Below are 56,278 nucleotides of genomic sequence, written 5' to 3' on the forward strand. Positions count from 1 at the left end.
GTGGCGATCGGTTACGGGCTGGGTGCGGCGTTGCCTACCGGATGGATCGCGCTCCTCGCTGGCGTGGCGTTTCTCGGGTTCGGTGCCTGGACGCTTCGTGGCGACCACCTCACCGAGCAGGAACGGCGTAAGGCGAACCGGTCGGGCCGGCCGGCGGTGGTGGTCGGCGTCGCATTCCTCCTCGCCGAGCTGGGCGACAAGACCATGCTGGCGACTATCACCTTGGCGACCCAGTACGGCTGGTTCGGTACCTGGGTCGGATCCACGCTCGGCATGGTCGCCGCGGATGCATTGGCGATCATGGTGGGGCGGGTGCTCGGCCGTAAGTTGCCCGAGCGGACCGTGCGCTACGGTGCGGCGCTGCTCTTCGCCGGCTGTGGCCTCTGGCTGATCTTGGATGCGGTCGGGCAGCTCGGCTGACCTTCTGGGGTACGCCATGAGCCGGCGGCGGGCGAACCGAACGAGTTCGGTTCGCCCGCCGCGGTGACAGCAGTTGGGTTGCTGATGGATGCTGGTTGGCGTCCGCCGGCGACCCGTCGGCCTGGTCAGTTGTCGCGGTGCTGGAAGACGTCGGGCACGCCGTCGCGGTTGCTGTCCACCCGTTCCTTGACGGCGATGCGCCGATAGGCCTTGTTGCGGCGGGTCAGCACGATGGAGGCGAGCAGTGCCGCGATCAGCGATCCGCTGAGTACGGCAGCCTTGACGTTGTCGTCGGAGGCACCGCTGTCGAAAGCGAGTTCACCGATCAGCAGCGACACGGTGAAACCGATGCCGGCCAGTAGGGAGACACCGAGCAGGTCGGTCCAGGTGATGTCTCGGTCTAGCTCGGCGCGGGTGAACCGGGCGAGCAGGAACGTCGAGCCGAAGATCCCGAGTACCTTGCCGAGCACCAGGCCGGCGACGATACCGACGACGATTGGGTCGGTGATCACGGCGCCGAGGTCGGCGTCGCGTAGGGATACTCCAGCGGCGAAGAAGGCGAAGACGGGGACGGCGAAGCCGGCGGAGACTGGCCGCCAGCGGTGTTCAAGGTGCTCCGCGAGCCCGTGCCGGTCACCCTCTCGACCGCGCAGGACCGGCACCGTGAAGCCGAGCAGGACACCGGCCACCGTGGCGTGCACCCCGGACTCGTGCACCAGGGTCCAGGCCACCAGGGCCAGCGGGATCAGCGCCCACCACCAGGTCTTGCGGCGCTGCACGAGGAGGCCGAAGAGTGCGATCGGCAGCAAGGCGAGCAGCAGCGGCATGAGTTGGAAGTCGCCGGTGTAGAAGATGGCGATGACGGTGATCGCGAGCAGGTCGTCCACCACGGCGAGGGTGAGCAGGAAGGCGCGGAGCCCTTGCGGCAGGTGGGATCCGATGACGGCCAGCACGGCGAGCGCGAAGGCGATGTCGGTGGCGGTCGGGATGGCCCAGCCGCGCAGGTTCTCGCCACCGGCGGAGAGGTTGATGCCGACGTAGATCAAGGCCGGAACGATCATGCCTCCGACCGCCGCGACGACGGGCAGTGCGGCACGACGTGGGTCCCGAAGGTCCCCGGCGACGAATTCGCGTTTGAGTTCGAGCCCGACCACGAAGAAGAAGATCGCTAGCAGGCCATCGGCCGCCCAGGCGGCGAGGTCCAGGTCCAAGTGCAGGTCGGACCCGCCCGGCCAGGGCACCCACGATGCCAAAGCGGCGTAGGAGTCGCCCCAGGGCGAGTTCGCCCAGAGCAGCGCGATCACCGCGCCGAGCAGCAGCAGGCCGCCGCCGAAGGTCTCGGTCCGCAGCACGTCAGCCAGGAAGCGGGCCTCCGGCCAGGAGGTACGCGAGAAGAGGCGGCGGGCGCGGCCCGGGGGCGGGGTGCGGTCGGTCATACGCGCGGTCCATCCAAGCGGTGTCGGGGCAGCAGGAAACGGTCGCCGACCAGGCTTCCCGGCACACCGCTCACCACCCTATCCAGGCGAGTGATGGGACGGCGAGCGGAGACGACGTGACCTTGCCCCCGTCAGGCCGCTTCTCCGGAGGAGGAGGTGTGTCGGGCTTGTCGACTGAATGGCGAAACTTCGGATATTTGATGCATAAGACGTTGTAATGGTTTCACGGTATAAGTTGAGCTTAGGAGTTTTTGTGAGTTTCTTTGGGGGTTTCGGGTTGACGCGGCGGCGTACCTGATGAACCGCTGCCGTCCACGCCCGGTACCCCAGCGTGCCTACCTGCGTCGCCGGACGGCCGGCGAGCACCAGAGCGAACCGTTCGGGTCGATGACCAGGACGGATTCGTACGTGGACAGCGGCCAGCGGCGCAACGAGGCCGCCCTGCTGGCAACGGGGGAGCAACGATGAAGATCGGCATCCTGGCGTATCACTTTCCACCGGAACCGGCTTTCATCCCGGGCAGCCTCGCGGAGGAGTTGGCCCGCCGTGGACATGAAGTTCGGGTGCTGACGGGATTTCCCGACTACCCGGGCGGGTACACCTATCCGGGGTGGCGTCAGCGTTGGCGCCACCAGACCCGTAGCGAGCGGCTGACCGTGCGGCGGGTGCCCCGCTACGTTGGCCGGAGCGGCTACGGGCGTGGCCGGTTGGCCGGTCCCCTCTCCTTCGCAGGCAGCGTGTCGCTGGTCGGCCGGCGGTTCTTCGCCGGTGTTGACGCCCTCTACGTGCACCAGCCGCCGGCCACCGCCTTCGCCGCGGCCCGCCTGCTGCGGGCGCTTCGTCGGGTACCGGCCGTCGTACACGTTCAGGACGTGTGGGCCGGTCCGGAGCCGGCGGCAGCCGGGCCCGATCGGGGGACCGCTCGGCTCGCCAGGGCGATGGCCACTACCTATCGACGCGCCGACCGGATCGCGGTCGCGGCACCCTCACTGCGGGAATTCGTCGTGCCGGAGGGGAGTGACCCGGGTCCGGTTGAGGTGGTGCTCAACTGGACCGACGAGCGGATCTTCCAACCGGCTCCGCCGAGTAGGGCCGCCGGTCAACTCATCCGTCGCGACGACCGCTGCGTGGTCATGTACGCCGGTACCATCGGTGCTCGACAGGGGCTGGAGACCGCGGTGCGGGCGGCGGCAGCCCTCGATCAGCGGATGGATCTGGTGCTGGTCGGGTCGGGTGAACAGGAGCGGCGGGTGCGGGGGCTCGCCGCCGAGTTGGGCGCCGACAACGTACGGTTCGTCGAACGGCGCTCGCCGCTGGACATGCCGGAGTTGTACGCCGCTGCCGACTACCAGTTGGTCATGCTTCGGGACCTGCCTGAACTACGCAGCACCCTGCCCGGCAAGTTGCCGACGGCCCTGTCGTGCGGGGCGCCGGTGATCGCCTCGGCCGGCGGCGACACCGCGGAGGTGGTGGAGAGCGCCCGGGCTGGACTGTCGTGTCCGCCGGAGGAGTGGGAGGCTCTCGCCGACCGGTTCTGGTTGGCCACCACCATCCCGCCGGCTGCCCGTGCCGAGATGGGGCGGCGGGGCCGGGAGGCCTACCTGCGGCAGATGTCGATGCCCGCCGGAGTGGAACGGATCGAGTGCCTGCTGGACGAGGTCGCCAGCGGACGCCGACGGTGAGGGCGACCGGCCTACCCGTGGTGCGCTTGGGGACGTAGGCGAGCCGAGTGGGGAATTTGGCGGCGGACGCCGGGCACCCATGAGTGGCGCCGGTCGGGGCGGGTAGTCGCCGCCTATGCCGACCATCGAGGACAAGAAACGCTTGGTCCGCCGGCTCGCCGGGGACGGGCGGGGCTTTGCTGAACAGTACGGCTTCCGAACCACCAACAACCCGTCGAGCCTCTTTCAGCTGCTCTGCCTCGCCGTGTTGTTGTCCCGCCGCGGCGATGCTCGGCGAGCTATCGAGGCGGCCCGTGCCCTGCCGGCCTTCGGCTGGGACAGTGCCGCCCGGCTCGCCCGCTCTACGCCCGCAGAGCGGGTCGGGCTGCTGCGCGACTGCGGTCTTCGCACCGCAGCCGAGCAGACCGCCGACACGCTCGGGGAGCTGGCGCAGGCGGTCGTTGACCGGTACCGCGGGGATCTTCGACGGTTGCGCGTCGTCGCCGCCCGCGATGCCGATCGGGAACGTGCCCTGCTCACCGAGTTGCCCGGGGTGGACGATACGGCGGTTGTCTTGTTTCTCCGCGAGGTGCAGGCACTCTGGGCTGAGGTACCGCCGGTCGCCGATCGGCGGGCGCTGGCCGCGGCCCGCCGGCTGGGCCTCGGGCGTTCCGCTGACGACCTGGCCGGGCTGGCGGGCAGCGGCCGGTCCGAGCGGCTGGCCTGGCTGGTGGGCGCGCTCGCCCGGGTGGACCTGGAGCAGCGATACCCGGAGCTGGTCGGCACACCAGCGCCGTAACTGGGGGCAGCCCTGGGCCGACGTCCGGGGTCAGTCTCATGAGCCAGCTCGTAGCTGTGCCGAGCTTCAGGCGCCGTTTTTACCGAAAGTCCGGCCCGTATTTCTACAAAAGCTGCGCCCCGGCGAAGTCCTATCGTATGGTAGTGGGGGCCGGGCATTGATGTCCGTCTGGTTGGGGCGAAGCAGCTGGCTACCGATGGTGGTGACCCGGTTCGGGCGTGGATTTCCTCCGTCGGCCTGGTCCGCGGGGCGGCGCCTCTGGTCGCGGTTCGTGGCCCGAGGCGTCCGGCCCTCCCACTGATTCGGCCAGAAAACTCCTTCTCAGTCACGAAACTTATCCGGCTTTTCCCGACTCCGCCGGGCCTTTTCAGCCTTGACCCCGGATTTCTCGATCCGGCACGCGTGGCCGTACAGCGCGATGCGTCTCGGGCCGGGCCATGCAGCGGCCGCCGACAACCCGGCAGTTTCCGTACTGCGCGGGGTGGGTATCCGGTCGGCCGGACCGAAGGGAACAGCATGGACTATCACACCTTTGTCGACCAGGTCGGGCGGCGGACGGGTACCCCTGCCGCGCAGGCGGTGGAGCTGACCCAGGCGGTCCTGGAGACGCTCGCCGAGCGGCTGACCGGCGGGGAGGTGTTGGACCTGGCCGTACAGCTGCCGGCGCAGCTGCAGGTGGTGCTGAAGCCGGGACCCGACAACGAGGCAGCGCAGCGACTCGCAGCGGCGGAGTTTGTCACTCGGGTGGCCGCTCGTGCCCACGTCGACGAAGCGACTGCGCACGGGGCCGTTCGAGCGGTCTTCATCACGCTGCGGGAGGCGATCAGCGGTGGTGAGTTCGACGATGTGGCGGTGCAACTGCCCCGCGACTACCGGGAACTGGTGGAGCCAGCACTGGCACCGGGTTCGGCGCTGCGCCGGCCCTGATCCGTCGCGCTGACTCACTGCACCCTTCGGTGGCTAGGCGACGGCGCCCGCAGCATGCAGGTCGGCGATACGGTCAGCTCCGAAACCCGCCTCGGCCAGCAGTTCGTCCGTGTGTTCGCCGGGGTGCGGCGGTGGACGGTGCAGGGCCGTCGGCGTACCGGAGAAGCGCGGTGCGGGCGCCGGTTGGGTCACCCCGTGGTGTTCCACGAACGTGGCCCGCGCCGCCAGGTGCGGGTGTGCCGGTGCCTCCGCCCAGTCCAGAACCGGGGCCACGCAGGCGTCCGAGCCGGCGAACAGCGCCGCCCACTCGTCCCGGGTCCGGGTCCGGAACAACCGTGCCCACGCCTGTCGCAGCGCCGGCCAGTTCGCCGGATCGGTACGGTCCAGCGCGGTGTCGCCGGGCAGCGGAAAGCCCGTGCGCTGAACCAGTTCGTCGTAGAAGCGGGACTCCAACGCGCCCACCGCCAGGTGCTTTCCGTCGGCGCACTCATAGCTGTCGTAGAACGGAGCGCCCCCGTCGAGCAGGTTTACCCCGCGGGGGTCCTGCCACTGGCCGAGGTGGCGCAGGGCGTGGATCTGGGTGCTGAGCACCGAGACGCCGTCCACGATGGCGGCGTCCACCACCTGGCCGACGGCGCCGCCACGCACTGCGTACAGGGCGCTGATCAGGCCGAGGGCCAGTATCATCCCACCGCCACCGAAGTCGCCGAGCAGGTTCAGCGGCGGCACCGGTCGCTCGCCGGCCCGTCCGATCCCGTGTAGTGCCCCGGTCAAGGCCAGGTAGGTGATGTCGTGCCCTGCTTCCGATGCGGCGGGACCGTGCTGCCCCCAGCCGGTCATCCGCCCGTACACGAGGTGCGGGTTCACCGCGTGGCAGTCCGCCGGGCCGAGGCCGAGTCGCTCGGTCACGCCGGGCCGGAAGCCCTCGATCAGCACATCTGCGCCGGCGGTCAGCGCGAGTGCCACGTCGCGACCGGGGGGTGACTTCAGGTCCACGCCGATTGATCTCCGTCCCCGGTTCAGCAGATCGGGGTGGGGGGCGCCGAAAGCGGTCGGGTTCACGTCGGTCGTCCGGTCCACCCGGATCACCTCGGCGCCGAGATCGGCCAGCATCATTGCGGTGAATGGGCCCGGACCAATCCCGGCCAGCTCGATTACCCGCACCCCGGCGAGGGGGCCGGCCGGTACGTTGTCGGTCATCGGGCCACGATAAGCGCCGATGGGCCGGGGTGGTAGGGGGCGGGCGTTGCGGGTAGTAGCGGAAGTGCCGCCGGTGGGACCGGGGTGCCGCCTGGCAGCTCGGCCCGGAACTGCCCTAACCTTGGTCGCGACGAGGGGAGTACTTCCCACGAGCTATTCCGGTCAGTACGGCGGGCCCGGAGCCTGCCTCGGATGGCTGCCTACGAAAGTGGGTGAAGGAGACCTCGAGCATGGCATCGTGTTCGAGGAGGCTCCATGACCGAATTGTACATTTCTGCCGAGCTGCAGTCGATCGGTACACCGACGCTGTGGGGCGTCACCGTCGCCGGAATCGTCGTGCTGCTGGTACTCGACTTTCTGATCACCCGGCGTCCGCACGAGGTGTCGCTCCGGGAGGCGTTGGCCTGGTCGGCGTTCTATATCGCGTTGCCGCTGGCGTTCGGTGCCTGGCTCTGGTCCCGCTACGGCTCGCAGCAGGGCGTCGAGTACCTGACCGGCTACCTGGTGGAGAAGTCCCTCTCGGTAGACAACCTCTTCGTCTTCATGCTGCTGCTGGCCGCGTTCGCGGTACCTCCCGTGCTCGCCCAGCGGGTCCTCCTGTTCGGGATCACCGGTGCCCTGGTGCTGCGTGCGGTGTTCATCGCACTCGGCGCGGCTGCCTTGCAGACTCTCGACTTCGCCTTTCTACTCTTCGCCCTCGTCCTGCTCGCCACCGCGGCGAAGCTACTGCGCGATGCGATCTCCGGTCAGGAGCAAGAGGTCGATATCAACGGGATGCGCTCGGTGCGGCTCCTGCGCAAGTTCATGCCGGTCACCCAGGACTATCAGGGTACAAAGATGGTCGTACGCCTGGCTGGCCGGCGGACGCTAACCCCACTGGCCCTGGTGGTCGTCGCGGTACTCGCCACCGATGTGGTCTTCGCCGTCGACTCGGTGCCCGCCGTGTACGGCATCACCGAAGATCCGTACCTGGTCTTCGCCACCAACGCTTTCGCGCTGCTCGGACTGCGGGCGCTCTACTTCGTCCTGCATGCCGCGCTCAGCCGGCTGGTTCACCTAAATTACGGACTCGCGGTCATCCTCGCGTTCATTGGAGTGAAACTGGGCCTGCACTGGGCGCACGGGGTCTGGCAGGGGGTGCCGGAGATTCCGACCATGGCCTCACTCGCAGTGATCATCATTGTCCTCATGGTGGTCACCCTCACCAGCCTGTACGCGACTCGTACCAGCAGGTCGGGCGGGGATCGGCAGGGGTCGACCGTTAGTACCTCGGGCGGCGACGGGATCCCTCGTTAGGCCCCTGAGTCCCTCCGCCGGTCCGGAGGGTAGACCGGTCCAGAGCATGCCGGGCCGGTCTGCGGGACGGGGCCAGCGCAGCCAACAGCATCACGTCGATGCCCACCGGGCAGCAGGGCGCACCTGACCGAGGGCGTTCACCTGCGATGTGCGGCGCCCGCGGCACCGTTGCCCCGCTCACCGGGAGGTTTGTCCGGCCTTGCCCGGGGAACGGCGGTGGAATGACGAAGCCTCGGGTGGTGATCGTAGGGGCCGGTTTCGCCGGATACCACGCGGCAAAGACGCTCAGCCGGTTGGCTAAGGACCAGGCCGAGATCGTGCTGCTGAACACGACCGACTACTTCCTGTACCTGCCGCTATTACCAGAGGTCGCCGCCGGCGTCGTCGAGCCGACCCGGATCTCGGTGCCGCTGGCGGGGACACTCGACGGTGTCCGCCTCGTGATCGGCGAAGCCGATCACGTTGACCTGCGGAACCGTTGGGTCGGTTTCACGCAGCCGGAGGGGGAGCGGAACCGTCTCGCGTACGACCGGCTCGTGTTGGCCGTCGGCAGCGTCAACAAGCTGCTGCCGATCCCCGGGGTCACCGAGTACGCGCACGGCTTTCGCGGCCTGCCGGAGGCGCTCTATCTTCATGACCACGTGATCCGACAGGTTGAGCTGGCGGAACAAGCCACTGACCCGGCCGAACAACGGGCGCGCGCCACCTTCGTCGTGGTGGGAGCCGGCTACACCGGCACCGAGGTGGCCGCCCACGGACAGCTCTTCACCGACCGGCTCGTCGGGCAGCGGTCTCGGTTGAACCTTCGGCCCCGGTGGATGCTGCTCGACGTGGCGCCGCGGGTGCTACCCGAGCTGAACCGGCGGATGTCCGACACCGCTCACCGGGTCCTGGACGAGCGCGGAGTGGATGTGCGGATGGGAACCTCGGTAGCGGTGGCGACCGCCGATGGGGTGAAGCTCACCGACGGGGAGTTCATCCCGACCTGCTCCCTCATCTGGTGTGTCGGGGTCCGTCCCGATCCGTTCGTCGCGCAGCTCGGCCTGCGGACGGAGAAGGGCCGTCTGGTGACCGATGAGTACCTCAACGTTCCGGGCTTCCCAGAGGTGTTCGCCTGCGGCGACGCCGCGGCCGTGCCCGACCTGGCCCAGCCGGGGCAGGTCTGCGCGATGACCGCCCAGCACGCCCAACGGCAGGGCAAGCTGGTTGCCCACAACATCGCCGCCTCGTACGGGCAGGGCACCCGCAAGCCGTACAAGCACCATGACTTGGGGTGGGTGGTCGACCTGGGGGGTCGGGACGCGGCGGCGAACCCGCTGAAGGTGCCACTGGCCGGACTACCCGCCAAGGTGGTGACCCGGGGATACCACCTGCTCAACCTGCCCGGCAATCGAGCCCGGGTGGGCGCCGACTGGCTGCTGGACGCGACGTTGCCCCGGCCGGCGGTCCAACTGAGCCTGGTGCCGGCGCACTCGGTTCCGTTGGAGAGTAGCTCCCCGGAGGTGCCCGCCCGCGCGGGGTAGGCCGGGAGGGAGGAGGGGCCCGCCCACCCGCCACTACCAGGTCGTAGAGGTTAGTGGCCGGCCCCTCCGGGCGCCGGGTTAGCCCGCCATTCCGGCCCCTACCTCGTCGATCGCATCGTCCACGGCGTGTGCCAGGTCCACGTCCGGTCCGGTCACCTCGGGAGCCCTTCGGGGCCGGGCAGTCGCCACTGTCAATACCGCGGTGGTGCGGTCGGGTTGACCGATCGAAGGCCCGCGCCCGATCTGTCGTCGGAGCTGGTCGAGTCGGTCGAGCACGCGGTCGAGGTTCTCGGCGGGCAGCACGACGGTCCGGGACAGCCCGTGTCGATTCCCAGACCAGTACGGGAGGCGGGCCAGCACCTCGCGCAGCTGCACCTCATCGAGCGGCGGGGTTGCGGCCGTCGCTCCGATCACGCCGCCGCCGGGCTCGGGCGGGGCGAGCAGGTCCCGCAGCCCTTCCGGGACGTGCAGCGACTCGACCAGGTCACCGTCCCGGTCCGCCAGCGCGGTGAGGGTGGCCGCCGCCTGGTAGCGGGCCTGCTCCGGGGTGCGGCCGCTGAGCCGTCCCACCTCGGCGAGGAAGCCGGATAGGTCGGAGCGGTCCTCGATACCGTCCACCGGGGTGATGTCGTGGAGCCGGGTCGGTACGGCCGCGAGCAGCCGGCCGCGTTCGGCCGCACCCAGCGCGCGGGCCAGGGTCAGCACTGTCGCCGCCACACCTACCTTGGCGGTGGGAAAGTCGACTCCGGACCGCAGCCCGACATCGGTCACCAGATCCTGATAGGTGATCGTGGTGGTGCTGGTGGGGCCGTTGTCCGGGATGGGCCGTGAGTTTTCCGGGGCGCCGATCGGAGGCGGGGCGGGGCCACCGCTAGTGCTGGTCGGTTTGTGGCGTCCCGCCGGCGCGGGTCCGTTGCGCCGCCGTTGGTCGAGGCTGGTCAACTGCTTGGTGGCGCTCAGGCTAGCCCCGGTCTCGCTGGGCCGCTGTCCCTGGCTTCGGGCCTGTCGGGCGAGCGCCCGGCGGCGTTGGTTGTCGCCCTCCATCTGCTTGCGCATGTGACAACTCCTTCGCTGCGGTTCCGGCTGTCGCCACCTGCCTTCCCGTCGCCAGCAAGCAGGAAACAGGCCCGGGCCGTGGTCCAGAGCCGGCGGGTGGCCCGGGGCGCGCTGGTGGTGCCGGGGCGCGCTGGTGGTGCCGGGGCGGGCTGGCGGTGGCCGCCCGTGGCGGGCTGGATTCGCCGGGACCACTGGCTCGCAGTGGGGATCCTCATCCGGCCGGGGTGATGGTCGCTCACCTCGTCGAGCCGGACGATCGCAGTGGACCGGTGGACTTCCGAGGTATGCGGAAGGGAAGGTCGTGATGAAGCGGATCGTCGAGATCATCCCCGCCCGACCCGGCTGGTACGCGCGGTGGCGTCTTACACCCGACGGCACCCGTTGCTACCCGGTCACCCTGTGGGTCCTGCTGGAGGAGACCGACGGCACTGGCCGGGAGGTGATCGGGGTGGACTGCATTGGGCAGTGGCCCGGTGCGGATGACAATGAGGCCGGCGGGGAGTTTATCCGCTACCTCTTCCAGACTCCGGATTCGGGAGCGCCGGCGGACGCCGAACCAGCGACGGTGCTGTCGGGGCGAGTAGCTGGCCCCGACCTGCGGGCGGCGTAGGAGCGGACGGTGTAGAAGTGGTGGCCATCGATGATGGAGAGCGGAGCGATGCCGCCAGTACGTCCGGTTGGACCGGTCAGCAGAAGGCAACCCGAAGTATCGGAATTAGCCGGATTGTTCGGATGTTGAAATATTTTCCCGAATATTCCTCGATGGTGGTCCCCGGGCACCGAGGATCGATGGTGCGGATAGACGTAGCAGGTGCCTGGGGGCGACAGCATGAGGTTCTCCGTCGTAGACGTCGGTTACGACCAACGGCAGGTTGATTCCTGCCTGAATGAGCTCGGGGTCCGGTTGAGTCGGTTGGCGGCACGCGCGGAGGGCGCCGCGCGAGCCGGGCGGGAGTGGGACGAGATTCGCGAGGAGGCGACGGGTCTCTGTGGGTTGCTCCAGCGGCTCGACCTCGGTGATGCGGCTCGGCGACCCGTCGACGTCGTCAACCGTGAGGCGGCGGAGCGGGAGGCGGCCGAACTGCTCCTCCGGGCGCGACTGGAGTTCGACTCCGCCCGGGAGGAGGCCCGACGGGTGCGTGAGCAGGTCTATACCGAGGCGGTTCAGGCCCGCCGGGAGCTTGAGGCGGCGCTACATGCCCGACAGTGCCGGGCGGCCCGGGCTGACGAAATTCTCGGTGGCCCGACGGAGACGGTGCCGGCCGACACGCCGACCGCCGCCTCCGCCGTGGGGCCGAGCCGAGCCGCCCGTTGAGGGCGAGTCGCCCGCTGGGGACGACTCACACGCTGAGGGAGGCGAAACTCCGTCACACCAACGCGCTGACGATTGTGGTCGCCCGAGTCTCGTGCTGGGCGTACGCGTCGGGGAAGGCCGAGACCTGGACAGATTGGGCTGCCCAGGCGACGCTCATGTTCTGCCAGCCGGGGACCTGTAGGAGTGCCTGGTAGAACGCCTTGGCCGCGTAGGTGGGAGTCATCAGCTCGGCGATGCTGCCCCAGCCGGTGCTCGAGCGCTGCTGGAACAGGCCGACCGAATCGTGGTCCCAGCCAACTGCCTCGTGTGGGTAGTTCTGTGACTCCGGTACGCCGGCGTTGGCGTAGTTGAGCAGCCTGCTCTCCTGCATAGCGGTGGCGATGGCAACGATCAAACCACGATGCGGGATGTTCATCTCGGTCCCAACATCGACAATTGTCTTCGCATTGTCCATCTGGGTCTGGGTCAGCCCGGCGACCGGTTGGGGTGGCACCGGTTGGCTGGAAGTGGGCTCCTGCTCCGCCGGGGTTGGGCTGGCGGTTTCAGTTGGGCTGGCGGTTTCGGTCGGGTTGGCGGCTTCGGTCGGGCTGGGGCTCGTCGAAGTGGGGATGGCGTCATCTCGGAGGAGGGAACGTGAGGCGCGATCGGCGGCGCCGACTCGTTCCGCTGCCGCCTCGGCGACCGGGGTCTGCTCCGGTTCTTCGGGAGTTTGCCGTGTCCCGGCGTAGGCGGCCGCGCCGAGGCAGAAGGTGAGGCCGGTGGCCAGAGCGACCCGGGCCGGGGTCGACGCCAGCAGTGCGCGTAGCCCGTGGTTGGGGGCGCGGAACGGTGAGGTAGTCCGTTCGGTGGAGGTCTCGTCAGCCGGCCGGGCAGCCGATCCGTGTTGGGTCGTCTCTTGGGTGAAGGTGTCGTCAGGGTGCATCCGCCGAGGCTAGAAAGCGGATCGCTCACTGCCACCGGTCCGATTAGTGGGGCGCGTCACTATTTGCAACAAAGTTCGGATGGGGCGGACGAGGCCCGGGGAAACCTCACAAACCTCGGCTATCCCTAATACCGGAAATGAGATAGAAAGAATTGTTAAAGCCCGCAAGTTTCCGATCTTGCTGGGGGAGTGGATCCGAGCGCGAACCCCTCCTCCGAACGGCTGAATGTAGATCGGCTGACCGGGCATTCACGGGTCGGTCGCAGTGCTGATCCGACGGCTATCGGGCTCCCGTGAGTTGGCTCAGTGCCGGCCGTTGTCGGTCAGCGCCACCGTCAGGTGATGCCGGCTCGCGTCCTCGGTAGAGAAGGGCCAGAGTCGGTCGGCGTGCTCCACCAGGTCGGCTAGTTGTTGGCGGGTCAGTCCAGCCGACGAGATGGAGGCGTTCACATCGGCCCGGTAGCGACCGTCGTCGTCTCGGCCGAGCTTCGCCTCGGCCCGTACCTGGACCGTGTGCGCTTCGTCGGTGATCTCCCCGGCCGCCTCCACCGCAGCGTGGTGTAGGCATGAGGCGAAGGCTGCGGCGAGCAACTGCGACGGGCTCAGCCCGGTGCAGTGCGGAGCTAGTGGGGACGCCAAGGCGGTGGAGAGCCCGCCATCCTCGGTTCGGACATGCCCGCCCTCCGCGGTTGCGGTGGCCGTCTCGTTCAGCCAGGAGCTGTGCTGGGACATCGCGTTCCTCCCGTCACTCACCCCGGCCTACCCAGCGTTGCGCTGGCGAAACCGTGTTCCGGGCACGGAAGAACAGCTCAGGGGTGGGTTAGCTCGAACCCGTCGGTTCGTTTCGGCCCATCGGGCTGTCCGAGTAGCCTGCACAGCGGGGGCACAGGAACCGCACAACCGCCCTACAGCGGGGGCACCCATGATGAGGACCATGATGACCAACGAGCAGGTGGGAGCGGCCCGGGTTGACCTCCGCCGCCCCGACGGCCAGCCCGTGCGTGTCCTGGTCGTTGACGACGAATCCACCCTGGCTGACCTGTTGTCGATGGCGTTGCGCTACGAAGGCTGGCAGGTGCGGACGGCCGGCAACGGGATGGCGGCGTTGAGCACGGCCCGCCAGTTCCAGCCGGACGCGGTGGTTCTCGACGTGATGCTGCCCGACCTGGACGGCTTTGCGGTGCTGCGCCGCCTGCGCGAGGTGGCTCCGACCGTGCCGGTGCTCTTTCTGACCGCACGGGACGCGGTCGAAGACCGGATCGCCGGGCTGACCGTCGGCGGTGATGACTATGTGACCAAGCCGTTCAGTCTGGAGGAGGTGATCGCCCGGCTGCGGGCGTTGCTGCGTCGCTCCGGCTTCGCGATCGCCGCCCGGCAGGAGGCGGTGCTCACTGTCGGTGACCTCTCCCTCGACGAGGACAGCCATGAGGTGAGTCGGGGCGGGAAGTTGATTACCTTGACCGCCACCGAGTTCGAGTTGCTGCGCTACCTCATGCGTAACCCGCGTCGGGTGCTCAGCAAGGCGCAGATCCTGGACCGGGTCTGGAATTACGACTTCGGGGGACAAGCCAACGTGGTCGAGCTGTATATCTCGTACCTTCGCAAAAAGATCGATGTCGGTCGAGCCCCGATGATTCACACTCTGCGCGGGGCCGGCTATGTACTCAAGCCCGCCGAGTGACCGGGTGGGTTGGCGGCGGTGGCTGGCCGGTTGGTCGCTCTGGACCCGGCTGGTGGTCATCCTGGTTACCCTGCTGGCCTTGGTCAGCGTCGGCATCGGTGGTATCACCACCGTCGCCTTGCGGGAGGTCCTGACCGACCGGATCGACGGGCAGCTTCTGCCCGATGCCGGGCCGCGTGTCTTTCCCCCACCCCCCGAGCGGCGCGAGTGGCAGGACCTGAAGATTCCGGCCGGCATGGAAACGGGATCCGTCCTCGCGAACCTGCGGGACGGCCGGGTCGTCGAGGCCCGCATCCAGACCGAGACCCGGGACAACGGTGGGCAGAACATCGCGCCGGAGGAGGTGGCGGCGTTGGGCACGCTGGTACCGGGTGCCGCCGAGCCGCGCACCGTGGACCTGGGCGACCTGGGCGACTACCGGGCGATCGCCCGGCAGTGGGACGACGGTCGGGTGACCGCATTCGCCCTCCCCCTCGCCGAGGTGCAGGAGACGGTGATGTGGATGGTCGTCGCGCAGGCCGGAATCGCAGGCAGCGGGCTCATCATCGCGGGTACCACCGGCGCGCTGATGGTCCGGCGCACCCTGCGTCCGCTACGGCGGGTCGCGGCCACCGCAAGCCGGGTCAGCGAACTCCCGCTGGACCGAGGCGAGGTGACGCTGCCGGTGCGGGTGCCGGCCGCTGACACCGATACCCGTACCGAGATAGGCCAGGTCGGTGCCGCGCTCAACCGGATGCTCGGGCACGTCGCTGCCGCGCTCGCCGCGCGGCAGGCCAGTGAGACGCGGGTGCGTCAATTCGTCGCCGACGCGAGTCACGAACTGCGCACCCCGCTGGCGGCCATCCGCGGGTACGCGGAGGTGGCCCGGCGAGGCCGGGACCAGGTACCGCCCGACGTGGCGCATGCCCTGCGCCGCGTTGAGTCCGAGAGCACCCGGATGACCGGTCTGGTGGAGGATCTGTTGCTGCTCGCCCGGCTCGACTCGGGTCGCCCGCTCGCCGTCGCGCCGGTGGATCTCTCCGTGCTGGTCGTGGACGCGGTCGGTGACGCGCATGTAGCTGGGCCCGAGCACCGCTGGCAACTCGACCTGCCCGAGCAGCAGATCGCCGTGCCCGGTGACGCGGCCCGGCTGCACCAGGTGATGGCCAACCTCCTGGCCAACGCCCGGGTGCACACCCCTGCCGGTACCACCGTCACCACCAGCCTCGCCGTCGAGCCGGACGCGGCGGTGCTCCGGGTCGCCGACGACGGCCCGGGTATCCCCGCGGAGCTGCAGCCAGAAGTCTTCGAGCGCTTCGCGCGCGCGGACAGTTCGCGTTCCCGGTCGCAGGGCAGCACCGGGCTGGGGCTCGCCATCGTCGCCGCTGTGGTGGACGCCCACCACGGCACGGTCTCGGTGCGCAGCCGGCCTGGCCGCACTGTGTTCACCGTCCGGCTGCCGAATTCCACAGCGGAGACATAGCAAACCCATGGGGGTCGCGCAGCCCTGCCGACCAGGCTTCCCGCCATGGACAGAACTGAGACGACCTACGGGCCCCAGGCGGCCGCCCCGGCGGTGAGCGTCGCCCGAACGCCGTCGGCAGAACCGGAGGCGGAGCCGACCGCCACGCCACGTCGGTCGGCCCGCTGGGCCCGTCCCTGCCTCGCCGGGCTACTACTCGCCACCGCCGGGCTCTACCTGTGGGGGCTCGACGTCTCCGGCTGGGCGAACGCCTACTACTCGGCGGCGGCACAGGCCGGTGCGCAGAACTGGACCGCCTTCTTCTACGGCTCGTCGGATGCCGCCAACTCCATCACCGTTGACAAGACTCCCGCCGCGCTGTGGCTGATGGCCCTCTCGGTGCGGCTGTTCGGCCTGAATAGCTGGGCGATACTGCTGCCGCAGGCGCTGTGCGGGGTGGCCGCGGTTGCGGTGCTCTACGCCACGGTACGGCGCTGGCACGGCCCAGCGGCAGGGTTGATCGCTGGTACGGTCCTCGCCGTCACGCCGGTGGCCACGCTGATGTTCCGGTTCAATAACCCGGACGCACTGCTGGTGCTGCTGCTGGTAGCCGCCGCCTACGCCACCGTACGGGCGGTCGAGACGGCCGCCACACGATGGCTCGTGCTCGCCGGCGTGCTGGTTGGGCTCGGCTTCCTCACGAAGATGCTGCAGGCGTTCTTGGTGGTACCGGTGCTCGCCGGCGTCTATTTGCTGGCCGCGCCGACCGGGCTCGGCCGGCGAATCCGCCAGACCCTGCTGGCCGGCCTCGCGGTCGTGCTGTCGGCGGGGTGGTGGGTGGCCATCGTCGAGTTGGTCCCTGCCGGCACTCGCCCGTACATCGGGGGGTCGCAGACCAACAGTGTCCTCGAGTTGACCCTCGGCTACAACGGTCTCGGCCGCATCACCGGCCGGGAGGAGGGCAGCGTGGGGCGGCCCGGCGGAGGAGGGTTCGGTGACGGGACCGGACTGCTGCGCATGTTCGACGACCAGGTTGGCGGGCAGATCGCTTGGCTCCTACCCGCCGCGCTGATCCTGCTTGTGGTCGGCCTGCTGGTGGCCGGCCGGGCTCCGCGTACCGACCGGACTCGCGCTGGGCTGCTGCTCTGGGGCGGCTGGCTATTGATCACCGGCGCGATCTTCAGTTTCATGTCGGGGATCTTCCACGAGTACTACACAGTGGCCCTGGCGCCGGCGGTCGGTGCCCTGGTCGGGATCGGTGTCACGCTGCTGTGGCGGGCGCGGTCCGCTCCGCCCGGCGCCATCTGGCGTCGGCAGCCCTACGCTGCCACCGCCGTCCTGGCCGGGACACTGGCTGTCACCGCGGGATGGTCCTGGCTGCTGCTGGGCCGTAGCCCCGACTGGTATCCGTGGTTGCGTACCACAGTTCTGGTGGGCGGCCTCGTGGCGGCGGCGCTGCTGGCGCTCTCCCCTCGGCTGTCCCGATCGGTTGGGGTGGCGGGACTCGCCCTGGGCGCTGCGGCGGCCCTCGCCGGTCCGATGGCGTACTCGGTACACGCCGCCGCGACGGCGCACAATGGCGGGGTCCCCACCGCGGGCCCCGCGGTGGCTGGCGGTGTCGGCACCCGACCGGGTGGCCCGGGGGACGGTTCCGGCGCCCCCGGCTCTGGTGCCCCCGGTGGCGCGCAACCTCCCCGGGCCGGGCAGTTGCCGCAGAGGCCGGATCGGCAACCCGGCGCGGCGCTCAACGATCGCCAACCGGGTCAGCTGGGCCAGCCACAACAGCCGGGTCAGCTTGGCCGGCCAAGTCAATCTGGTCAGCCGGGTGGGCCCGGTCAGCTCGGCCAGCCGCTCGGTGGCGGTGGGCGCGGCGACGGTGGGCTACTGGGTGCCCGCGTTCCCAGCACGCAACTGCGCGAGCTACTCGAGCTCGACAGCGACAGCTACACCTGGGTGGCGGCCACGGTGGGGGCGAACAACGCCGCCGGCTACCAGCTGGCCACCGGTGATCCGGTGCTGCCCGTCGGCGGGTTCAACGGCACCGACCCCTCCCCGACCGTCGCCGAGTTCCAGCGCTACGTCGCCGACGGAAGGATCCACTGGTTTATCGGTGGGGGCGGCTTCCGGGGCGCCAACGGTGGCAGCTCCGCCTCCTCCGAGATCGCTGCCTGGGTGGCGGAGACGTTCGAAGCGCGAACCGTGGACGGAATCACGATCTACGACCTGAGCAACGGGGGGGCCGACGCATGATCGACACTACGGAGGCCCGGACGGTCGGGTGGACCCAGTCAGCCGGCACGGCACCCGTCCTGGACGTGGTGATTCCCGTCTACAACGAGGAGACGGACCTCGAGCCCTGCGTGCGGCGGCTGCACGCGCACCTACGTGAGCATGTCCCGTACTCGTTCCGGATCACGATCGCGGACAACGCCAGCGTCGACGGCACGCTGGACGTGGCCCGCTCACTCGCCACCGACCTGGCCGGCGTCGAGGTGCTGCATCTGGCGGCGAAGGGGCGTGGGCGGGCACTGCGGGCTGCCTGGTCGGCCTCACCCGCTCCGGTGCTCGTATATATGGATGTTGACCTGTCCACGGATCTGGCGGCGCTGCTGCCGTTGGTCGCGCCGCTCATCTCCGGCCATTCGGACCTGGCCATCGGCACCCGACTCGCCCGTGCCTCGCGGGTGGTCCGGGGCGCGAAGCGGGAGATGATCTCACGCGGGTACAACCTGCTGCTGCGGGGTGCCCTCGCCGCTCGGTTCTCCGATGCCCAATGTGGCTTCAAGGCGATCCGAGCAGATGTGGCGGCCCCGCTGCTGCCACTGGTACGAGACACCGGGTGGTTCTTTGACACCGAGTTGCTGGTCCTCGCCCAGCGGGCCGGCCTGCGGATCCACGAGGTACCGGTGGACTGGGTGGATGATCCGGACAGCCGGGTGGACGTGCTAGCTACTGCCCTGGCCGACCTGCGTGGCATCGGCCGCGTCGGGCGGGCTCTGGTCACCGGCGCGCTACCGCTGCGGCAGCTGCGAGAGCAGGTCGGACGCGCCCCGCTGGCGCCGCCGCCGGCCCGGGTGCCGGCGGGGCTACCCCGACAGCTAGCCCGGTTCGCCCTGGTCGGGGTGGCCAGTACGGTGGCCTATCTGCTGTTGTATATCTCCGCCCGGGGGGTCCTTGGCGCCCAACCGGCAAACCTGCTGTCGCTGCTAATTACTGCGGTCGCCAACACGGCGGCGAACCGGCGACTGACCTTCGGGATCACCGGCCGGTGGCACGCCGGTCGCCACCACCTGCAAGGCATGGTGGCCTTCGGGCTCGGCCTGGCGCTGACCAGTGGCTCGCTCGCGTTGCTGCACGCCGTGGTGGTGGCTCCGGCGCGAGCGGTGGAGCTGGTGGTACTGGTCGCTGCGAATCTGGCCGCCACGGTGTTGCGGTTCGTGTTACTCCGCTACGCCATGCACCACCGGCGGGGCGGGTGATCAAAAGATCGCACCACACCAGATCGGAACAAGGGTGTGGTTATCGCCCGCATTGCCACCGACATGCGCGTACTGTGTCCGAATACATCCCGAGCGTATTGGACAAACCCTCCCCGGTGGGCCGGTTCGGTGTGCCGAGGGTCGAGATCGGAAGGAGTGGCCGGTGGATCATCTGGCCTACCTGGACGCGGGATCGGGCAGCCTGATCGTGCAGGCGGTGGTTGGCGGGGTAGCTGGTGTCGCGGTGGCCGGCAAGCTCTACTGGCGACGCTTGGTGGACCGGTTCCGCAAGCAGCCCACCGACCGGCACTGACCGGCATGACATCTGCGTACCCCGACCTGCGGGCTGAGCCAGCGTCCTTCCGGGACCCCGCGAACCGGGTCTTCCACCGTGGCGACGACGTGCTGCGTGGGTTAGACGAGCGGGCCGCCGCTGACTGGCGGGCCCTCGCCGGCAGCGACTTCTTTGCGGCGCTGCTGGCCGAGGGCAAGGTCTGCGACACTGTCGAGACCAGCCCGGCGCCGCCGGGCTGGGCCGCGGTGCTCCGGCACGAACGCATCCCATTCGTCTCCCACCCGTACGAATGGTCCCACGGCATGCTGCGGGACGCCGCCCTGCTGCACCTGGACATCCTCCAGGCAGCGCTGCCGGGGGGCTTCACTACCAAGGACGGCTCGGCGTACAACCTGCAGTGGCGCGGCGTCGAGCCAGTCTTCATCGACATCGGCTCGTTCGCCCCGGTCCGGGACGGCGAACCCTGGGCCGGCTACCGCCAGTTCTGCCAGACCCTGCTCTACCCGCTGCTCCTCGGTGCCCACCTGGGGCTGGACTTTCAGCCGCTGCTGCGGGCCCAGGTTGACGGCATCGAGGCGGACCAGATTCGCCGTCTCTTCACCGGCCGTCGCCGGTTTCGCCCCGGCGTGCTGACCCACGTCCACCTGCACGACGCGATGCAGCGACGCAACGCCCGATCCAGCACGGCCGAGGTCCGCAACCAGCTGCGCGACGCCGGCTACTCCCGGGAGCTCGCCGTCGCCACGGTACGTGGTCTGCAACGCCTCGTCCGCCGGCTGGATCGTCCGCCGCCCGCCAGTCACTGGATCGACTACCAGCGCACCTGCGGTTACACCGCCGAGGACCGGGCCGCCAAGGAGCGCTTCGTCGTCGCTTCGCTGACCGCCGGGCCCCCGACCCGGCTGGCGCTCGACCTCGGGGCCAACGACGGCCGATACGCCCGCCTGGCCGCTCGCCACGCCGAGCACGTTATCGCCGTCGAACAGGACCCCGGGGTGGTTGACCGGCTGTACCGGGAGCTGCGGGCCGAGGGGGAGCAGCGGGTCCTACCGCTGGTAATGGATCTGGCCGACCCGTCCCCCGGCGGTGGTTGGCGGGGGGTTGAGCGGGCCTCCTTCGGCGATCGGGCACGGGCTGATGTCGTCCTCGCCCTGGCGGTGGTCCACCACCTCGCGGTGGGGCGCAACGTCCCGTTGCCGGAGGTGGTCGCGTGGCTGGCCGGTTTCGGCCGGCCGGGCACCCGGCTGGTGGTGGAGTTCGTGCACCCGGAGGATCCGATGGCCCGCCGGCTGCTGGCCAACAAGCCGGAGAACACTTTCCCCCGCTACCGCCGGGACGAGTTCGAGCGGCTGCTCGCTGCCCACGGCCACCTCGAGGAGCGTCTCCACCTGCCGTCGGGTAGTCGAACCCTGTACCGGGTGGTCCTGAGTGGCTGATTCGGGCGTCGCGCCCACACCAGATCGATCCGAGGGCGTCAACGGCGTCGCTGACCGACGAGCTGAGACAGCGGAGGAATCGGACGGTGCGCCGCGGCGTGGCTGGAGAGCGGAGGGCGTTCGGCTGCTGGAGCTCTCCGCTCTGCTCGGGCTGGCGGTTACTCAGCCGTTACTGGATGTGCTCGGCCGGAGTCCGGACTTCTTCCTCTTCCACCGGGCCAGCCGGGGTGAGATCGTGCAGTTGGTCGTGCTGGTCGCGCTCGTGCCGACCGTTGCGGTCGGCGCGCTCGCGGCGACGTCGCGGCTGGCCGGCCGTGCCGCCCGGGAGCTGACCCACACGCTGCTCGTGGGTCTACTGGTTACCGCGTTGGCCGTGCAGGTTGGACGGCACGCGACACCGTTGCGGGGCGTACCGCTGCTGGTGCTGGCGCTGGTCGTCGCGCTGGCGGTGACGGTGGCCTACCGGCGGTGGCGTGCCCCGGCCCGCGTGCTACGGGTCGCGGCGCTCGGACCAGCCGTCTTCGTTGCGCTGTTCCTACTCGTGTCGCCCACCTCGACGGTGGTGTTGCCGCGCGGGGACGGCGGCGCCGTCGGGCTGGCCCGCACTGGTGGCCACCCGCCGGTGGTCCTGTTGATCCTCGACGAGCTGCCGTTGATCTCCCTGCTCGGCCCGGACGGTCAGATCGACGCGGATCGGTTTCCACACTTCGCGGAGCTGGCCGCTGGCTCGACCTGGTACCGCAACGCGACGGGGGTCAGCGGTTGGACGCCGTACGCGTTGCCGGCGATGTTGACCGGCCGCTACCCGGCCACGGGGGCGGCTCCACACTATTCGCAGCACCCGGACAACCTGTTCACTGCCTTCGGCGGCCTGTACGATATCCGCGCCGAGGAGAGCATCACTCGTCTCTGCCCGCCCAGCCGCTGCGAGACGCCGCCGGGTCGGGAGCAGGGGGTGGGCGTACTGGCTCGGGAGAGTGCGAAGTTGCTAGCCCGGATATCCGCGCCGACGGAGAGCCGGGTTGACCCGGCGGATTCTTACCGGGAGCAGACCGCCGTCGAGGCGGGCATCGACGCCGCCGAGCCGATACCAGAGGATCCGAAGTTTCGCTGGGACCGGCTGAACGACAACCAACCGGCGCGGTTCAGTAGCTTCCTCGCCGGACTCCAGCCGTCTGACCGGCCTACCCTGCACTTCCTGCATCTGCTGATGCCGCATTCGCCGTGGGCGTACCTGCCCTCGGGGGTGCGTTATACGGCACCAGAGGACTTCCCGAACGAGGGGGAGGGCTGGGTGGAGCTGGCCCGTCAGCGGCATCTGGCCCAGCTCGGCTACACCGACCGGCTGATCGGCGAGACCCTGCGTAGGCTGCGGGCCACCGGACTCTACGACGACGCCCTGCTGGTGGTCACCGCCGATCACGGGGTGAGTTTCACCAAGGGGGCGCAGGGGCGGGGGATGGGCGCGATCGAGGTCGCCGCCGACGAGGTGGCCTGGGTGCCGCTGTTTGTCAAATACCCCGGGCAGCGCACCGGGCGGCTCGATGACCGGAACTGGCAGCACGTTGACCTGCTGCCCACCCTCGCCGACGAGGCGGCGATCCGGCTGCCCTGGGCGGTTGACGGCCGGTCGGCGCGGGAGGCACCCCGGGCGGAGGCGAACAAGGTCTTCTATGACCGCCCCGCGCAGCCGACCCCGATCGGCGGCGGCGTACCCAGCGCGGCGCCGCCCGCCGCGCCGCACCCGCTGATCGGCAGCGTGGTGCCGGATCAGCCGACGGAAGGGGTGGCCCGGGTCGAGAACCTGGCTGCCTTCCGGGAGGTGGACCCGGACCAGGGCATGCTGCCCGCGCTGGTCTGGGGTGACCTGCCCGACGAGGTCCCCGACGGCACCCCGCTGGCGGTGGCCATCAACAACCGGATCGCCGTCGTGGTTCCGGTGGTTGGCCGGGATGAGGGTGGGCGCCGATTTGCCGCTCTGATCGGTGACGATCAGCTCTTCCGGTCCGGAACGAACCAGCTCGGTCTCTTCCTCGTCGCCCCCGATGAAACACTGACCCACCTCGCACTCTCCTGACCGACTCTGCTCTCCCGCCCCCGGTCACTGGTAGCTGGTCGGCTCGGCCTGGCCGTGGTTGCCCGTTGCCCGGCCCGGCCCCCCATCCCGCCTCCATGCCAGGCCATTTGTAGTGTTTTGTGGTTATTTCATCCGGTGTCTGTGGTCGAACGGTTTCGCTCGTCCTGTCCTACCCCGGGCGAACTCCTTGTCCTGACGGTGGTCAACCGGTCGGCGTTTCCTGGCCGGTCGGCCGGGAAAAGGGGTGACGCATACCTCACAGCGAACCACCGCGGGCGGTGTCCTGGGAAGCGCGAATACGGTAAAAGCGAAGGAAATTCAACGAAGAAGATCTGTCGGCAAAGCGAGGACGCACATGACGGAAGTCAAGCTCGATCACCCCGGTGGGCAGCTGTCGATGCCGGTGAACACGGCGATCGAGGGTCCCGCCGGCATCGGGGTGAGCCAGCTGCTCAAGCAGACCGGGATGACGACCTACGACCCTGGTTTCGTGAACACGGCCGCCTGTTCGTCCGCGATTACCTACATCGACGGCGACGCGGGGATCCTGCGCTACCGTGGCTACCCGATCGAGCAGCTGGCGGAGAAGTCCTCCTTTCTGGAGGTCTCGTACCTGCTGACCTACGGTGAGCTGCCCACCCAGCAGCAGCTGACCGAGTTCACCGAGCGGATCCGGCGGCACTCGCTGCTGCACGAGGAGATGCGTCGGTTCTTCGACGGCTTCCCCCGGGACGCGCACCCGATGGCGGTGCTCTCCTCGGCGGTCAGCGCCATCTCCACCTTCTACCAGGACAGCCTCGACCCGTTCGACGACGAGCATGTGGAGATGTCGACGGTCCGGCTGATGGCGAAGGTGCCGACCATCGCCTCGTACGCCTACAAGAAGTCGATCGGCCAGCCGCTGCTGTACCCGGAGAACTCCCTCGGGTACGTGGAGAATTTCCTCCGGATGACCTTTGGCGTGCCGGCCGAGCCGTACGAGGTCGACCCGGTGATGGCTCGGGTGCTGGACATGCTGTTCATCCTGCACGCCGACCACGAGCAGAACTGCTCCACCTCGACCGTGCGGCTGGTGGGTTCCAGCAACGCCAACCTCTTCGCCTCGGTCTCGGCCGGTGTGAACGCCCTCTTCGGTCCGCTGCACGGCGGCGCGAACCAGGCCGTGTTGGAGATGCTGGAGACGATCCGCGCCGACGGTGGCGATGTCCGCTCCTTCGTGCGGCGGGTCAAGGACCGGCAGGCCGGTGCGAAGCTGATGGGCTTCGGCCACCGGGTCTACAAGAACTACGACCCCCGGGCCACCATCGTGAAGAAGGCCGCCCAGGACGTGCTCGGTCGGATGTCCAACTCGGATCCGATGCTGGACCTCGCGATGGAGCTGGAGGAGATCGCGCTCGCCGACGACTTCTTCGTCTCCCGCCGGCTCTACCCGAACGTGGACTTCTACACCGGCCTGATCTACAAGGCCATGGGCTTCCCGACGAAGATGTTCACGGTGCTGTTCGCGCTGGGCCGGCTCCCCGGCTGGATCGCCCAGTGGCGTGAGATGATCAATGACCCGGAGACGAAGATCGGCCGTCCGCGGCAGATCTACACCGGTGCCGTGCAGCGCGACTACGTCAACCTCGAGCAGCGCTGAGCGGAGCGAACTCGCCAACTCAACCGGCCGGCAGTCGTTGACACGTTGGTGTCAGTGACTGCCGGCGGTTCGCGGGTGTCCGGGGTTCCCGGCACCCGCTGATGTGGCCGAGGGCCCGGCGATATGGCCGAGGGCCCGGCGGAGGCTTGCCCGAACTGGCGTGCCTGCACAGTCATATGCGTTAATTGCGAGATGTCTTATTTCGTACACGGCGCCACCGGCGCCCAGGGTTTCCCTGTTCTGTCCGCTCTTCAGGCGGCGGGGCAGCCCGCAGTCGCCGCGGTCCGCGACACCACCACCGTGCCGGACGGCTTCGCCTCAACCGCAGTCAACCTGGCGGACGCCGACTCGTTGGCCGCGGCCTACACCGGTGCGGAGGGTGTGTTCGTCCACCTTCCGTTGGGCGCCCCGACCGATCTGGAAATCTATGCCAAAGCGGTCGCCGCGGCAGTCGCAGCGGCCCGACCGCACCGGGTGGTCATCTCCACCAGCGGTCAGATCGTTGACCAGCCGGGGACGCCGCTGCAAGCCGCGCCGGAGACTCCGGTCGTCCAGCTCATCCGCGACCTCGAGGCGAGTGGCGTCCCGACGGCGGTCGTCGCTCCGCGCCTCTACCTGGAAATCTGCTACTGCCCGTCGTCATGGGGCCCGTACGTGCGGAGGGGATCCTGCGCTATCCGCTGCCGGAGAACTTCTCCATGTCGTGGAGCTCCCACCTGGACGTCGCGGACGTCGTCACCCGGCTCCTGACTGACGCGACCGCTACCACCGGTACGGTCGCCGTCGGGCATCGGCCGGGGTTGACGGGGGCGGACCTGGCCGCGGGATTCTCCGCCTACCTGGGCGCGGAGGTGCGCTACGAGGCCATCACTCCGGCCGCGTTCGGCGAGCTCATCACCCCGCTCTTCGGCGCCGGTGCCAGCGCCGGCGTGGTGGGTCTGTACGAGCTGTTGAACGCCCAGGCCGGGAACACCATCGCCGAGGAGAACAGCGCCCAGCGGTTGCTTGATCTCGCTCCACGCTCCGTCACCGACTGGCTCACGCAGGTACGCGCCTAGGTCGGTGGGGTAGTTTGTCGGCCGCCGCTACGGACGTACTTGAGCTTCCACGCTGGCGGCCGACACTGTTCGTTGCCGTGCGGCCTCGTACAACACGACGGTCGCCGCGGCGGCGGCGTTCAGGGAGCTGGCGGCGCCGGTGATCGGGATCCGGACCGTACGGTCGCAGGACTGCCGCCACGCCGTGCTGAGTCCGCGCGTCTCGTTCCCCACCGCGATGATCTTCGGTCCGGTGAGGTCGTGTGCGGCGATCTCCACTTCGCCGTCCTCGTCGGTGCCGACGATCTCGATGGGGATGCGGGTAGCGCGCAGCGAGTCGGCCCAGTCCAGCACCGCACGATGGCTCGGCACGCGTACCACGGGCACGGTGAACATCGAACCGGTACTCGCGCGCACGGACTTGGGGTCGTAGGGGTCGGCCGCATGCCCGGTGATGACCACGCCGGCGGCTCCGAAGGCGTCCGCGGAGCGCACCAGCGAACCAATGTTGCCGGGAGCGGTCGGTCGGTCGAAGACCAGCACCAACATGTTGGCCGTGCAGGGAATCCGCGGCAGTCGGTCCTCGGGGAGCCCAACCACCGCAAGTAACTCTGGCGGCTCCTCGTCCTTGCCCCCGAGCTCACCCAACAGCTCCGGCGACACCGCTACCCGGCTGGCCCCGCCGACCCGGTCCAGCAGGTCTCGACTCCATCGGGAGAGGTTCTGCCCGTCGGGATAGAGCAGGGCACGGACCTGCCAATCGTGCTCGACGGCGAGGGTGATGGGCCGAACCCCCTGGACCACGAATTCCCCCGCACGCTGGCGTTTGGTGCGATTGGTCAGCAGGGCCTGCCATTGCTGGAAGGTCGCGTTTCGGGTGCTGACCCTGATTGTTCTCGCCACGTGCTCAGTGCCTCCTCGCTGCGCCTACCTCTGGCCGGCGACAACCGAGCGGCACGGCGGGTGCTGCCCGAGAGTACCTAGTCCTTATCCACGACCCGCTTACCCCCGCCGTGCTCCCCACATCTCTCGGGTCAGCTCGTACTCGACCTCTCCCTCCTCGGACCCCGGCAGCGCGTCATCCCAGACCGGGAAGTACATGCGGACGTACCGCATGCCGACTGTCTCCATCGGCGTCAGGGGCGGACGGTCACTGTGCAGTGTCGGCCGCGGCTTGCGCAGACGGTCGCAGCTCGGGCACCGGCCGGCAATCCGAATTCGACCGGCGGGTCAGGGAATGGGCCACTCGTGGGCCGGTCGATTGCTGTGCATCAGGTCCACGTAGTGGCGGACCACCTCGCGTAGCGCCTCGGGCCGGCCCAGGCGGTCAGCGGACTCGAGCCGGTTCAGGGTGGCGACTTGCCAGCTCGCCCCGTTGCGGCCGGTGAGGCAGCGCTGCTCGATGATGCCGAGCAGCCGATCCCGCTCGGTCGGGTCCATTCCCCAGCGGTCCAGCCCGTGGTGGGCCAGCGGTAGTAATCGGCGGAGCACCAACTCGGTGACGGATAGGTAGCCGAGGCCCGGCCAGAAGACCTGCGCGTCGATGCCGTGCCGGGCGCAGGTGGTGAAGTTCTCCTCGGCGGCGTTGAAGGACATCTGCGACCACAGCGGGCGGTCACTCTCCGCCAGCGCACGGACGAGGCCGAAGAAGAACGCCCCGTTGGCGACGGTGTCCACCACGGTGGGCCCGGCCGGCAGCACGCGGTTCTCCAGCCGTAACTGCGGCTGGCCCGCTACGACGTCGTATCTCGGCCGGTTCCACCGGTAGATGGTGCCGTTGTGCAGGCGGAGCTCGGCCAGCTGCGGCATGGCACCAGTCGCGATCGCGTCGGCTGGGTCCTCCGGGTCGCAGACCGGCAGCAGCGCGGGGAAGTAGCGGACGTTCTCCTCGAAGAGGTCGAGGGCGGTGGCTATCCAGCGTTCCCCGAACCACACCCGGGGACGGACGCCCTGTGCCTTGATTTCCTCTGCGCGGGTGTCGGTCGCCTGTTCGAATAGCGGGATCCGCGTCTCCTGCCATAGCTCCCGGCCGAAGAACAGCGGTGCGTTGGCACCCAGCGCCACCTGCACGCCGGCGATCGCCTGCGCCGCGTTCCAGTAGTCGGCGAACTGGGCGGGGCTGGCCTGGAGGTGGAACTGAGCGCTGGTGCAGGCCGCCTCTGGAGTGATGGTGTCCGCGCTGATCGCCAGTCGCTCCACGCCGTTGATGGCGATTCGCAGATCTTCGCCCCGTGCAGCGAAGATCTGCTCGTTGAGCAGTTCGAAACGGGGGTTCGCGGAGAGCGCGGCCGAGGTGAGGTGTTCGGGCCGTAGCGTCGGCAAGACTCCGATCATGACGAGACGGGCGCCGGTGGTGCGGGCCCGGGTGTCGGCGGCGTTGAGGCGCTCACGCAGCGTCTGCTCGAACTCCGATGCCCCGGTGCCGGCGAGCTGCAGTGGAGTTACGTTGATCTCCAGGTTGAACTGACCCAGCTCGGTCTGGAAGTCTGGGTCAGCCACCGCGGCCAGCACGGCGGCGTTGCGCATCGCGGGCCGCGACTCGTCGTCGATCAGGTTGAGCTCGATCTCCAGCCCGGTCGTCGGCCGATCCACGTCGAACCGGGAGTCCGGTAGCAGCTCGGCGAAGACCCGGAGGCAGCGGCGGAGCTTTTCGCGATATCGGGCTCGATCCGCACGGTCGAAGGTCCGCACGCTACCGTTTTCGCCCATGGTTACCGCCCTGTCACCGCTGGTCCCCCTGACATTCGCACAGTGCGTCCAATAGCGGTAGACCTGTTAGGTTCTCCCACCCACCCGGTGGGGTCGCGATAGTTGCCCGTCGATCCGGTGTGGGGTGCCCGCCGCCGTGCGGGCCGCGCGGCTACCGGGCCCGGCTCACAGCAGGCTGGAACAGGCGGCGACTGCGGCCAGTAGCAACAGGCCCAGACTGGCCTGGAGCAGGAGCGGCGGCCCGAGATGTGACCAGAGCGTCGCCGTACGCGGGGTGAGTGACTGTCCGGTGGTGAGGTTGACGATCCGCTCGATCTTCGGTGGAAGCTCGGAGTCGCGCTGGCGGCGTAGGGTCAGTTGCACGTGGTCGGCCGGGTGCAGGGCGCTCTGCGGCAGGTGTCCGTGCAACTCGACCTCGCACATCCGTCCGGCGGAGTCCCGCAGGCGGACGGGGGTAACCAGGAACTCCGGCCCGTTCCTGAGCTCCTTGAACGTGCGTCGACCGCGGCCGGAACCGGCCGCCACGAGCTGCCGGAGCAGGGCCATCAGCATTCTCGCCACGCCGGCTGCCACGAGCACGGCCACCAGCACCGGCTGGCCCACCCGTACCTCGCGCGGGTAGCCCTCAAGTAGCCGGACGATTCGCCCGGTGACGACGCGCGCCGTCGGATGAACGATCCGTGGGGCATGTAGGTCGCTGTCCATCGCCACCACCCAGAGGTTGATCTGTACCCCGATGGTATCGGCCGGTGTGGGTGAATGGGGGGAATGAACGTCGGTCACGTGGCGTGGGTCAGGTGACAAGCCAGCCGGCACGGGTAAACACAGGGTCGAGCTGGAAAGGGGTCGCGCATGCAGCTGTCCTTCCTGCGCCCACTCTACGATCGGCCGGGCCCGTGGTGTTCGGTGTACCTGGACGCCTCCGCCGATACTGAAGATGCCCACGCCGCGCTGGATCTGCGCTGGCGCGCGCTCCGGGACCGACTTCAGGAGCAAGGGGCCGACCCGGCGTCGATCGAGGCGATAGATCGGGTGGTCCGGGGGCACAATCCGATGCCGGGGGACTACGGCATCGCTGTCTTCGCCAGCCATGGTCGGGTGGCTCTGTCGGAGTACCTGTCCGCCCCACCGCTGCGAGATATCGCCGCGGTTGGGTCGCTGCCACACGTGATGCCGCTGCTGGCCCAGCGGGGCGAGCAGGTGGCCTGGGTGCGCGTGATCGCCGACCGGACTGGAGCGGACGCGATGGCGGTCAGCGCGGGGGGCGTGCCCCGGCACGCCCAGGTGCGGGGCCGGCAGGACTACCAGTTGCGTCGCGTGCGGCCGGGCGGTTGGTCCCAGTCCCGCTATCAGCGGGCTGCGGTGGAAGCCTGGCACCGCAACGCGGGTGACATCGCTGCCGCCGCCGCGGAGCTGGCCGAGAAGGTGCGCGCCGACGTGGTGGTGGTGTCCGGAGATGTGCGGGCAACCGGTGTGATCGCCGCGCAGCTGCCGGAACGCTGGCAGGAGGTGCTGGTCCGTACCGATGCCGGAAAGAGGGCTGGAGGCGCCGACCTCACCCAGTTGGATGACCTGACCGTGCAGACCATTGCCGAGGTGGCAGACCAGCGGGTCAGCACCGCCCTGGACCGGTTCGGTCAGCAGGAGGAAGTTGGGTCCGGGTTGGATGCGGTGGTCTCCGCACTGCAGCGAGACCAGGTCGAGAACCTGCTCATCGTGGACGACCCGGCGGCGACGGGAGAGCTGTGGGTTGGGTCGGATCCGACCCAGATCGCCACCGATCCCGAGCAGCTGTCCGCCATGTCGGTCCGGGACCCGGAGCAGGTACGCGTCGATGCCGCCCTGGTGCGGGCATTGGTGGGGACGGATGCGGAGTTGACCGTCCTCGGCCCTGACGAGGCGCCGGAGCTGACTGGCGGGGTGGGCGCGGTACTGCGGTACGTCGATGCCGCCACGCCGGGGCGGGACCGCGCCTGAGGTCCCGCCGCTCATCCGTCGGACTACCGGGTAAATCCCGATGAGTAAGGGATGCCCAGTTTGAACCCGATCGGGGCGGGAAGCCGGGCTGCGTGGTTAGCGAACGAGGACAGGTCGGGCCGGCGCACGGGGTGCGCGCGGGGCGCGTCGACGGGCTGGCCGGCGACCGCATCGTGGCAGCTGGCAGCGCAGCCCGGACCCTGGTCGCGGCCACCGCCCGGGCCCTGCGCGGCACCGACTGCGCCGACCTGGGACACCCCAGAGGGATGTCTCGCCTCAGCGGGGCACCCGAACCGGTCCGGCGGGCAGCGGCTGCCCGGGCCGCAGGTCGGGTCGCCCTGACCGTCGGGCAGGCCGCCGAGGTGGACGCAGAACGGGTGGCCCGTTGGTTCGTCGACCAGTACCCCCGCCGCCGCTACCCCGGGATGCTGCTCGGCTCCCCGCACGGCGCGGCGGCGCACCTCGCGGTCGCGCTCGGCATCCCGTGGCTACCCACCGGCTTCGAGCTGAGCGTGCACTGGCCGCAGGGGGCGGTGGACGGACCGCAGGCCGCGCTCGATCACGGTGCCGCGCTGGCCGCACGGTTGCTGGTCGGCAACCCCGAACTCCACGTACGGCAGGTGCACTGCCCGGCCAGCCGCGGCGCGCTGGCGGGGGCGACGGTCGCGTTGGCCGCTCGCTGGCGCTGGCTGCCCGCGGCCTACCTCCAGTTGCTGGCCGAATGCCTGGATCCGGGAGCGCCGGTGCTGCTGCTCTGCGATGCCCGTACCTGGCCGGTGTTGGACTCCGCCCCCGGGCACAGCTTTCAGGTCGGCTCTCCGGGCAGTGGGTTTGATCCGGTGGACTTCCACCCGGACAGTCCCGCGTTGCGTCAGGTGCTCCACGGGGCTGGAAGCGACGGCGCACGGTGGTGCCCGCCAGCGGTGGCGGGGGCGCCCCGCCTGGCCGAACAGGGGGTGGAGCCCGGGTTCGAGCAGTCCGTTCGAGAGTGGGGTTCGGTGCACCGGCATCCGTCGCATCGGATACTAGTGCCAGAGCCGGCGGTGTTGAGCGCGGTGACCGCGGACCTGTACCGGCACTGGCTGCGCGCGGCCGGAAAGACCGGCAACCGATTGGTCGTCGAGTGCGGTCGGTTGCTCGACCCGTGGCAGGTGCTTCGGGCCGGCATGGTGCCCTACTGGTGTGAGAACGCCACCCGGCGCAGCGTGGAGGGGGTGGAGTGGTGGCTCGCCGGCAGTGAGCCGTTCAGCTCGGTGGACGTGCTGCCGGAGCCGCCGGGGTTGCGGTCGCCGGCGGTCGCCGGGCTGCCCCAATGGCTGGCCGTGGCCGGCTTCGGCCGTCGTCGGCGGGTTCTGGATCGGTCGGCAGCCCGGGGTTACCCGGTCACGTCGGTGCCCACCCGTCGGGCCACCGAGGTGCTGCGGGCGCAGTCGTACGACCTGCCGACACCGCCGCCGATGACCGTTGCGGCAGCCCTGGCGGCGCTCCGCGACGGCGGCTCCCAGCAGGGCTTGCTCGTCTCCTGACCCGGACGCGCCGAAACATCCTCGCGAACCCCGGGTCCCGTGATTGAGTACCTACGGAGCGGGAACACCGCTGGCTCGGCGGCCGGATCCTGCCGGCGCCCGCTGGCGTCCCAGCACGAAACCCACTTCCGACCCGGTGCGTGGTGTCGCCACGCGCACGACCGGTTTGCCAAATCCGGGCGGGACCTTCCTGAGGGAGGCGCGGATGTTCGGACAGACCACCACAAGTACTCCGCCACCGACCGAGCGGGGCCTGGAGGACCTCGACGCGGCGGCTCTGGCGTACGCGGCACGGATCGCGGGGTTGCCGCCACACAGGTGCCAGGAGGCCCGGGACGACCTGGTCCGCTTCGCTCTGCCGTTCGCCGGACGACTGGCCCGTCGGTATCGCGGGCGGGGCGAGCCGCTGGAGGACCTGGAACAGGTCGCGCGGCTCGGGTTGGTGAACGCGGTGGATCGCTACGACCCGGAGCGCGGCTCATTTACCGCGTATGCGGCGATCACTATCGTCGGTGAGATCAAGCGCCACTTCCGGGATCGCACTTGGGGGGTGCATGTGCCCCGCCGGCTGCGTGACCTCATCCTCGAGGTTGGCCAGGCCACCGCGGCACTGACCAGCGAGCTGTCTCGAGCGCCCACGGTGGCGGAGCTGGCGGCGCGGTTGGAGACGCCGGAAGAGGAGATCCTCGCGGCGTTGGAGTCGGCTGCCGGCTACAGTCCGGCGTCGCTCAACGCCCCGGTCGGCGGCGAGAGCTCGGCCGAGTTCGGCGACCTGGTGGGTGAGTCCGACAACGCGTTGGAGTCGGTCGATGATCGGGTCACCGTGAGCGGTCTGCTGCATCGGCTGCCCTGGCGGGAACGGCGGATTCTCGCCATGCGTTTCTACGGCAACCAGACCCAGGCGGAGATCGCCGCCCGCTTCGGCATCTCCCAGATGCACGTGTCCCGGCTGTTGTCCCGGGCGTTGACCTGGCTGCGGCAGGCGATGCTCGCCGACGCGCCGCCGCCGTGGCAGAACGGTGTCGCCGAGGCGGAGACCGCCCGCCCCAGAACTCGGTAAGTCCGGTCCGTCATGGCGCTTGTTTGGACCGGCCCGCCCTAGAGCCTTGGTAGGACCAGCCCGCCGGCTCAGTTCTCGGTGCTGGTAGGACCGGCCCGCCGGCTCAGTTCTCGGTGCTGTCGCCGGGTCCACGGGGATGGCGCCACCGGTCGGTCGGTTCCTGCGGGGTTTCGAAGTCGGTGGTCCCCTCGGGCTCGTCGGTCTCCCCGAAGCTGGGTCGGCGTATGTCCTCCGGCTCCGGCACCTCGACTGGCCGCGCCCCGGACTGGGGAGCGGGGTGGTAGGCCTCCGCCTCGCGCGCGCCGACCGCGCCCTCGGCGCTGGGCGGCTCGGGCAGGTGTGGCTCCCGGTGTAGCTCGTCGCGGAGCTGCTGCGGCGGTCGGGTGGTGCGCTGCGGCAGATCACGGCCGAGGTTGGCGACGAGGGGACCGTACTTGGCGTCGAAGGCCGGGCGCTCCGAGCGGATCCGGGGCATCTGGTCGAAGTTGCGCAGTGGTGGTGGGCAGGTCGTCGCCCACTCCAATGAGTTACCAAACCCCCATGGATCGTCCACGTTGACGACGGGCCCGTACCGCCAGGACTTCCAGGCGTTCCAGATGAAGAACAGGGTGGATGCTCCGAGTACGAACGACGAGATGGTGGAGATTGTGTTCAGGGTGGTGAACCCATCGCCGGGCAGATAGTCGATGTACCGCCGGGGCATTCCCTCGTTGCCCAGCCAGTGCTGGACCAAGAAGGTGCCGTGGAAGCCGAGGAACATGGTCCAGAAGTGGACCTTGCCGAGTCGTTCGTCGAGTAGTCGGCCGGTCATCTTCGGGAACCAGAAGTAGATCCCGCCGAAGAAGGCGAAGACCACCGTACCGAAGAGCACGTAGTGGAAATGCCCCACCACGAAGTAGCTGTCGGTCACGTGGAAGTCCACCGGTGGGCTGGCCAGCAGCACCCCGGTGAGACCGCCGAACAGGAAGGTGACCAGGAAGCCGATGGAGAAGAGCATCGGTGTCTCGAAGGTGAGCTGCCCCTTCCACATGGAGCCGATCCAGTTGAAGAACTTCACCCCGGTCGGTACGGCGATCAGGTAGCTCAGGATGCTGAAGAACGGCAGTAGTACTTGACCGGTGCCGAACATGTGGTGTGCCCAGACCGCCATGGACAGCACGGTGATGGCGCCGGTGGCGAACACCAGTCCGGTGTATCCGAAGACGGGTTTGCGGGCGAATACCGGGATGATCTCGGTGATGATCCCGAAGAAGGGCACCGCGATGATGTAGACCTCGGGGTGGCCCCAGAACCAGAACAAATGCTGCCAGAGCAGTGGTCCGCCGGTGGCCGGATCGAAGACGTGTGCCCCCAGGAGCCGGTCGGCGAGCAGGGCGAAGAGCGCGGCGGCCAGCAGGGGGAAGACCAGCAGGATCAGGATGCTGGTGAAGAGCATGTTCCAGGTGAAGATCGGCATTCGGAACATGGTCATGCCGGGGGCCCGGAGAGTGACGATGGTGGTGATCAGGTTGACCGCGGTCAGGATCGTGCCGACACCGCCGAGGGCGAGGCCGACCAGTACCATGTCGGGGCCGATTCCGGGGGAGTGCTCGGCCTGGCTCAGCGGGGTGTAGGCGAACCAGCCGAAGTCGGCGGAGCCGCCCGGGGTCAGGAAACTGCCGAAGAGCAGCAGGCCGCCGAAGAGGAAGAGCCAGTAGCCGAAGGCGTTCAGCCGGGGGAACGCGACGTCCGGCGCGCCGATCTGGATCGGGACGATGTAGTTGGCCATCCCCAGCGCCGCCGGGGTGGCGAAGAGCAGCAGCATCGCCAGGCCGTGGGTGGTGAACAGCTGGTTGTACTGCTCGGGGGAGAGGAACTGGAGCCCAGGCCGGGCCAGCTCACCCCGGATCAGCATCGCCTCGATTCCGGCTAGCACGAAGAAGCCGAAGGCTGTGATCAGGTAGAGCAGGCCGATCTGCTTGTGGTCGGTGGTGGATAGCCACCGGGCCAGCGTGCTACCGGGTAGCGCCGGCCGCCTCGGGCCTGGGTAGCCGCCAAAGCGTGCCGGTGCCAGGATCGCCGGACCCCGGTCGCGTGGTTCCGTGGTGACCCGCTTGGGCATGGACCTTCACCCCGCTGACGACAGATAGGACGGGCACGGCTACCCGCCCCTCTGACCATGAAACCAGGCGAGAGGGATTATTCAGGCTAGAGCGGTATTTTCGCTCACCAGGACCGGCGGTGGCGCGCTCCCGCCCTGGGTCGACCTGGTCACCTACGGCAGTTAGCCACCAGCGGCGCTTGTCGACGCCGCCGGCGGAACCGGGCGGGCCGCTGAAGATCGGTCCGGTCGCGTACCGTTGCCGCTCATGGGTGTGTCGCAACGGTTGAAGAGCAGATTCCGCCGGTTCCTCCAGCGCCCCGGGACGACAGTCGACCTCGCCCCGCTGGAGAAACTCCTGCCCGCCATCGAGGCCCGGGTTGAGGAACTGCAGGCTCTCGACGATGCCGAGCTGACCGAGGCCGCCGGCCGGGCCGAGGGCTACGTGGAGATCTGTGCGGTTGGCCGCGAGGCCGCCCACCGCGGATTGGACCAGCGGCCCTACGATGTGCAGCTACTCGGCGCGATGGCGCTGCTCTCCGGCAAGGTCGCCGAGATGGCCACCGGTGAGGGCAAGACCCTGACCGCGACGGTCGCCGCGTACGGGCACGTTCGCCTCGGCAACGGTCCGGTGCACGTACTGACCGTCAACGACTATCTGGCCCGTCGGGACGCCCAATGGATGAAGCCGGTATATGACCTGCTCGGGCTGACCGTCGGCTGGGTCAACGAGGCGTCCAACCCAGAACAACGGCGCGCGGCGTACGCCTGCGATGTCACGTACGTGTCGGTCAGCGAGGCGGGCTTCGACTACCTGCGCGACCAGCTCGTCACCGACATTGAGGAGCGGGTCCAGCCGGCGCTGCGTACCGCGATCGTGGACGAGGCCGACTCGATCCTGATCGACGAGGCCCGGGTGCCGATGGTCCTCGCCGGAGCGGTTGCCGGTGAACAGGATCCAGTGCACACCGCCGCGGCGCTGATGCGTGGGTTGCGCGAGGGCCGGCACTACACGGTGGCCGAGGACGGTCGCAGCGTCGCCTTCACCGCCGACGGTCTCAGCGCCGTCGAGGCCAAGCTCGGCATCGACCTGTACGACGAGGAGCAGGTCGCCCAGCTCTCCGCGGTGAACGTGGCGCTGCATGCGCACGCCCTGCTGCACCGCGATGTGGACTACATCGTGCGGGACGGCACGGTCGAGTTGATCGACGAGATGCGCGGACGGGTGGCGCAGCGTCGCCGCTGGCCCGACGGACTGCAGGCGGCGGTCGAGGCCAAGGAGGGGCTCGACGCCACCGCCGAGGGGGAGGTTCTCGGTACGATCGCGGTGCAGGCATACATCGGGCTCTACCCGACCGTGTGCGGGATGACGGCAACCGCGGTGCTGGTCGGCGAGCAGCTGCGCGAATTCTTTGATCTCGAGGTGGCCGTGGTCCCGCCGAACACGCCGTGTATCCGCGAGGACGAGCCGGACCGGATCTACGCGACGCAGGCGGAGAAGGAGGAGGCGCTGATCGACGAGATTCGGCGCAACCACGAGCGAGGGCGGCCGGTCTTGGTCGGCACCCTCGACGTGAAGGAATCCGAAAGCCTGGCGGCGGGCCTCGACGCCGCTGACGTCCCCTGCATCGTGCTAAACGCCAAAAATGACGACGAGGAGGCGGCGATCATCGCCGAGGCCGGCGCCTTCGGCGCGGTCACGGTCTCGACTCAGATGGCCGGCCGGGGTGTCGACATCCGGCTCGGCGGCAGCGATCAGGCGGACCGGGATCGGGTGGCCGAGCTGGGCGGCCTCTATGTGATCGGCAGTGGCCGGCACGACAGCCGCCGGGTGGATGATCAGCTGCGCGGGCGGGCCGGTCGGCAGGGCGACCCGGGTGGGTCGGTCTTCTTCGTCAGCCTGCAGGATGATCTTGTGGTTCGGCATGCCGGCGACACGGTGCCGCCGTCGCCGCGGATGAACGCCGACGGGCTGGTCACCGACCCGCAGGTGGATTACGCCGTGGAGCACGCCCAGCGGGTCGCGGAGGGGGTCAACCATGAGATCCACCGCAACACCTGGCGCTACAGCGTGGTGGTGGAGCAGCAGCGTAAGGCGCTGGCGGAGCGCCGCGAGCGGCTGCTGACCAGCGATGTTGCCGCCCTGATGCTGCTTGACAAGGTCTCGGACAAGGCCGGCGAGATGGACGAGGATCTTCTCGCTCGGGCCGCCCGGTCAATTGCGTTGTTCCACCTGGACCGGCTCTGGGCCGAACACCTCGCCGAGCTCTCCGAGGTCCGCGAGGGTGTTCACCTGCGGGCGTTGGGCCGGCTGGACCCGCTCGACGAGTTCCACCGTGCTGCGGTGCCCTCCTTCAACGAGCTGGTGCCGGAGATCGAGCGGCGCACCATCGAGACATTTACCGAGACGGAGCTCGACGAGGACTGGGAGCCGGACGAGTCCAAGCTGGTCCGGCCGAGCGCGACGTGGACGTACCTCGTGCACGACAACCCGTTCGGTTCGGAGCTCGACCGGCTCATCGCCTCGGTGGGGCGGCGGCTCAGCTCCGGATCCCGCTGACCTGTCCGGAGTGTTCCGGTAGCCTCCGGCTTCGGAGGTCGCCCTGTTTGGGTAGTTTCGGCCCCTCCCCGCGGGGTAGTAGGCCGGGGCCGCGGAGTCGGGATAGGTACGAAACTCAGGCGGCTCCGGTGATGGGATTCGGTGCGTACGGCGTGATGGAGGTGGGGCTCTGGTGAACCTGGAGACGCGGGAGTCGGTCGGGGAGACGCTCGGTGTTCTGGAGACCGCGGGACTGCTCCGGGAGCTGACCGCCGGGCTGATCGGCGCGACCGACCTCGACGCCGCGCTGACCGCCCTCGTCCAGATCGCTCGGGACGGCGTCGCGGGGGTCAGCTGGTGCGGGTTCACCTCCCTGCGCGCGGGGGAACCGGCCGGAGCGGTGGCCTCCGACACCCGACTCGCCGAGCTCGACGACCTGCGGCACGGCCCAGACACGCCCGCGATGGCGGCGATCGGGCAGCGGGAGCTGGTGGTCGCCGAGCAACTGAGCGTCGAGACGCGGTGGCCGGACTGGACTGTGCGTGCCCGTCGGCTCGGGGTATCGGCCGTGATCTCCGCACCGGTCGACATCGACGAACAGGTGATCGGCGCGCTCAACCTCTATGCGGGAGTTCGGGAGGTGCTTACCCCTCGGCATCAGCTGACCGCGATGCTGGTGGCCGAGCAGGCCGGTCTACTGCTCGCCGCGGTACGGGATCGGGCGCGGGTGGTGGCCGAGGCCGGTCAGGTCGACGTGGCGCTGCTTGGCGAGAGCGTTGTCGGGCAGGCGATCGGGGTCGTCATGACCCAGCGGGGATGCCGGGCTGAGGAGGCCGTGACGGTGCTGCGCAGCGCGGCGTCTTCACTCGGGATTCCGCTGCGGGAGGTGGCCGAGCGGTTGGTTACCACGGTTTCTCGGCCTCGCGACAACTAATCAGTCGCGCTGGAGAGGTCCGTGCGGCCGAGGTGGGGCAGTTCCGGCGGACTCGCCGCAGGCTTCAGTGGGCGACCCGGTGGTGGGCAGCCAGCAGGTCCAGGTCGGCGCCGAAGTCACTGCTCGGGCGGCGCAGCACGGTGTGGGCGTGGTTGCCGTCGTCCGCGGTGTTGTCGTACTCGATCAGCAGGTCGTCGCCCTGCACGCGGTAGTAGTGGCGCTGACCCGGCCAGCTCGGTCCAGCCCAGGCGAAGTGCACCGGGGACCCGGCGAGCCGACGGGCCTCTCGGTCCGCCAACTCTGGCGGGAACCGTTCCAGGTATAGGGCGACAAGTTGGTCCAACAGGGCTCGGCCGGTGGGGCTGAGTCGGTCAGCGGAGACGCCGAGGGGAGCCATCGGGGTGTCCACGCGAGGTCGGGTCGCGCTGATGATGTCGGTGGGAGCCGCCTCGGCGATGACGGCTGTCGCCCGTACCTGCGGGCTGAGGGTATCCAGTAACGCCCGGCCCAGGTCCTCCTCGGGGCCGAGCGGGCGGGTGACTGGCCGACCGGCCCACCGGACGGCGGCCGGGTTCGCCCCGAAGAAGACCGGAGCGGGGGAGACCTGGTCGGCCACGATGGTCATGCTGATCGACAGGTGGTGTCCCTCGACCCGCCACCCCCAGGCCTCGTCCCGGATCGGGTCACCGAAGACCGCCACCCAGTAGTCGTCGCTGTGTCGGCCGCGGCGCCACCCCTCGGCCCGGTCGAGTACCTCCTCCAGACCGATGATCGCCACTGCCTGGGCATACGCTGACGGGCTCAGGGCGCTTGCCAGTAGTCGGTGGGTGGCCTTCCGGGCGGCGCGGCGCAGGTCGGCCAGGCAGACGCCGGGCCGGGGCCGGGGCCGGTACTCGATCCAGCGCCGTGCCCTCAGATCGTCGAACTGATGGGTTGCCCGGGTGCGTTCCGGCTCGTCCAGGGCAGCGAGCAACGCCGCGGCGGCGGCGCGTAGCTGCTGGGGGAGTGAGTTCTCCACCGTTTCTGTATACCCCGCCAGGTGCTGGGTGACACGGGCGGTGGGCAAGGGCTGGGAAATGTGAACGCGGAGGGGACCCCCGGATCGGGTCCTCTCAACGGCTCTGCTGTAATCAGTTGACCTCGTACGCAGAGCGAGCGTTCCGCTCCGATGTGTTAGTCAATTGTCACATTCATGCAACGCAGCTGCCCCTTGACCACCGAACGGGTGCCGGGAAGCATCGGTGAAGCGGCGTCCCGGGCCGTTGGGGAGATACCCGGACCAGCCAAGGAGGACCATGTCGGTCAGCCCCGCTTCGTCGCGCGCCGGATGGCATTCGTCCCAACCCGCTGTTCCCGGCCGCCCTCCGGGTGGTCAGCGCCGTCCCACCAATACGGTTCCTCCCGTCCTCACGGTGACCCTGTCAATCCCATTGGCCAGCGACGAGACGCTGAATCCGGCGGCCCGGCGGTTGCTGGACGCGGCCCGTGAACTGATGGAATGTGGTGACAGCACGGTCACCATGACCGGCAACGGGTTTTCGGACCGGCGAGTGGAACCGGTTCCGGCAGGCCGCTCGCCGAGCCGGTCGCTCGCCCCCACCATCCCCACCTTGCACATCCTCGCCTCCTCCCGTTCCGTGTTGCGTGACGGCGACCCCTTGTCGCTGACCCGGCTGGAGTTCGATCTGCTGCTACACCTGGTCGCCCACCCCCGACGGGTCTTCACGCGGCTGCAACTGCTCAATGCGGTCTGGGGCTACGAGCATGCGGGGGTGCGCACGGTGGATGTGCACGTGCGCCGACTGCGGGGCAAGGTTGGCGTCGACGTTCCCCTGGTCACCACCGTCTACGGGGTCGGCTACCGGCTCGCCGACGACGCCCGGGTGAGCATCGACCGCAGTGGTTGACTGCGGCCTACCCGTCTTGGTGCTGCCTTGTGCCAGCGGTCCCGGGTAGCCGGATAGACGGCGGTTTGGTCCGTGGCGGTGCGGGGTATTCGGTCGGCTCATCACACGGGTCGCCACCCGTGCAGCGACGACCAGCACCGGTCCAGTGGACCGGGAGGCCCTCAGGAAGGCAGGCAGCGATGCTCGTCCACGACCCGGTCGACCCGCCCCGACCCCAGGCGGAAGCCGATCAGATCCGGCAGTCCCTGCAGGCCCGCTACGACGAGCTTGCCGCCGAGTATGAGCAGGCTGTGATGCAGAGTCAGGTGCTGCGCCTGGTCGAGGTCGGGGACACCGCGGGCGATGACCAGGCCGACAGCGGCACGAAGACCGCGGAGCGGGACACCGCGCAGTCCCTGTTGCGAACTATCCTCGACCGCCGGGCGCAGTTCGAGCACGCCCTGACTCGGCTGGAAGAGGGCACCTACGGCTTCTGCGAAGGCTGCGGCGCCTCCATTCCAGTGGAGCGGCTGGAGATCTTCCCATCGGCGACGACCTGCGTGACCTGCAAACAAACTCGGGAGCGTCGCGCGGCCTGACGCGTCGTTGCCGCCGGATTGGCGCGGCCGGAGCAGACGGAGGTGGCTGGATGGTCATGGTGCAGACGAGACCGAGGCGCCGCCGAGGCGTCGTTCTCCACGTCGTCGGAACGCCCGGCGATCGGCGGCGGACGCCCCGGCCTGGCCGGGTCAGCCCGGTGCGACAGCGCCGCGGCCCGGTTGGTCCCCGGCGGCGAGACGACGATGGCCGCTGGGAGCCCGACGTTCGGGGGTGGAGAGATGGCTGAGCAGCTACAGTCCGCGATCGACGCGTCCACGCAGAAGACGAATCTGATCCTTCAGGACATCGAGGAGGCCCTCGGCTGGCCGAAGGGACAGCGGAACCAGTCTTACTGCGCCCTACGGACGATGCTGCACCTGCTACGTGATCGACTGCCGGTGCAGGAGAGCGTGGCGTTCGCCGCGCAGCTGCCGTTGGTGATCCGCGGAATCTACTTCGACGGCTGGCAGCCGATGGACGTTCCGGTCAAGCTGAACCGAGACGACTTCCTCCTTGAGTTCCGGAAGCAGTTCACTTATGACCTTCAGGGCGATGCGGAGCACCTGGTGCAGGTGGTGCTCGACGTCCTGCACCGGCATGTCAGCTCGGGGCAGTGGGACGACGTGAAGGACAACATGCCAAAGGACCTGGCCCGGATGATGTCCTGACCGCGTCGGCGCCCGCCCGGGCACCAGGGCGGACCCCGGGCTGTCGACTGGCGAACCACCAGCGTCGGGCCCCTGGGGCGGCTACCGTGTGGTGGGGAGGGCTGGAGGTGGGGGAATCCCCGCCGTACGACGGACCCCGGCGCTCGCGGACGGGGCACAGCCGAGGAGTACCCATGGCACTCAACGACGACGACATGACGACCTCCGGCGGCGCCGGCCTCGAAGGTCCGGCTGATGGTGGNGCGACTCCGGGGCAGCACGATGGTGGTGCCGACGGNAGNGCGGAGGGTCCGGCTGATGGTGGCGCGACTCCGGGGCAGCACGATGGTGGTGCCGACGGNAGNGCGGAGGGTCCGGCTGATGGTGGCGCGACNCCGGGGCAGCACGATGGTGGTGCCGACGGTAGCGCGGGCTGAACCACGCAGTGCCGTACCTCGACTCGCCGGGTAGCCCTGGTCGCCCGGTATCTCCGTTCCCCGCCGACTGGTCCGCGACACCCGCTGAGTGGGCGTCGGCGCTAGCCCGGTGCGTCTCGGTCGAGCCGGCGAAGTTCGTCGCCCGGCATTGGGGACAGACGCCGCTGCTATCCCGCGCCGATGAGCTGCCCAACCAGCGTGGCTTTTGCGACCTGCTCAGCCCGGCAGATGCCGATGAACTACTCAGTCGGCGTGGCCTACGCACGCCGTTCCTGCGGGTGGCGCAGGACGGCGTGTTGGTGCCGGCGGCCCGATACACCGGCGGTGGGGGCGCGGGTGCCGAGATCGCCGACCAGGTCCTCGACGAGAAGATCCTCGGCCTGTACGCCGGTGGCGCCACTCTGGTGTTGCAGGGCTTACACCGCACCTGGCCGGCACTCATCGACTTCACCCGGGAGCTTGGCCTGGCTGTCGGGCAGCCGTTGCAGGTCAACGCCTACCTAACTCCCGCCGGCAGCCAGGGATTCGCCACCCACTACGACACGCACGACGTTTTCGTCCTCCAGGTCGACGGCGGGAAGCACTGGCGAATCCACCCGCCGGTGCTCCCCGACCCGCTAGAGCAGCAGCCATGGGGCGGCCGAGCCGATGAAGTCTCCGCGACCGCGACGGGCGCACCCGCTCTGGACGTGCTGCTCGCCCCCGGGGATGCGCTGTACCTGCCCCGTGGCTGGTTGCACAGTGCCAAGGCCCAGGAACGCAGCTCACTGCACCTGACCGTCGGTGTTCGGGCGCTAACGCGATACACGCTGGTCGAGGAGCTGCTCGCGCTCGCCACCGAGGAGCCGCGGCTGCGGGCCAGCCTGCCATTCGGGATTGACGTCTCCGACCCGGAGGCGGTGAAGCCCGAGTTGACGGAGACCGTTGAGGTACTGCGGGACTGGCTGCGCTGCGTCGATCCAGCAGCGCTCGCCGCCCGGCTGCGGCAACGGGCATGGCCGGCGGCCCGGCCGGCTCCGCTGTATCCCCTTGCCCAGACGGCTGCGTTGGAGGCGCTCGGCCCAGACAGCCGGGTCGCTCCTCGCCCGGGCCTGCGGTGGCAGCTCACTGCTGCGGGCGAGCGGGTGGCGCTGCGGGTCTTCGACCGCACGATCACTCTGCCGCAGGTATGCGCCCCGGCCCTGCGTGCGTTGCTCTCCGGAGAAGTCAGCCGAGTCGGGGACCTGCCCGGCCTGGCCGACGACACCGACCGGATCACCCTCGTGCGCCGCCTGCTCCGGGAAGCGGTTGCCGTCCCTACCCAGAGCAGCTGCCTGAACCTGCCCGACGGGGGCGCAATAGTGGACCCGACGCTGCCGCCGCTGACCGGTTCAGCGGGCCAGGGCCAGCAGGAGCCCCGTCGTCAGCAGTCCGGCGACCACCACCACGGCCATCGGGCGCGGACCGAGCACCGCGTGTCGCCGGTCGGCGAGAATCTTCGCAGGGACCAGGCCGACCAGCGGGCCGAGCAAGGTCACTACCAGCGCCAACACCGGCAGCCCGACCGCCAGGTCCCCGCCGTACCGGTCGCCGGCGGTCCGGGCGACGGTGCCCAGGGCGTACGTGACCAGCGCACCGCCAAACCCGCAGACGGCTAGCAGCGGATTGGCGGATCTGGGCAGCTCACCGGGTTGGCCGGTACGCGCCAGGAGGTCCCGCACCGCGGCCAGCATCGGCAGGGGATTCCCGGTGATGCCGTTTACCGGGCCCGGGGGGCCGTCCATCCGGCGGCCGGCCGACCGAAACCGCCCCCGTAGCTCCTGCCACAACAGGCGGACTTCAGCCTCGACCCGCTCCTGCAGCCGGCGGGCTGCCGTCACCTCCCGTTCCGCGTGCCGGACCTGGTCCTCGGCGCTCGCCACGGCGCGCCGCGCGGCCGCACACTGCTGCTCGTACCAGGTGTGTGCCTCGGCCCGCTGCGCCGATAGCTGCTCGGTCAGGTCGGCCAGTCGTCGTACCTGCGCCGGGTACGACTCACTCGGCACTGGTTGGCTCACCGCTGGTGCCCGTACGGGATGATCGTCTGTCCGGAGCGGTGCACCGCCCGGTCGAAGAAGAGGCCGCGCCATGGGCGGGGGTACCAGTCCGGCCCGCCGGTGCCGGGGTAGAGCGAGGCGCCCAGTTCCCCGCCGTGCGTGTCGAGCGCCACCCACGCGCCGACCTGGTCGGTGCGGGCGGCTGGTCCGCCGAGATCGGCTCGCATCCGCGCGACCCCCCGCCACCAGGCCAGCACATGTGTCCGCCGCTCCGGTCCGTCGTGCAGGATCCGACGCAGCTGCTCCAGCCCGGTCTGGCCACCGACTCGGGCGGCGAGTGCGCCGGCCGCCGCGTCAACGGCGAACAGCAGCAGGTAATGGGGGTCGCCGGCGCCAGACGCGCCCAGCCCGGCGGTGGTCTCGGCCATCAGTTCGGTCACGGTCTCCTCGTCGTACCAGGCGGCGTCCGCGGCGAGGTCGGTGTAGAGAGATCGGGCGGCGGAGTCGGCGTCCGGGTCCAGACAGGCGATGGAGAACCGCGCCGTCCCGGGGCGGTGCTGCCGGGCGAGCGACCGTCCAGCAGCGCCGAGTACGGCGCACGCCTCGTCAACGCGGGTGCCCAGCACGGCGAGGTTACGTCCCGGTGCGCGCGGCAGCCGAAGCACCGCCGAGCGGGCCTGTACGTCGATGATCTCGCCGAGGAGCGCCGTCGGGGCCCGCGGCGTCCCGGTCTCCGGTGCGGAGAGTGCCTGGAAGTCCGGGGCGTCGGTTAACCGGGGGATTGCGTCACCATCGAACAGCCGGGCTGGGGCGGCATCCGGTGGGCGCATCCGCCAGAGTCGGTGCTGCAGCCCGCTCCACGTCTCCCAGTCACTCGCCGACGGTATTCGGGCGATCTCGTTCCCCTCGGCCAGCCCCGACTCGGCGTTGACCACGGCGTGGTGGCGGGATAGGGCCTGCGCGGCGTCGTTGCGTTCGGCGAGGATCCGTAGCGCCTTGGGCAGGGCGATGCGGAGGGTGAACTGGGCGACGAGGGCCGGCCGCCCCCACAGCGCCTCAATTCCTCGGACGTCCTGTGAGGCGAGGATCAGGTGGATGCCCTGCGACCGACCGCGGCGGGCCAGGTCCTCCAGGAGGTCGGCGGCCTCCCGGGCGACCGCGTCCCGGCCGGCGAGCAGCATCTGGAACTCGTCAACCACGGCGACGATCCGCGGCCAGCGCCCGGCTGGGTCCACCGCGCGCAGTTCGGCGAGCTTCGTCACCTCGTGTTCTTTCGCTGCGTCGGCGCGCCGACGCAGCTCTTCGGCGAGGAAGCGAAGCAGGGCGAGACCGAACTCCCGGTCCGTGTTGACGTTGATCCCGACCAGCCGCATGTGCGGCAGCCAACTCGGGTCGCGGCGACCCTGTGCGAACCGGGCGAAGGAGACACCTTCCTTGAAGTCGAGCAGGTAAAACTCCAACTCGGCCGGGGAGTAACGGGCGGCGAGGGCGCCGATCCAGGCAAAGATCAGGTTTGTTTTGCCGGTGCCCGACGGGCCGCCGATCAGCGCGTGCGGTGGATAATCACCGAGAGTGACTAGCACCGGCTGGCCGTCCGTTCCTTCGCCGATCGGCGCGATCAGGCCGGCGGCCGAATCCTCCCGCCACATTTGGTCCTGCGGTGGTAGCAGGTCGGTGAAGGGCGTCGGTTCCGGTCCGGCGTTGACCCGGGCAGCGACGGCCCGGCAGGTCTCGGTGACCAGGGTCGCCGGGGGCGCCGGGTCGAGCTTGACCGGCGGTGCGCCAGCGAGTTCGGCCCGACCCGATTCGACGCGGATCCGGGCTACGGTGGCGTCCTCCGGCAGCGCCAGGCCGCGTACCACCAGGTGTACGCCGCACGCCGCGCCGGTGCGGACCACCCGATCGAGTTGGCCGCGTTCGTGCCGGGATGGTTCTTCCCCGCCGAGCAGTACCGCCACCCGCCACGGCTCGGGCCGGCGACCGGTGGCCGCGGCCAGCTCACGTAGCGACCGGTGCTCGCCGGCCAGGACGGTGGAGTTGATCCGGTGAATCTCCTCGACGAGGTCGTCGAGGAGTCGGCCCAGCCCGCCAGGGCCGACGAAGGTCAGCAGCCCGGCGGTGCTCAGCGGCGCGAAACCGGCCAGGCCGCCGCCAAGGTGCTCCGGGTCGTACCCGGTCAACCGGACCGCGCCCGGGTCGGCCCGGCCTACCGCACGCAGCAGCAGCGCGGCCACCACCGCCTCGCCCGCTACCCGGTCGCTACCGGTCAGCTCGACGTGCCCGGCGTCGAGCAGCGGCACCAGCGCGGGCACGGGTTCCCCGCCCGGGACAGCGAGCGTGCCGACCCGAAGTGGGCCGGGCAGCTCCCTCCGGTGGGCGGGGGTGGGGTGCCACTGCGGCCAGTCGGCGGTGGCCGCGCCCGGGGCCTCCCGGCGGGCCGCGTCAGCCGCCCGCCGGGACAACTCGGCGATCCGGGTCGAGTGCTGGGCGTCGATCTCGGCGAGCCGCCGGTCTCGCTCCGCGCCGACCCGCGCGGGCACCGCGGCGGCGGCCTGGCGGACTCGGTCGAGTCGGCCCCGCTCGGCGGCGAGTTCGGTCTGCGCCGCGGCCAGCCGGGTCCGCGTCGCGCCGAGGGCCTCGCCGAGGGTTTGCCGGACCCGGGCGGCGAGCTGCGCCCGTCGGTCAGCCATCGGCGTCCCGTCGAGACGAGGGACGTCCGGTGTCGATCGCCCCGCTCCGGCTCTCGCCCGGCAGTGGGCCACTACGGCGTCCGGCGACGGGCTGCCGCTGGCGGGTGGGCGCCTGTTGTCCGATGCTGGCGGCGCGCCGCTCCCACTCGGCGTCGGTCCGCCGGTCGCGGTTCGCGGCGGCTCGCCGCTGGTCGTCCGCCGCCGCCTGCCGGGTCCGCGCGTCGTCAGTGCGGCGCTCGCGCTCCGCCGGGGTCGGTAGCTCGCGACCGAGCCGGTCGAGCAGGACGCCGGTCAGCACCCCGGCGGTGACCGCCGGATCGGCGGCATGTGGCTGTTCGGCGTCGTCCCGGCGGGGCGGGGGCATCCGACAGACCCGGGCCAGCAGGGTCTCCACCACCGGCGCGGGCAGGCCCGGCAGCAGGTCGCGGGTTCGGCTGCCCAGGGCTTGGCGGAGCCGCGGCAGGTCCTCGGCGCGGGGCGGGTGCCCAAGGAACTCCCCGGCCAGTTCCCGCAGCAGGGGAGGGGCCAGTGCGGCCAGCCCCAACCCCACGTCGGCGTGGGCCCGGCCCAGCTCGACGCGGAGTCGTTCCCGGTCGCCGGCGCGGACCTCGTGGACGACTCGGCGCAGCAGCTCGTTGGCGTCGGCGATCGCTTCATCCGGTTGTCCCGACACGCTCCCGCCACCGGTCAACTCGGCGACCCGGACTGCCCACCAGCGGGGTGCGGTGGCCGGGCCGGGCGGGGCAGCGGCTGTCGCCGGTGGCGTGGCACCACGGGGAGCGTCGTGCACCGGTTGCTGTTCGGGGACGGTACGTGGGGCGGGTGAGTCGTCGGCGGCGAGCCCGATCATGGCCAGGTACGCCGTCAGCTGCTCCTGGGCGACCCGCAGCGCGTAGCCGGCGGACTCGGCGTGTTCGACGGCGTTGGACAGCTCCGGCACCCCCATCGGGTTGGCGGATTCCTGGCGTACCCAGCGCAGCCGCTCGGCGGCCAGTCCGAACCGTTCGAGCGCCGCGGCGAGCTGGCCGAGCGGCAGGTCATCGCTGGCGGCACGCACTTGCGCGCCGAGATCTTCGACGATGGACACAGCGGCGCTCAGAGGGTCGCGACGTATAGCTGGGCCTGCTCGACCGCGACGAGTGTGGCCGCCAAGCACTCCTCCAACTCCTGCCCTGCCTGGGTCAGCGAGGCCTGGGCCGCATCCACCGTTTCGTGTCCGCTGCCCTCCAACGCGCCGGCCAGCGTCTGTTGTGCCTCCGCCAGCTTCTCGCTGGCAGCGTGCACAGCGCTCTGGCCGTCACCGATCTGCTGGAGCGCGACATCGATGGCTGCCTTGAGCTCGGCGACGCTCGCCACGACGGAACCTCCTGGGGCAAGGGGAGGCCTCCATTAGAGCCTATCGGCACCGGGGAGAGAACATCCTCCCTGCCAGTATTCAACCCTACTGAGCGGTTGTCACCTGGAAGCGCTGGGAGGCCGGAACCGAAGTCCGCCTGGGGGAGGGGCTCAGCGGCCGGTCAACCAGCGCGGCCCGTACACCTCGGCGCCGTGCCGGACCACGCGTTCTCGCAGCTCACGGTCGGCGGTGATGACGACCCGGCGGCGCTGCGGGTCGGCGGCGACCAGGTCAACCACCGTGTCATCGCCGGACCGTTGGGCCGCCACCACCCGCACCCCCGACACCGGCGGTACCCCGCGCGCCGCACCCTCGACCACCAGGACCACCTCGATCGGCGGCGGTAGCTCCGGTGGCATCCCGGAATCGGGCAGGCTGGTGAGGCTGTCCCGCAGTCGGGTGGTCGCCCCGACCCGGTCCCGCCACCAACCGTCCGGCCGGGATCCCACCACATTGGCGGCGTCCACGATCAGCAGCGGTGTCCGGTTCATGCCGCCAGCCTGCCACCCGATCCGCCCGCGCCCGGGCAACCTCGGTGGCCAGCCGGCGGAGTTTGTCCCGACGACTGCCGGGTAGCCCCTGGCGACCGTGCCGCGCCGAGCAGCGGAGGAGACAGATATGGGACCCGGCGACTTCGGCTCCGACCCATGGGACGAGTTCCTGGCCCGGTACTTCGGCCGGAGCGAGGGTGGGCGCCGGCCCGCGCACCGGGTCGACATTACCCGGCTGATGACCGCCGATGCCCGAGAGATGCTCGCCGATGCGGCACGTCGGGCGGCGGAGCGGCACAGCACCGACCTGGACACCGACCACCTGCTCTGGGCCGCGCTCCAACGCCAGTCCCTGCGCGAGTTGGTCAAAAGAGCTGGTGCCGAACCCGAGACCCTGCTCAATGCGCTGGGCGGGCGGGGTGAGGGGGCGCCGGGGGGCGAGGTCCCGCCGAACCTGTCCCTCACCCCCGCGGCCAAGCGGGCGCTGCTCGATGCCCATCAGCTGTCCCGAGCCATGAGCGCCAACTACATCGGGCCGGAGCACATCCTGATGGCGCTGCCGCTGAACCCTGAGTCGCCCGCCGGCCGGATGCTCGCCGCCGGCCGGATTCAGCCGGAGTCGTTGCAGGCGGCGAGCGCCGACCGGGGCCCGACGAGTGGGCAGCGACCCGATCGGGGCACCCCCACGCTCGATAAGTACGGGCAGGATCTCACCGAACTCGCCCAGAACGACCAGATCGACCCGGTCATCGGCCGGGCCGACGAGATCGAGCAGGCGGTCGAGATTCTGTCCCGGCGGACCAAGAACAACCCGGTGCTGATCGGTGAGGCCGGGGTCGGCAAGACCGCCATTGTGGAGGGGCTCGCGGAGCGGATCTGCGACGGGGACGTGCCGCAGACCCTGCTTGGTAAGCGGGTCATCCAACTCGACCTGGCCGGCCTGGTCGCCGGTACCCGCTACCGGGGTGACTTCGAGGAGCGGCTCAAGAAGGTCATTGATGAGATCCGGACCCACCGCGAAAAGCTGATCATCTTCCTCGACGAGATCCATACCCTGGTCGGTGCGGGCGGGTCCGGCAGCGAGGGCGGAATGGATGCGTCCAACATGCTCAAGCCGGCGCTGGCCCGCGGTGAGCTGCGCGTGATCGGTGCGACCACGCTGGATGAGTATCGCCGGACCATTGAGAAGGACGCCGCGCTGGCCCGCCGTTTTCAGCCGGTCCTCGTGCCCGAGCCGGGTGTCGACGACACGGTGGCGATCCTGCGTGGCCTCCGCGACCGCTACGAGGCGCACCACCAGGTCCGCTTCACGGATGAGGCGCTGGTCGTCGCCGCGGAGCTCTCCGATCGTTACGTCACCGACCGCTACCTGCCGGACAAGGCGATCGACCTGATGGACCAGGCCGGCGCGCGGGTCCGGCTGCGCACCCGTACTCCGGCCTCGGACGTACGCGAGTTGGAGACTCAGCTCGACGAGGTGCGCCGCGACAAGGAGCAGGCCGTCTCCGACGAGCAGTACGAGAAGGCCTCTACGTTGCGCGACCAGATCGCCGAACTGGAGGCCCAGATCCATCGGGTTCGGGGCGACGAGGGTACCGCCAATCATGTGCCGCAGGTGGGGCCGGAGGAGATCGCCGAGGTGGTCTCCCGGGCCACCGGCATCCCCGTTGCACAGCTCACCGAGGAGGAGCGGGATCGACTGCTGCGGCTCGAGGGGCACCTGCACGAGAAGGTCGTGGGTCAGGACGACGCGGTCAACGCGGTCGCCGAGGCGGTGCGTCGTTCGCGGGCCGGGTTGGCGGATCCGGATCGGCCGATGGGCAGCTTCCTCTTCCTCGGCCCCACCGGCGTCGGCAAGACCGAGTTGGCCCGGGCACTCGCCGAGGCGCTCTTCGGCGAGGCCGACCGGATGGTGCGGGTCGACATGAGCGAGTTTCAGGAGCGGCACACGGTCAGCCGGTTGGTCGGCGCGCCGCCCGGCTACGTCGGGTACGAGGAGGCCGGGCAGCTCACCGAGGCGGTGCGGCGCCGCCCGTACGCGGTGGTGCTGCTGGATGAGATCGAGAAGGCGCACCCGGATGTGTTCAACATCCTGCTCCAGGTGCTCGATGACGGCCGGCTCACCGACAGTCAGGGTCGGACGGTGAATTTCAAGAACACCGTTCTGATCATGACGAGTAACCTCGGCTCGGAGCTGATCACCGGCACCCAGCGGGCCGTCGGCTTCGGCGCCGGGGCGGCCGGTGGGGAGAACGACGAGCTTCGCGACCGCTTGTTGCGCCGGCTCCAGGAGAACTTCCGTCCAGAGTTCCTCAACCGCGTTGATGAGATCATCATCTTCCGCCGGTTGGAGGCGGAGCAACTGCGGCAGATCACCGAGCTGCTGTTGGCGGAGACCCGCCGTCGGTTGCACGCGCAGGATGTCGATGTCGAGATCACCACCGCCGGCATCGACTGGCTCGCCGAGCACGGCTACCAGCCCGAGTTCGGGGCCCGCCCGTTGCGTCGGGTCATTCAGCGCGAGGTGGACAACCAGTTGTCCCGGATGCTGCTGGAGTCCGCGGTGTCGCCGGGCCAACGGGTGGTCGTAGACGTCCGCGACGGCCAGCTCACCATCGACGTCGCCGAGGACGGCGGCTACACCGCGGCTACCACCACGCATCCGCGTTGATGAGCCGGGAGGCGGAGATGACCGAACCCGAGGAGAGCCAGGAGAACACCGAACGGACCGAGCCGATCGTCGCCGCACCGACCGCGAACCCCGCCCGGGTGCAGGTGCCACCAGAGGGTCCGGGGCAGGAGGGGGCCGGCGAGCCGGACCCGGCGGCGACCGACGGACGGCGAGAGGAGGGCTGATGGTACGCGAGCAGCGGCTCGATCCGCAGGTGGAGGAGCTCTGGGAGAGTTTCCACGAGCGGGTCAACGTGCCGTCCGAGAAGCTGCGGCAGTGGCTGCTTACCCGGGGCTCCGGCGAGGAGACGTTCGGTCCTGACCCCGACCTTGGCCTGCCCGAGCCGGGCCGGCGCATCCTGCGGGTGCTCACCAAACGCAAGGTCGATCTGACCCGGGACGACATCGAGACGATGCGGGACACGATCGACGAGATCGAGAATGTGCTGGCCGCGAAGCCGCCGCGGGGCAACGCCGATGACCAGTGGCGGCACGCCCTGCTGGATCTGGGCCACGACGTCCTGGTGGAACGCTGACCGCTCCCGTCCGGTCGGGTGGGCGCCGGCTACGGTCTCACCGGCACCCACCCCGACGGGTCACCCCGCGCCAGGTTCCAGACTGGCGATCGTCAGGCCCGCCGCGTCGGCGGCGGCCTCCCGGTCGGCACGGGTCTGCCGTTCCCGGGTGAGCAGGTTGGCGTATTCGGTGACGTCTGCCGGAGCGGGAACCGTCGGTAGGCGGCGCAGGAAGAGCTCCACGTCCCGGGTGGCGGCGGTGTGCGCGGTGGCCGCCTGCCGCAGTGTCTCGCGGTCGTCGGCGGCGGGGTACAGGTCGGTCATGCCCGTCTGTTACCCGGCGGCACGGCGTTCGCACCCCGTGGACCCGTTCGACAGATGTTGGACCCGGCGTCGATCCCACCCCGGGCCGCTCTCCTGGTATCAAGGAGCGATGAGGAGCGACGTCGCCTGCGCCCATCCCGAGCCCACCGACGAGGTCATCGACCTCTGTCAGGATCTGCTGCGTATCGACACCACCAACACCGGAGACAACGACACCAGCGCCGGGGAGCGCCACGCGGCCGAGTACGCGGCCGAGAAGCTCGCCGAGGTCGGCATCGACTCGGTGCTCTACGAGTCCGCACCCCGCCGGGCCAACTTGGTTGCCCGGATCCCCGGCACCGACCGGACCCGACCCGGCCTGCTCGTCCACGGCCACCTGGACGTGGTGCCCGCCGACGCTGACGAGTGGTCGGTGCATCCGCTCTCGGGTGAGCTGCGGGACGGCTACCTCTGGGGTCGTGGTGCGATCGATATGAAGGACTTCGACGCGATGGTGCTCGCGGTGGTGCGGCACTGGCAGCGCAGCGGGTTCCGGCCGCCCCGGGACGTGGTGCTCGCCTTCACCGCCGACGAGGAGGCCGGCAGCGAGTACGGCGCGCACTTCCTGGTGGAGCAGCACCCCGACCTCTTCGCGGGCTGCACTGAAGGCATCGGCGAGGTCGGGGGCTTCTCGTATTCGGTGAATGAGAACCAGCGGCTGTATCTGATCGAGACCGCCCAGAAAGGCATTGACTGGCTGCGGCTGCACGCCAAGGGGCGGCCGGGGCACGGCTCGATGGTGCACGACGACAATGCCGTCACCGCCCTCACCGAGGCGGTCGCCCGGGTCGGCCAGCACCGCTTCCCGGTCGTCGTTACCGACACCGTACGCGCGTTCCTCCTTGAGGTGTCCGAGGCGCTCGGCATTGAGCTGGACCCGGACGACCCGGAGGCGGCCATCGGCAAGCTTGGCCCGATCGCCAATCTCATCGGGGCGACTATCCGCAACACGGCCAATCCCACCCGGCTCGCCGCGGGCTACAAGGACAACGTCATTCCCGGACGGGCTAGCGCCACCATCGACTGCCGTAGCCTGCCCGGCCAGTCGGAGCTGCTGGAGCGGCAACTGCGCGAGTTGGTCGGCCCGGACATCGAGATCGAGTACCTCCAGCGCCAGCCCGCGTTGGAGACCACCTTCGACGGTGCCTTGGTCGAGGCGATCTCCGCCGCGCTGCGGGCCGAGGACCCGGGGGCCCGGCCGGTGCCGTACATGCTCTCCGGCGGCACCGACGCGAAGGCCTTCGCGCGGTTGGGTGTCCGTTGCTTCGGCTTCGCGCCGCTGCGTCTCCCCGCCGACCTGAACTTCTCCGCGCTGTTCCACGGCATCGACGAGCGGGTTCCAGTGGACGGACTACAGTTCGGCGTGCGGGTTCTCGACCGGTTTCTCCGCAACTGCTAGCCGCTTCCGTACTTCGGCGCGGCGCCTTCCGAACACCGAAGGGACGCCTTACATGATCGACCAGCATGGTGAGCTGGACTCTGCCCTCGAACGCGTCATCGAGGCGGCCCGCCACCACCTGGCGGCCGTGCGCGCTGCGCAGGGCCGAATCGACGACGATGCCGTCTGGCAGGCATACGTCGCGTTGAACAACGCCTCGTACGTCTACGACGAGCAGCTGATGGATGCCTTCGGCGAGGTTACTCCCTGGGATGTGCAGGCGATCGACCCGGAGGAGGCCGACGAGCGCTTCGCCAGCCCCGACGGATCACCGGCCACCGACAGCCACCCCCGGGTCATCTCGGTACGGCAGCGTCGGGACTACCGGGTGCCAAGCGTCTCGGCGTTGATCCGGGCCGCCGCGGCGGCCCGGCGGGCGGAGACCCCCGCCGAGGACGAGCCGGCACCGGTCGAGGGGGTCGGCGAGGCGGTTCTGGAGCTGTTGCAGAGCGGGGACGGATCGCTCGCCGCGCTGGATGTGCCGGAGCTGGAGCCAATGGATGGCGTCGTCATGGTCAGCGAGGTGGATGCCGCGGTTGATCTTGAGGCCTTCGACGATGACGATGCGGTGGGTCCGTTCCAGCCCGCCGCCGAGGACCGGCTGGTCGGTCGGCTCGACGAGCACCCTTTCCTCGAGCTGGACGACGAGGAGTACGACCACTCTCACTAGCCGCCCCTGCGGCGGCCTCGCCTCGCGAGCGAGGGTGAGTGGGGCCGACTCTCGGGCCGCTGCGGCTAGTAGGAGAGGCCGGGCTGTGGTGGGCTGATCCGGCGACGGCGCAGAATGACCTGCCGCGTCCCGTCCCGGAACAGCCGGACCCGGGCCAGCTCCCAGCCGGAGAACTCTGCCTGGATGGCGAGCTGCGCCGCCGCGGTCGGCCGGTCAACATTTGGGGGCAACCGGAGCGGCGCGTATTCGTAGTCCATGGCCCTATGCTGCCCATCCGCCCAGCCCAGCGCCACCCCGCAGACACCCCGCCCGACCCGGTTACCCCAGGCCAGGCGGGGTGTCTGCGGGCCCGGAGTCAGCCGTCGCGCTCCGGGTAGCCGACGGGGACGGCGGAGACATCGTCGAGGGCAGTTTTGATCTCTTCCGGCAGGGTCATCTGTTCGACCTGGAGCGCGCCGAGCAACTGCCCCACCGTGCGCGCGCCGAGGATCGGCGCGACGACCCCGGGCCGGTCGCGGACCCAGGCCAGCGCGACCTCCAGCGGGGAGACGCCGAGACCGCCGGCGGCGGTGGCAACCGCCTCCACGATGCTGGAGCAGCGCGGTTCCAGATAGGTCGCGACGAACCGCTCGAAGTGCGGTGAGGCCGCCCGGGAATCCGCCGGTCGGCCGTTTCGGTACTTGCCGGTCAGCACTCCCCGCCCCAGCGGCGACCAGGGCAGCACTCCCAGCCCGAGGGCCGCGCAGGCCGGCAGCACCTCCCGCTCGATGCCGCGTTCCAGTAGTGAGTACTCCACCTGGGCGGCGACCACCGGTGAGCGGCCGGGCCAGGCCGCCTGCCAGGCCGCGGCGCGGGCGGTCTGCCAGCCGGAGAAGTTGGTGACGCCGACGTACCGGACCCGCCCGCTGGCGACCGCGTGGTCCAGGGCCGCCAGGGTCTCCTCCAGCGGGGTGTCCGGGTCGTACCCGTGCACCTGGAACAGGTCGACGTGGTCGGTGCCGAGCCGACGTAGGGACGCGTCCAGGGTGCGTAGTAGGTGCCCACGAGAGCCGTCGCGGCGTCGGCTGTTGCCTGGGCGGAGCCCCGCCTTGGTCGCGATCAGCAGCTCCTCGCGGGGGACCAGGGCGCCGAGCAGTGAGCCGATGACCGACTCGGCGTCACCGTCACCGTAGACATCGGCGGTGTCGACCAAGTTGCCGCCGGCATCGAGATAGCTCTTCAGCTGGGCCGCCGCGTCGTCGGCGTCGGTGTCTCGGCCCCAGGTCATGGTGCCGAGCGCGAGCCGCGAAACCGCCAGCCCGCTTCGGCCGAGCGGTCGCTGTTGCATGGCTGAATCTTATTTCCATCAAGGGTCGCACCGATATCCTCGCTGCCGTCAAGTCTGTCGCCCCTTCGTCGTCGTGCTTCTCGGGGTTTGTCGCCGCCCACGCTGTTTGCGTGAGCCGGTGATCGAGGGCGGCGATGGTATTGCGTAACCTGATGCGACCTGTGGTGTGAATGGGGGAGGACTAGTGCGACTCGGGCTCAGCCTCGGCTACCAGACGGCGTGGAGTACACCCGCTGACCATCTGGCTCTGGCCCAGGAGGCGGACCGGCTCGGCTATACGGTGGTGTGGGCGGCGGAGGCGTACGGCTCCGACTCGCCGAGCATGCTTGCGTGGATGGCCGGCCAGACCCAACGGATCGAGCTGGGTAGCGCGGTGATGCAGATTCCCGGCCGCACCCCGGCGATGACCGCGATGACTGCCGCGACCATCGATGCCCTCTCCGGTGGCCGGTTCCGGCTCGGCCTGGGGGTGTCCGGACCGCAGGTCTCCGAGGGCTGGCACGGCGTACGGTTCGGCCGGCCGCTCGCCCGGACCCGTGAGTTCGTCGACATCGTCCGGCTGGCGGTGGCCCGCAAGGAGGTTGCCTACACCGGCGACTTCTACACCCTGCCGCTGCCCGACGGCCCCGGCAAGGCGCTGCGCCTGGGCTTCCACCCGCCCCGGGAGT

Annotated in this window: 50 protein-coding genes and 3 pseudogenes (2 of these 53 cut by a window edge); 34 read left to right on the forward strand and 19 right to left on the reverse strand. The window is 69.9% G+C overall.

The features are described from left to right. A protein-coding gene (locus B116_RS0121780) for a TMEM165/GDT1 family protein (RefSeq protein ID WP_027661313.1) crosses the window boundary here: on the forward strand, positions 1-420 show its 3' portion. 165 nt of this gene lie to the left of the window's left edge; 420 of the gene's 585 nt are visible here — the last part of the coding sequence; the start codon falls outside the window, past its left edge; the stop codon is at positions 418-420. 125 nt (positions 421-545) lie between these two features. Here the strand turns inward: B116_RS0121780 and nhaA are convergent, their stop codons facing one another. Further along, complete coding sequence (nhaA, locus tag B116_RS0121785; protein WP_018723447.1) at positions 546-1,856, reverse strand: Na+/H+ antiporter NhaA; 1,311 nt, start codon at positions 1,854-1,856, stop codon at positions 546-548. A 297-nt stretch (positions 1,857-2,153) separates the two neighbouring features. Between nhaA and B116_RS27955 the strand changes: the two genes are divergently transcribed. The 4 genes from B116_RS27955 to B116_RS0121805 all read left to right on the forward strand — a co-directional run bounded on the left by B116_RS27955 (position 2,154) and on the right by B116_RS0121805 (position 5,243). Continuing rightward, positions 2,154-2,324 (forward strand): hypothetical protein, encoded by a 171-nt coding sequence (locus tag B116_RS27955; RefSeq protein ID WP_020608305.1) that lies wholly within the window; start codon positions 2,154-2,156, stop codon positions 2,322-2,324. Then, the gene (locus B116_RS0121795; protein ID WP_018723448.1) at positions 2,321-3,538 is read left to right on the forward strand and encodes a glycosyltransferase family 4 protein; all 1,218 of its coding nucleotides are present in this window, start codon (positions 2,321-2,323) and stop codon (positions 3,536-3,538) included. Before B116_RS27955 ends, B116_RS0121795 begins: the two co-directional genes overlap by 4 nt. Positions 3,539-3,653: 115 nt before the next feature. Then, positions 3,654-4,316 carry a hypothetical protein gene (locus tag B116_RS0121800; RefSeq protein ID WP_018723449.1) on the forward strand — a complete coding sequence of 221 codons (663 nt, stop codon included), beginning with the start codon at positions 3,654-3,656 and terminating at the stop codon, positions 4,314-4,316. Positions 4,317-4,832: 516 nt separating this feature from the next. Next, positions 4,833-5,243: a DUF2267 domain-containing protein gene (locus B116_RS0121805; RefSeq protein ID WP_018723450.1), complete on the forward strand. Its 411-nt coding sequence runs from the start codon at positions 4,833-4,835 to the stop codon at positions 5,241-5,243. 33 nt (positions 5,244-5,276) lie between these two features. Here the strand turns inward: B116_RS0121805 and B116_RS0121810 are convergent, their stop codons facing one another. Continuing rightward, complete coding sequence (locus tag B116_RS0121810; RefSeq protein ID WP_027661314.1) at positions 5,277-6,443, reverse strand: CaiB/BaiF CoA transferase family protein; 1,167 nt, start codon at positions 6,441-6,443, stop codon at positions 5,277-5,279. A 255-nt stretch (positions 6,444-6,698) separates the two neighbouring features. Between B116_RS0121810 and B116_RS0121815 the strand changes: the two genes are divergently transcribed. Together B116_RS0121815 and B116_RS0121820 are read left to right on the forward strand one after the other, a co-directional pair. Further along, a complete protein-coding gene (locus B116_RS0121815) occupies positions 6,699-7,739 on the forward strand; it encodes a TerC/Alx family metal homeostasis membrane protein (RefSeq protein ID WP_027661315.1) in 1,041 nt (346 codons plus the stop codon). A gap of 221 nt (positions 7,740-7,960) precedes the next feature. Continuing rightward, the gene (locus B116_RS0121820) at positions 7,961-9,262 is read left to right on the forward strand and encodes an NAD(P)/FAD-dependent oxidoreductase (protein WP_027661316.1); all 1,302 of its coding nucleotides are present in this window, start codon (positions 7,961-7,963) and stop codon (positions 9,260-9,262) included. A gap of 78 nt (positions 9,263-9,340) precedes the next feature. On the opposite strand, the gene B116_RS0121825 is transcribed toward B116_RS0121820, so the two are convergent. Beyond that, complete coding sequence (locus B116_RS0121825; protein WP_027661317.1) at positions 9,341-10,318, reverse strand: DUF2267 domain-containing protein; 978 nt, start codon at positions 10,316-10,318, stop codon at positions 9,341-9,343. Positions 10,319-10,622: 304 nt separating this feature from the next. Here B116_RS0121825 and B116_RS0121830 point away from each other — a divergent pair, with 304 nt between their 5' ends. Beyond that, positions 10,623-10,928 carry a hypothetical protein gene (locus B116_RS0121830; protein ID WP_027661318.1) on the forward strand — a complete coding sequence of 102 codons (306 nt, stop codon included), beginning with the start codon at positions 10,623-10,625 and terminating at the stop codon, positions 10,926-10,928. A 219-nt stretch (positions 10,929-11,147) separates the two neighbouring features. Further along, positions 11,148-11,633 carry a hypothetical protein gene (locus B116_RS0121835; RefSeq protein WP_027661319.1) on the forward strand — a complete coding sequence of 162 codons (486 nt, stop codon included), beginning with the start codon at positions 11,148-11,150 and terminating at the stop codon, positions 11,631-11,633. 52 nt (positions 11,634-11,685) lie between these two features. On the opposite strand, the gene B116_RS0121840 is transcribed toward B116_RS0121835, so the two are convergent. Together B116_RS0121840 and B116_RS0121845 are read right to left on the reverse strand one after the other, a co-directional pair. Beyond that, positions 11,686-12,555 (reverse strand): hypothetical protein, encoded by an 870-nt coding sequence (locus B116_RS0121840; RefSeq protein ID WP_027661320.1) that lies wholly within the window; start codon positions 12,553-12,555, stop codon positions 11,686-11,688. 303 nt (positions 12,556-12,858) lie between these two features. Continuing rightward, entirely contained in the window at positions 12,859-13,287 is a 429-nt protein-coding gene (locus B116_RS0121845) for an OsmC family protein (RefSeq protein ID WP_018219925.1), read from the reverse strand. A 202-nt stretch (positions 13,288-13,489) separates the two neighbouring features. Here B116_RS0121845 and B116_RS0121850 point away from each other — a divergent pair, with 202 nt between their 5' ends. From B116_RS0121850 to B116_RS25710, 9 genes and pseudogenes are all read left to right on the forward strand, one after another. Next, positions 13,490-14,236 (forward strand): response regulator transcription factor, encoded by a 747-nt coding sequence (locus B116_RS0121850; RefSeq protein WP_026321941.1) that lies wholly within the window; start codon positions 13,490-13,492, stop codon positions 14,234-14,236. A gap of 22 nt (positions 14,237-14,258) precedes the next feature. Next, positions 14,259-15,698 (forward strand): sensor histidine kinase, encoded by a 1,440-nt coding sequence (locus B116_RS0121855; protein WP_026321942.1) that lies wholly within the window; start codon positions 14,259-14,261, stop codon positions 15,696-15,698. A gap of 45 nt (positions 15,699-15,743) precedes the next feature. Continuing rightward, positions 15,744-17,927 carry a glycosyltransferase family 39 protein gene (locus tag B116_RS0121860; RefSeq protein ID WP_027661321.1) on the forward strand — a complete coding sequence of 728 codons (2,184 nt, stop codon included), beginning with the start codon at positions 15,744-15,746 and terminating at the stop codon, positions 17,925-17,927. Next, positions 17,924-19,156, forward strand: a complete 1,233-nt coding sequence (locus tag B116_RS0121865; RefSeq protein ID WP_018723461.1) for a glycosyltransferase — start codon at positions 17,924-17,926, stop codon at positions 19,154-19,156. The genes B116_RS0121860 and B116_RS0121865 overlap by 4 nt, the downstream gene beginning before the upstream one ends. Before the next feature lie 163 nt (positions 19,157-19,319). Beyond that, positions 19,320-19,469, forward strand: coding sequence for a hypothetical protein (locus B116_RS27960; RefSeq protein WP_188116061.1), 150 nt, complete (start codon positions 19,320-19,322; stop codon positions 19,467-19,469). A 5-nt stretch (positions 19,470-19,474) separates the two neighbouring features. After that, positions 19,475-20,887: a class I SAM-dependent methyltransferase gene (locus tag B116_RS0121875; protein WP_027661322.1), complete on the forward strand. Its 1,413-nt coding sequence runs from the start codon at positions 19,475-19,477 to the stop codon at positions 20,885-20,887. Further along, positions 20,880-22,964, forward strand: coding sequence for a sulfatase-like hydrolase/transferase (locus B116_RS0121880; protein ID WP_027661323.1), 2,085 nt, complete (start codon positions 20,880-20,882; stop codon positions 22,962-22,964). Before B116_RS0121875 ends, B116_RS0121880 begins: the two co-directional genes overlap by 8 nt. A 355-nt stretch (positions 22,965-23,319) precedes the next feature. After that, positions 23,320-24,603: a citrate synthase gene (locus B116_RS0121885; RefSeq protein WP_018723465.1), complete on the forward strand. Its 1,284-nt coding sequence runs from the start codon at positions 23,320-23,322 to the stop codon at positions 24,601-24,603. Positions 24,604-24,795: 192 nt separating this feature from the next. After that, positions 24,796-25,661, forward strand: a pseudogene (locus B116_RS25710) (SDR family oxidoreductase). A gap of 27 nt (positions 25,662-25,688) precedes the next feature. On the opposite strand, the gene B116_RS0121895 reads toward B116_RS25710, so the two are convergent. The 4 genes and pseudogenes from B116_RS0121895 to B116_RS0121910 form a co-directional block, all read right to left on the reverse strand. Next, a complete protein-coding gene (locus B116_RS0121895; protein ID WP_027661324.1) occupies positions 25,689-26,543 on the reverse strand; it encodes a TrmH family RNA methyltransferase in 855 nt (284 codons plus the stop codon). 99 nt (positions 26,544-26,642) lie between these two features. Further along, positions 26,643-26,771: pseudogene (locus B116_RS27075) on the reverse strand (GNAT family N-acetyltransferase); the annotation flags it as partial. 99 nt (positions 26,772-26,870) lie between these two features. Then, complete coding sequence (locus tag B116_RS0121905; protein WP_027661325.1) at positions 26,871-28,349, reverse strand: glutamate--cysteine ligase family protein; 1,479 nt, start codon at positions 28,347-28,349, stop codon at positions 26,871-26,873. Between the two features lie 165 nt (positions 28,350-28,514). Further along, positions 28,515-29,063, reverse strand: a complete 549-nt coding sequence (locus B116_RS0121910; protein ID WP_027661326.1) for a hypothetical protein — start codon at positions 29,061-29,063, stop codon at positions 28,515-28,517. Between the two features lie 138 nt (positions 29,064-29,201). Between B116_RS0121910 and B116_RS0121915 the strand changes: the two genes are divergently transcribed. The 3 genes from B116_RS0121915 to B116_RS0121925 all read left to right on the forward strand — a co-directional run bounded on the left by B116_RS0121915 (position 29,202) and on the right by B116_RS0121925 (position 32,912). Continuing rightward, complete coding sequence (locus B116_RS0121915; RefSeq protein WP_027661327.1) at positions 29,202-30,326, forward strand: baeRF2 domain-containing protein; 1,125 nt, start codon at positions 29,202-29,204, stop codon at positions 30,324-30,326. 131 nt (positions 30,327-30,457) lie between these two features. Next, positions 30,458-31,852, forward strand: coding sequence for a hypothetical protein (locus B116_RS0121920; RefSeq protein ID WP_027661328.1), 1,395 nt, complete (start codon positions 30,458-30,460; stop codon positions 31,850-31,852). A gap of 205 nt (positions 31,853-32,057) precedes the next feature. Continuing rightward, positions 32,058-32,912 (forward strand): SigB/SigF/SigG family RNA polymerase sigma factor, encoded by an 855-nt coding sequence (locus B116_RS0121925; protein ID WP_027661329.1) that lies wholly within the window; start codon positions 32,058-32,060, stop codon positions 32,910-32,912. 103 nt (positions 32,913-33,015) lie between these two features. On the opposite strand, the gene ctaD is transcribed toward B116_RS0121925, so the two are convergent. Next, positions 33,016-35,013 carry an aa3-type cytochrome oxidase subunit I gene (gene ctaD, locus B116_RS0121930; protein ID WP_027661330.1) on the reverse strand — a complete coding sequence of 666 codons (1,998 nt, stop codon included), beginning with the start codon at positions 35,011-35,013 and terminating at the stop codon, positions 33,016-33,018. A gap of 247 nt (positions 35,014-35,260) precedes the next feature. Here ctaD and secA2 point away from each other — a divergent pair, with 247 nt between their 5' ends. Together secA2 and B116_RS0121940 are read left to right on the forward strand one after the other, a co-directional pair. Then, entirely contained in the window at positions 35,261-37,552 is a 2,292-nt protein-coding gene (gene secA2, locus B116_RS0121935) for an accessory Sec system translocase SecA2 (RefSeq protein WP_027661331.1), read from the forward strand. 172 nt (positions 37,553-37,724) lie between these two features. Beyond that, positions 37,725-38,465, forward strand: a complete 741-nt coding sequence (locus B116_RS0121940; protein ID WP_018723476.1) for a GAF and ANTAR domain-containing protein — start codon at positions 37,725-37,727, stop codon at positions 38,463-38,465. 64 nt (positions 38,466-38,529) lie between these two features. Here the strand turns inward: B116_RS0121940 and B116_RS0121945 are convergent, their stop codons facing one another. Then, positions 38,530-39,483 (reverse strand): DUF3500 domain-containing protein, encoded by a 954-nt coding sequence (locus B116_RS0121945; RefSeq protein ID WP_027661332.1) that lies wholly within the window; start codon positions 39,481-39,483, stop codon positions 38,530-38,532. A gap of 394 nt (positions 39,484-39,877) precedes the next feature. Between B116_RS0121945 and B116_RS0121950 the strand changes: the two genes are divergently transcribed. From B116_RS0121950 to B116_RS0121970, 5 genes and pseudogenes are all read left to right on the forward strand, one after another. Next, the gene (locus tag B116_RS0121950) at positions 39,878-40,372 is read left to right on the forward strand and encodes a winged helix-turn-helix domain-containing protein (protein ID WP_027661333.1); all 495 of its coding nucleotides are present in this window, start codon (positions 39,878-39,880) and stop codon (positions 40,370-40,372) included. A 179-nt stretch (positions 40,373-40,551) separates the two neighbouring features. Beyond that, positions 40,552-40,950: a TraR/DksA family transcriptional regulator gene (locus B116_RS0121955; RefSeq protein ID WP_018723479.1), complete on the forward strand. Its 399-nt coding sequence runs from the start codon at positions 40,552-40,554 to the stop codon at positions 40,948-40,950. A gap of 240 nt (positions 40,951-41,190) precedes the next feature. Continuing rightward, the gene (locus B116_RS0121960; protein WP_018723480.1) at positions 41,191-41,619 is read left to right on the forward strand and encodes a DUF2267 domain-containing protein; all 429 of its coding nucleotides are present in this window, start codon (positions 41,191-41,193) and stop codon (positions 41,617-41,619) included. Positions 41,620-41,792: 173 nt separating this feature from the next. Further along, positions 41,793-42,035 (forward strand): hypothetical protein, encoded by a 243-nt coding sequence (locus tag B116_RS0121965; RefSeq protein WP_027661334.1) that lies wholly within the window; start codon positions 41,793-41,795, stop codon positions 42,033-42,035. 8 nt (positions 42,036-42,043) lie between these two features. Then, a pseudogene (locus B116_RS0121970) lies at positions 42,044-43,336 on the forward strand (cupin domain-containing protein); the annotation flags it as partial. A gap of 69 nt (positions 43,337-43,405) precedes the next feature. Here B116_RS0121970 and B116_RS28520 read toward each other — a convergent pair. From B116_RS28520 to B116_RS0121990, 5 genes are all read right to left on the reverse strand, one after another. Continuing rightward, positions 43,406-44,071 (reverse strand): hypothetical protein, encoded by a 666-nt coding sequence (locus B116_RS28520; protein ID WP_223874649.1) that lies wholly within the window; start codon positions 44,069-44,071, stop codon positions 43,406-43,408. Beyond that, on the reverse strand, positions 44,068-46,740 hold the full coding sequence (locus B116_RS0121975) for an FtsK/SpoIIIE domain-containing protein (RefSeq protein ID WP_027661336.1): 2,673 nt from the start codon (positions 46,738-46,740) through the stop codon (positions 44,068-44,070). The genes B116_RS28520 and B116_RS0121975 overlap by 4 nt, the downstream gene beginning before the upstream one ends. Then, entirely contained in the window at positions 46,733-47,827 is a 1,095-nt protein-coding gene (locus tag B116_RS0121980) for a hypothetical protein (RefSeq protein WP_027661337.1), read from the reverse strand. The genes B116_RS0121975 and B116_RS0121980 overlap by 8 nt, the downstream gene beginning before the upstream one ends. A gap of 8 nt (positions 47,828-47,835) precedes the next feature. Beyond that, complete coding sequence (locus B116_RS0121985; RefSeq protein WP_018252814.1) at positions 47,836-48,096, reverse strand: hypothetical protein; 261 nt, start codon at positions 48,094-48,096, stop codon at positions 47,836-47,838. Between the two features lie 150 nt (positions 48,097-48,246). Further along, entirely contained in the window at positions 48,247-48,627 is a 381-nt protein-coding gene (locus B116_RS0121990) for a hypothetical protein (protein ID WP_027661338.1), read from the reverse strand. 127 nt (positions 48,628-48,754) lie between these two features. Between B116_RS0121990 and B116_RS0121995 the strand changes: the two genes are divergently transcribed. Genes B116_RS0121995 through B116_RS0122005 form a run of 3 tightly spaced genes read left to right on the forward strand, consistent with a single transcriptional unit; the run spans position 48,755 to position 51,833 of the window. Further along, positions 48,755-51,298: an ATP-dependent Clp protease ATP-binding subunit gene (locus B116_RS0121995; RefSeq protein WP_027661339.1), complete on the forward strand. Its 2,544-nt coding sequence runs from the start codon at positions 48,755-48,757 to the stop codon at positions 51,296-51,298. Positions 51,299-51,315: 17 nt separating this feature from the next. Next, the gene (locus B116_RS27965) at positions 51,316-51,483 is read left to right on the forward strand and encodes a hypothetical protein (RefSeq protein ID WP_188116062.1); all 168 of its coding nucleotides are present in this window, start codon (positions 51,316-51,318) and stop codon (positions 51,481-51,483) included. Continuing rightward, positions 51,483-51,833, forward strand: a complete 351-nt coding sequence (locus B116_RS0122005; RefSeq protein WP_027661340.1) for a DUF3140 domain-containing protein — start codon at positions 51,483-51,485, stop codon at positions 51,831-51,833. Before B116_RS27965 ends, B116_RS0122005 begins: the two co-directional genes overlap by 1 nt. A gap of 60 nt (positions 51,834-51,893) precedes the next feature. Here B116_RS0122005 and B116_RS0122010 read toward each other — a convergent pair whose 3' ends face one another. Continuing rightward, positions 51,894-52,136, reverse strand: coding sequence for a hypothetical protein (locus B116_RS0122010; protein ID WP_027661341.1), 243 nt, complete (start codon positions 52,134-52,136; stop codon positions 51,894-51,896). 109 nt (positions 52,137-52,245) lie between these two features. Between B116_RS0122010 and B116_RS0122015 the strand changes: the two genes are divergently transcribed. After that, positions 52,246-53,574, forward strand: coding sequence for a M20/M25/M40 family metallo-hydrolase (locus B116_RS0122015; RefSeq protein ID WP_018723117.1), 1,329 nt, complete (start codon positions 52,246-52,248; stop codon positions 53,572-53,574). 52 nt (positions 53,575-53,626) lie between these two features. Then, on the forward strand, positions 53,627-54,283 hold the full coding sequence (locus B116_RS0122020) for a hypothetical protein (protein WP_018723116.1): 657 nt from the start codon (positions 53,627-53,629) through the stop codon (positions 54,281-54,283). 65 nt (positions 54,284-54,348) lie between these two features. Here the strand turns inward: B116_RS0122020 and B116_RS0122025 are convergent, their stop codons facing one another. Both B116_RS0122025 and B116_RS0122030 read right to left on the reverse strand, forming a co-directional pair. Beyond that, positions 54,349-54,540 carry a DUF5703 family protein gene (locus tag B116_RS0122025; RefSeq protein ID WP_018723115.1) on the reverse strand — a complete coding sequence of 64 codons (192 nt, stop codon included), beginning with the start codon at positions 54,538-54,540 and terminating at the stop codon, positions 54,349-54,351. 98 nt (positions 54,541-54,638) lie between these two features. Then, a complete protein-coding gene (locus tag B116_RS0122030) occupies positions 54,639-55,610 on the reverse strand; it encodes an aldo/keto reductase (RefSeq protein WP_018723114.1) in 972 nt (323 codons plus the stop codon). 184 nt (positions 55,611-55,794) lie between these two features. On the opposite strand from B116_RS0122030, the gene B116_RS0122035 reads away from it, so the two are divergent. Beyond that, positions 55,795-56,278, forward strand: partial view of an LLM class F420-dependent oxidoreductase gene (locus B116_RS0122035; protein ID WP_018723113.1) — the start only. Its footprint extends 569 nt past the window's final position; 484 of the gene's 1,053 nt are visible here — the first part of the coding sequence; it begins with the start codon at positions 55,795-55,797; its stop codon lies off the right edge, out of view.

The organism is Salinispora fenicalii (assembly GCF_000514815.1).
GTDB classification, from domain to species: domain Bacteria; phylum Actinomycetota; class Actinomycetes; order Mycobacteriales; family Micromonosporaceae; genus Micromonospora; species Micromonospora fenicalii.

What these genes read in the sequence shown, in the direction of transcription:
- nhaA (WP_018723447.1), bottom strand. Translation starts at nt 1,856, where the DNA reads ATGACCGACCGCACCCCGCCCCCGGGCCGCGCCCGCCGCCTCTTCTCG.
- B116_RS27955 (WP_020608305.1), top strand. Translation starts at nt 2,154, where the DNA reads ATGAACCGCTGCCGTCCACGCCCGGTACCCCAGCGTGCCTACCTGCGT.
- B116_RS0121795 (WP_018723448.1), top strand. Translation starts at nt 2,321, where the DNA reads ATGAAGATCGGCATCCTGGCGTATCACTTTCCACCGGAACCGGCTTTC.
- B116_RS0121800 (WP_018723449.1), top strand. Translation starts at nt 3,654, where the DNA reads ATGCCGACCATCGAGGACAAGAAACGCTTGGTCCGCCGGCTCGCCGGG.
- B116_RS0121805 (WP_018723450.1), top strand. Translation starts at nt 4,833, where the DNA reads ATGGACTATCACACCTTTGTCGACCAGGTCGGGCGGCGGACGGGTACC.
- B116_RS0121810 (WP_027661314.1), bottom strand. Translation starts at nt 6,443, where the DNA reads ATGACCGACAACGTACCGGCCGGCCCCCTCGCCGGGGTGCGGGTAATC.
- B116_RS0121815 (WP_027661315.1), top strand. Translation starts at nt 6,699, where the DNA reads ATGACCGAATTGTACATTTCTGCCGAGCTGCAGTCGATCGGTACACCG.
- B116_RS0121820 (WP_027661316.1), top strand. Translation starts at nt 7,961, where the DNA reads ATGACGAAGCCTCGGGTGGTGATCGTAGGGGCCGGTTTCGCCGGATAC.
- B116_RS0121825 (WP_027661317.1), bottom strand. Translation starts at nt 10,318, where the DNA reads ATGCGCAAGCAGATGGAGGGCGACAACCAACGCCGCCGGGCGCTCGCC.
- B116_RS0121830 (WP_027661318.1), top strand. Translation starts at nt 10,623, where the DNA reads ATGAAGCGGATCGTCGAGATCATCCCCGCCCGACCCGGCTGGTACGCG.
- B116_RS0121835 (WP_027661319.1), top strand. Translation starts at nt 11,148, where the DNA reads ATGAGGTTCTCCGTCGTAGACGTCGGTTACGACCAACGGCAGGTTGAT.
- B116_RS0121840 (WP_027661320.1), bottom strand. Translation starts at nt 12,555, where the DNA reads ATGCACCCTGACGACACCTTCACCCAAGAGACGACCCAACACGGATCG.
- B116_RS0121845 (WP_018219925.1), bottom strand. Translation starts at nt 13,287, where the DNA reads ATGTCCCAGCACAGCTCCTGGCTGAACGAGACGGCCACCGCAACCGCG.
- B116_RS0121850 (WP_026321941.1), top strand. Translation starts at nt 13,490, where the DNA reads ATGATGACCAACGAGCAGGTGGGAGCGGCCCGGGTTGACCTCCGCCGC.
- B116_RS0121860 (WP_027661321.1), top strand. Translation starts at nt 15,744, where the DNA reads ATGGACAGAACTGAGACGACCTACGGGCCCCAGGCGGCCGCCCCGGCG.
- B116_RS0121865 (WP_018723461.1), top strand. Translation starts at nt 17,924, where the DNA reads ATGATCGACACTACGGAGGCCCGGACGGTCGGGTGGACCCAGTCAGCC.
- B116_RS0121875 (WP_027661322.1), top strand. Translation starts at nt 19,475, where the DNA reads ATGACATCTGCGTACCCCGACCTGCGGGCTGAGCCAGCGTCCTTCCGG.
- B116_RS0121885 (WP_018723465.1), top strand. Translation starts at nt 23,320, where the DNA reads ATGACGGAAGTCAAGCTCGATCACCCCGGTGGGCAGCTGTCGATGCCG.
- B116_RS0121905 (WP_027661325.1), bottom strand. Translation starts at nt 28,349, where the DNA reads ATGGGCGAAAACGGTAGCGTGCGGACCTTCGACCGTGCGGATCGAGCC.
- B116_RS0121915 (WP_027661327.1), top strand. Translation starts at nt 29,202, where the DNA reads ATGCAGCTGTCCTTCCTGCGCCCACTCTACGATCGGCCGGGCCCGTGG.
- B116_RS0121925 (WP_027661329.1), top strand. Translation starts at nt 32,058, where the DNA reads ATGTTCGGACAGACCACCACAAGTACTCCGCCACCGACCGAGCGGGGC.
- ctaD (WP_027661330.1), bottom strand. Translation starts at nt 35,013, where the DNA reads ATGCCCAAGCGGGTCACCACGGAACCACGCGACCGGGGTCCGGCGATC.
- secA2 (WP_027661331.1), top strand. Translation starts at nt 35,261, where the DNA reads ATGGGTGTGTCGCAACGGTTGAAGAGCAGATTCCGCCGGTTCCTCCAG.
- B116_RS0121955 (WP_018723479.1), top strand. Translation starts at nt 40,552, where the DNA reads ATGCTCGTCCACGACCCGGTCGACCCGCCCCGACCCCAGGCGGAAGCC.
- B116_RS0121960 (WP_018723480.1), top strand. Translation starts at nt 41,191, where the DNA reads ATGGCTGAGCAGCTACAGTCCGCGATCGACGCGTCCACGCAGAAGACG.
- B116_RS0121975 (WP_027661336.1), bottom strand. Translation starts at nt 46,740, where the DNA reads ATGGCTGACCGACGGGCGCAGCTCGCCGCCCGGGTCCGGCAAACCCTC.
- B116_RS0121990 (WP_027661338.1), bottom strand. Translation starts at nt 48,627, where the DNA reads ATGAACCGGACACCGCTGCTGATCGTGGACGCCGCCAATGTGGTGGGA.
- B116_RS0121995 (WP_027661339.1), top strand. Translation starts at nt 48,755, where the DNA reads ATGGGACCCGGCGACTTCGGCTCCGACCCATGGGACGAGTTCCTGGCC.
- B116_RS27965 (WP_188116062.1), top strand. Translation starts at nt 51,316, where the DNA reads ATGACCGAACCCGAGGAGAGCCAGGAGAACACCGAACGGACCGAGCCG.
- B116_RS0122005 (WP_027661340.1), top strand. Translation starts at nt 51,483, where the DNA reads ATGGTACGCGAGCAGCGGCTCGATCCGCAGGTGGAGGAGCTCTGGGAG.
- B116_RS0122010 (WP_027661341.1), bottom strand. Translation starts at nt 52,136, where the DNA reads ATGACCGACCTGTACCCCGCCGCCGACGACCGCGAGACACTGCGGCAG.
- B116_RS0122015 (WP_018723117.1), top strand. Translation starts at nt 52,246, where the DNA reads ATGAGGAGCGACGTCGCCTGCGCCCATCCCGAGCCCACCGACGAGGTC.
- B116_RS0122020 (WP_018723116.1), top strand. Translation starts at nt 53,627, where the DNA reads ATGATCGACCAGCATGGTGAGCTGGACTCTGCCCTCGAACGCGTCATC.
- B116_RS0122025 (WP_018723115.1), bottom strand. Translation starts at nt 54,540, where the DNA reads ATGGACTACGAATACGCGCCGCTCCGGTTGCCCCCAAATGTTGACCGG.
- B116_RS0122030 (WP_018723114.1), bottom strand. Translation starts at nt 55,610, where the DNA reads ATGCAACAGCGACCGCTCGGCCGAAGCGGGCTGGCGGTTTCGCGGCTC.